This is a genomic window from Sphingomonas chlorellae (assembly GCF_056485145.1).
On the sequence record NZ_JBQXXM010000004.1, the window covers coordinates 56,138 to 110,457 of the forward strand.

Sequence of the window (54,320 nt, forward strand, 5' to 3'; positions counted from 1 at the left end):
GGCGCTGATCGCGGCCACCGTGATCTTCGCGATGTTCCCCGTTCAGGCGGCGCCGCGCGTCGAGCAGTTGGCACAGGTCCCGCTGAAGGCGCTGCCCCGCACGACCGAGGCCTGGCTGGACGCGCAACGCCCTGCACTGCCCGCGCCCGTGCGGGGGCTGGTCGATTCGATCGGCGTGAAGCTCGACGTGCTTGCGCCGCAGCTGGCGGCGCTGGACGAGAACAGCGGAGCCGCGCTGGAAGTGCGCAAGCTGGTGGGCGAGCAGCTTCCCGAACTGATCAAGGGCTATGCCCGCGTTCCCGAGCCGCTGCGTCGGGTCGAACGCAATGGACTGACCCCCGACCAGCAGCTCGCGCAGGGATTGCAGGTGATCGACAGCGAGATCGCACAGATGTCAGCGCAACTGGCGCAGGGTGATCTCGATCAGTTGGCGACGCGCGGCCGCTACCTCCAGATCCGCTATCGCGGCGACGACGAAGGCGCCTGAACCGGCGCGAAATCAGCCCCGGGCCATCGCCGTACGGGCGCGATCGTTCAGCCGCGCGACCGCCTGGGCGTGAATGCCGGGCGCAGCGGCGAGTACGCCGAATGCCTGGGCGCGGGGCGTATTGAAGGCGAGCGCGCCTCCCAGCACGTCGGTAACGATCGCCCCTGCCTCGCTGGCAAGCAGCGCGGCGGCGGCGATATCCCATTCGTTGCCCCAGCGCATCGTCGCGATCAGATCGGCCTCGCCCGCAGCGACCATCGCCATGCGCAGCGCGATCGAGTTGGGCTTGGCCACCGTGACGAAATCACTCTCGGCACGCGACAGGTGGTCCGCCGGCATCCGCGCACCGGCGAGTTGCACGCGACCGGAGGCAGCGAGCGGCTGGCCGTTCCGCAAAGCCCCGCGCCCGGCCTCCGCATGCCAGATTTCCTTGCGGGCCGGCGCGTCGAGCACCCCGATGACCGGACGACCGGCATCGACCAGCGCGATCGAGACGGCCCAACCGTTTCGCCCCCGCAGATAGTCGCGCGTGCCGTCGATCGGATCGACCACCCAGACGCGCCGCGCCTGAAGCCTGGCGGGATTGTCCGCCGTCTCTTCCGACAGCCAACCGGCGTCGGGGAGCAGCGCGGTCAGCCGCTCGCGGAGCAGCCGGTCGAGCGCGAGATCGACCGCGCAGACGGGATTGCCGGGCGATTTCTCCCAACGGCGAAAGTCGGTCTGCCACATCGCCATCGCCAGCTTTCCGGCCTCTGCGGCAATTGCGGCGACGGCGGGGGCAAGATCATTCACCAGCGACGGTCATTCCATCGATACGAAGTGTGGGGGCGTTGATGCCATAACGGAATTCTAGATCGTTCGCGGGGGTAAGGGCGCGAAACATGTCGCGCAAATTGCCCGCTATGGTGATTTCCGAAACCGGACGGGTGATCTCGCCCCCTTCGATCAGGAACCCTGCCGCACCGCGGCTGTAGTCGCCGGTGACGCCGTTCACGCCCTGACCGATCAATTCGGTGACGAGAATGCCGCGCTCAATCTCGCCCACCAGCGTTTCCGCCGGCACATTGCCCGCCGCCATGTAGAGGTTGCTGGGCGCAACGCCGGGCGCGCCGTTGACGCCGCGGGCGGCATGGCCGGTAGGTTCCAGCCCGAGCTGACGTGCCGAAGCACTGTCGAGCAGCCAATGCTGGAGCCGGCCGCCATCGACCAGAGCGACCGGCTGGACGGGCAAACCCTCGCCGTCAAACGGCCGCGAGCGCAGCCCGCGCGGACGATGCGGATCGTCATGAATCGAGATGCCCGGCGCGAACACCGCCTCGCCCAGCTGGTCGAGCAGGAAGCTCGTCTTGCGGGTGATCGAACTGCCGCTGATCGCTGCGATGAAATGGCCGAGCAGGCTCGCCGAGACGCGACGATCGAACACCACCGGCATCGCGCCGCTGGCCAGCTTTTGCGGGTTGAGCCGCGCCACGGCGCGCTCGCCCGCCTCGCGGCCGACCTTTTCGGGGGATTCGAGCTGCGCCGCATAGCGGGCGCTATGCCATGCATGGTCGCGCTCCATGGCGCCCCCCTCGCCCGCCAGCACGCTTGCCGAAACGCTGTGGTGCGACTGTGAATAGGCCCCGACAAAGCCGTGGCTGGTCGCCAGTGCGATCAGGCCGCGCGTGGCGCCCGCCGCGCCGCCTTCGCTGTTGGTCACGCCCGGCACGGCGCGCGCCGCCGCCTCCGCCGCCAGCGCGCGGGCACGCAGCGTCTGAGGATCGACCTCCGCACCATCGTCCAGATCGAGCTTGGGCGGCGCTCCGTGGAGCAGCCGGTCCTGCGGCGCGAGCCCTGCCCAGCGATCCTCGGGTGCCTCGCGCGCCATCGCCACCGCGCGTTCGACCAGCGCATCGAAGGCAGCACTGCTGAGGTCGGAACTGGAGACGCTTGCCGATCGATTGCCGACGAACACGCGCAGCCCCAGCTCCTCGCTTTCGGAACGCTCGACATCCTCGAGCGCGCCCATTCGGACCGAGACGGAGACGGAGCGATCGGCGGCAAAGACCGCATCGGCGGCATCAGCGCCAGCGGCGCGCGCGCGCGCCACGATGTCTTCGACGCGGGCGCAGGCTTGTTCGGTGGTCAGCATGGTGCCGACTTAGGCGTGCCCGGCCCCGCGCGAAAGAGGCGACGCGCATTCGATCCAGCCGATCGCGCCACGCCCCGGCGCATGGCGTGCCCTAAAGCGTCTGGCCCACCACGAAACAGGCCGCGAACATCAGCAGCCCGGCATCGCGGTTCGCGCGAAAGCGCCGGAGCGCGCCGGGTCCGTCGCCAAGGCGCAACGTTGCGACCTGCCACCCCAGATGCCCCGCCATCGGCAGCAAGGCGACGAGGACGAGCGGATCGGCACGCAGGCTCCAGAAGGCTGCGCCCCAGAGCGCCACCGCCCCGGCATAGAGCAGCGAGACCCCCGGGCGGACATGGCGCCCCAGCGCGCGCGCCGAAGAACGGACCCCGACCAGTGCGTCGTCCTCGACATCCTGGATCGCGTAAATCGTGTCATAGCCGACGACCCACAGGATCGCGCCGGCATAGAGAAGCAGCCCCGTCAGCCAGCCGCCATCCGCCGTTTCCGCCCAGCCGACCGGAGCGGCCCAGGCAAAGACCAATCCGAGCCACGCTTGCGGCCACCAGGTGATCCGCTTCATGAAGGGATAGGCTGCGACGAGCCCGAGGCTGGCAAGCGCGACGATCTGTGCCGTGGCATGAAGCTGAAGCAGCACGACGAGGCCGATCGCGCAGAGGACGAGCAACCAGGCCCATGCCGCCTTGAGCGACACCGCGCCGCTCGCCAGCGGGCGCCCGGCGGTGCGGGCCACCTGTCGATCGAGGTCGCGGTCGACAATGTCGTTGTAGACGCAGCCTGCGCCGCGCATCGCGATGCTGCCGAGCAGGAACCAGAGCAGCAGATCCCAACGGACAACCGCCTTGCCGGCGAGCGCGATCGCCCAGGCACCCGGCCAGAACAACAGCCACCAGCCGATCGGTCGATCGAACCGCCCGAGCAACGCGTAGGGGCGCGCACGCGCCGGCAGCAGGCGCATCAGCCCGCGATATTCGGTGTCGGGAAGCGCTTGGGAAAGATCGGCCATGACGAGCGGCCTTCCGACGCCGCGCGGCAAAGATCAAGCGCGGGTTTCGCACGCCAGGCCCCGCTTCCCCCCGCGGCACCGTGCGGCTAGAGCATCGCCATGCCTGCCACGCCCGCCTGGCCGCCACAATCGGCGCCCCGCCTCTTCATCGACGCCCCGCTTGCCGAAGGGCCGATCCGCATCGACGGTGCGCAGGCACATTATCTGGCAGGCGTGATGCGGCTGAAGCCCGGCGAAGCAATCAAGCTGTTCGACGACCGCACCGGGGAATGGGCGGCGGTGGCGACCAGCGTCGGGCGCCGCGACGTGATGCTCGAGGTGACGACGCAGCTCCGCCCACGCGAGGCCGTGCCCGACCTGTGGCTCTGCGCAGCCCCGATCAAGAAAGGGCGGATCGACTGGGTCGCCGAAAAGGCGTGCGAACTGGGCGTGGCGCGGCTGGTCCCCGTCCTGACCCAGCGAACGATCGTCGACCGGCTCAACGGCGAAAGGCTGCGCGCGCACATGGTCGAGGCGGCGGAACAATGCGGCCGCACGGCACTGCCCGAGCTTGCAGAGCCGGTGAAGCTCACTGCGCTGCTGCGCGACTGGCCGGCGGACCGCGCGCTGTTCTTCGCCGACGAGACCGGCGGCACGCCGGCATGGTCGGCGATGCGCGCGCATCGCGGTCCGGCCGCCATCCTGATCGGTCCCGAGGGCGGATTCGAACCAGCCGAACGCGACGCGATCCGCGCATTGCCGCAGGCGGTCGGCATCGGGCTGGGGCCACGCATCCTGCGTGCCGAAACCGCGGCGGCGGCGGCGGTGACGCTTTGGATGGGCGCAGCCGGCGACTGGTGACACCATGCTGCCATCATCGCCTGGTAGCGACGGGTCGCCTCACAAGTGGCCCAAGGGACACGGCGAAGCGCTGCACGATCCCACTGGCGCCCGGCCTCCGGCGCGATTAAAGGCCCGCAAATGAGCACGAAGACCGTTTCGGACAGCCAGGCAGCGGTCGTCGAAGACCGTGCTCAGCTGATCGAGTATTTCGCCCGAGGCGAAAAGCCCCGCGATCGCTGGCGTATCGGCACCGAGCACGAGAAATTCGTCTATGCGACGGCCGATCATCACGCGCCGAGCTATGACGAGCCCGGCGGCATCCATGACCTGTTGATGGCGTTGACCGAATTCGGCTGGACGCCGATCGAAGAGGCGGGGAAGGTCATCGCGCTTTCCGGTCCGGACGGAACGGTCAGCCTGGAACCGGCGGGCCAGCTCGAGCTTTCGGGCGCACCGCTCGACAACCTGCACCAGACCTGTGCCGAAACCGGCCGCCATCTGGAGCAGGTCAAGACGGTGGGCGAACGGCTGGGCTTCAACGTGCTGGGACTCGGCATGTGGCACGACAAGTCGCGCGCCGACCTGCCGATCATGCCGAAGGGACGGTACCGGATCATGCTGGCGCATATGCCGCGCGTCGGCAATCTGGGCCTCGACATGATGCTGCGCACCTGCACGATCCAGGTGAACCTCGATTATGCCAGTGAAGCCGACATGGTGCAGAAGTTCCGCGTGGGGCTGGCACTTCAGCCGCTGGCGACGGCGCTGTTTGCCAATTCGCCCTTCACCGACGGGCGGCCCAACGGCTATCTGAGCTATCGCAGCCATATCTGGTCGGATACCGATCCGGCGCGCACGGGCATGCTGCCGTTCGTGTTCGAGGACGGGTTCGGGTACGAGCGCTACATGGAGTACGCGCTCGATGTGCCGATGTACTTCGTCTATCGCGACGGCCAGTATATCGACGCGGCGGGACAGAGCTTCCGCGACTTCCTGAAGGGCGAGCTGCCCGCCTATCCCGGGCACAAGCCGACGATCGACGACTGGGCCGACCATCTGTCGACCGCGTTTCCCGAAGTGCGGCTGAAGACGTTTCTCGAAATGCGCGGCGCCGATGGCGGGCGCTGGGGACGGATCTGCGCGCTGCCGGCGCTGTGGGTCGGCCTTCTCTATGACCAGAGCGCGCTCGATGCGGCCTGGGCGCTGGTGAAGGACTGGAGCCTTGAGGACCGGCAGACGCTGCGGGATTCGGTTCCCCGACTGGCGCTCGACGCACCGCTGCCCGGTGGCGGCAAGCTGCGCGACATCGCGGGCGAAGTGCTTGACATCGCGGCGGCGGGTCTGAAGGCGCGCGGACGGCTGAACGCTTCGGGGGACAATGAGAGCGGATTCCTCGATCCGCTGCGCGAGATCGTGCGCACCGGCAAGGTACCGGCACAACTGCTGCTCGACCGGTTCAACGGCGACTGGCAGGGCGATATCAGTCGGGTCTATGAGGAAGCGCGCTTCTGAACCGCGCCGCGCGGCAACGTGATCAGGCGCCGCGCGAAAGCCCCAGCCGGACGAACAGCCGCGGAACCAGGCCATAGCGGGCCATCCAAGCGTCATAGGCACGATAGGCAGGATCGGCCGACAGGTGCCGCTCCTCGGTCTTCGCGCGCCAATAGTAGACCCCGCTGACCGCAGCGAGCAGCGCGGTGTTGCGGATCGCGTCCGACGTTCCCGTGGTCGCGAGGAAAGGCAGCGTCGAGAACCACCAGAACAGGTTCTTGGCGAGATAGGCCGGGTGACGGCTGAACGCATAGGGACCGTGCGTCAGGATGCCGCGGTGCGTGAGGTTCGAGAAGCGCAGCCCGAACGCCACGGTCGCCCAGGCATAGATCGCCGTCAGGCCGACGAGCACGCCACCGAGCACCGCCAATGCCCAGTCGTGGCCGGCAAGCCAATAGGTCCAGTCCGCCGTACCCGGGTGATAATCGAGCGGGCCACCGCCGCCCATCAGCACGAACGGCGGATAGCAGATCAGCGCCGCCGTCCACCCTGCGGCATAGGGGTTGGCGCTGCGGATGTGCGAGTCGAGCGGGCGGAAGGTAAGCACATAGCCCGCCGTCGCAAAGGCGACGTCGACCATGAACATGAAGTCGATGCAGTAGCCCGCAAGCGTGACCGGGCTGGCGAGCGCCCGGCGTGGATCGATCGCAACGAACTGGCCGAAATTCGCCGGTACGATCGCGACCATGAAGGCAAGGAAGAAGCCCTTCACCGCCCAGCTGCGCAGATGGTTGGCGATCGCCGCACGATCCACGCCTTCGGCCCCCATCAGCCACGCGCCGAGCGACCAGGCGCCGTCGCGCGGCTCGACCAGATAACGGTCGAGCCAGATCACGTAGGGCACCGACAGCACGAACAGAAACGGGGCGGCGGCCGCAAAGCAGCCCATCGCAAAGGGGAAATTGGCGAACCGCGTATCCCACCAGAAGCGTGCGAGCAGATAGATCGCCGCCATCGCCCCCCAGGTGATCCAAAGGCCGGTCAGCTTGGTGATCGAGATGTCGATCGTCGCCCGCCAGGGGCGCGGATGACCCCAGTCGATACCGGTCGACGCGTTCCGATGGACGCGGTCGACGAGGAGCGACCAGCCAACCATCGGCACCGCGCAGGCGAACACGTTGACGAGCGCGGCATAGGGACCGTCGAGTCCCCAATGCTGCGCGGCCGCCACCCAAAGGCCCAAGCCGGCCAGCCCCGCCAGGCCGACCGCCCCGCTGACCGCCGAAACGGGACGGGCGTCCCGCGCCGCCCCGCCGCCGCCGGCGTCGGCCGCGGAAGCCGGAGGCGACGAGGCGCTTGAGGAAGTCGCAGGGTCCATGGCGGCTCCTGCCTAGCCCGGCTTGGTTAGGAAGCGGTGAAGCATTGCCGCCAGAGCAGCATTCCCAACGGCTCGTCGCACGATCAAGGCTTTACGTCGCGCGCGGCCGCCGCCTATGACCCCTTGTCCACACTCCAGATGCGAGGTCGCCCGCCCAATGGTTCGTGCGTTGTCGTTCGCCGCTCTCCTGCTTGCCACCACCGTCCCGGTGCTTGCCACCACCGTCCCGGTTTCGGCCCAGAACTCGGCTCCCCACCCCACCCCGATCGTCGACACCATTCCGGCGGCGCGCGATGTGCCCTATCCGGGCACGCTGCTGCTCAACATCGACGCGACCAACGTCCAGCAGGGCATCTTCCGCGTGAAGGAGACGATCCCCGTCGCCGAAGCCGGGCACATGGTGCTGCTGTTCCCGAAATGGCTGCCCGGCAATCACGGTCCGCGCGGCGAGATCGAGAAGCTGGCCGGGCTGAAGATCCGGGCCAACGGCAAGGACGTGCCGTGGACGCGCGATGCGGTCGACGTCTACGCCTTCCACATCGACGTGCCTGCCGGGGCGCAGCAGATCGAGGCCGAGTTCCAGTTCATCTCGGCGACCGAACCCGATCAGGGCCGCATCGTCGCCGCGCCCAACATGCTCAACCTCCAGTGGAATTCGGTGAGCCTCTACCCGGCCGGCTATTATACGCGCCAGATTCCCGTGCAGGCGACCGTCACCTATCCGACCGGCTGGACCGCAGCTTCGGCCGTACCCGCCAAGGCGACGGGATCGACCTACAGCTATGACAAGACCAATTACGAGGTGCTGGTCGATTCGCCGGTGTTTGCGGGCCGCCACTATCGGCGCATCCCGCTGTCGGACAAGGTGACGCTGAACGTCTTTGCCGACGCGGCCGAGGAACTGGCGGCGAAGGACGACCAGATCGCGAAGCACAAGGCGCTGGTGACGCAGGCGGTCAAGCTGTTCGGCGCGCAGCATTACGACCATTACGAATTCCTGTTCGCGATAACCGAGGAGATGGGCGGGATCGGCCTGGAGCATCACCGCAGCTCGGAAAACGGCGTCGGCCCCGGCTACTTCACCAAGTGGGACGAGAATGCGGGCGCGCGCAACCTGCTGCCGCACGAATACACGCATAGCTGGGACGGCAAGTTCCGCCGTGGCGCCGACCTGTGGACGCCCGATTACCGGACGCCGATGCGCAACTCGCTGCTGTGGGTGTATGAGGGCCAGACGCAGTTCTGGGGCTATGTCCTCGGCGCGCGCTCCGGGCTGAACAGCAAGCAGGAGACGCTCGATTCGCTGGCGAACATCGCCGCCAGCCTCGACAACCGGCCGGCGCGCCAGTGGCGCAACCTGCTCGACACCACCAACGACCCGATCATCACCGCACGGCGGCCCAAGGGCTGGGTAAGCTGGCAGCGGTCGGAGGACTATTACAACGAAGGACTGCTCGTCTGGCTGGAAGTCGACTCGGTGCTCCGCCGGCTTTCGGGCGGCAAGAAGTCGATCGACGATTTCGCCCAGGCCTTTTTCGGGATGCGCGACGGCGACTATGGCGAGCTGACCTATACGCTCGACGACGTGGCGGCGACGCTCAACGGCATCCAGCCCTATGACTGGAAGGCGCTGCTTAACGAGCGGCTGACCGCGACGACCGAGCGGGCGCCGCTCAACGGCTTCACCGGCAACGGCTACAAGCTCGTCTACACCGAAGAGCCCAACAAGATGGCGCGCAAGGGCATCGCCGACCTCAGCTATTCGCTGGGCCTCGCGGTGGGCAAGTCCGGGATCATGGCCGTGACCTGGGACAGCCCCGCGTTCAACGCGGGCATCGACCTGGGCGACACGATCGTCGCAGTGAACGGCATGGCCTATTCGAGCGATCGGCTGATCGACGCGGTCAAGAACGCCAAGACCGACAAGGCGCCGATCAAGCTGCTGCTCAAGAGCGGCGACCGCTTCCGCGAAGTCGCCATCGACTATCATGGCGGGCTGCGCTATCCGCACCTCGTCAAGACTGTCGAGGGAGAGGCTGGCCTGGACAAGCTGCTCACGGCGCGCTGACCGGCGGCGGGGCCGCGACCCGGCCCCGCTTCCCCGGCGTGCTCGACCAAGGGCATCACCTGCCAACTCTGGGAAAGCTATTGCATGCGTATCGATCTTATTCCGGTCGGCGACGATCCGCCGCACACCCTGAACGTCATCATCGAAGTGCCCGTTGGCGGCGAGCCGGTGAAGTATGAGTTCGACAAGAAGTCCGGCGCGCTGTTCGTCGACCGCATCCTGCACACACCGATGCGCTATCCGGCCAATTACGGCTTCGTGCCGCACACGCTGTCGCCCGACGGCGATCCGCTCGACGCGCTGGTGATCGCGCGCACGCCCTTCGTTCCGGGCTGCGTCGTGCGCTCGCGCCCGATCGGCGTGCTGAAGCTGGAAGACGAGGCCGGCGGCGACGAGAAGCTGGTCTGCGTGCCGGTGGACAGCACCTTCCCCTATTACACCGATGTGGGCGAGCGCACCGACCTGCCGTCGATCGTGCTCCAGCAGATCGAGCATTTCTTCAAGCACTACAAGGACCTCGAGTCCGAGAAGTGGGTGCGCATCGGCCAGTGGGGCGATGCGGCCGAGGCGCGCCGGATCGTCGTTGAGGCGATCGAGGCCGCGAAGAAGGCAAAGGACGCCACGGCAGCCTGAACGCCGCGCGGCCGCCCGGGCCGCGCCCCAACCGGAGAGGCGGCGATGGCAGCGGAACGGAAACAGCGGCGGGCGATCGGCAACCTGATCGCACCGCCGCGCTTCCTCCTCTTCCTCGCCGTCACCGGACTTTGCTTCTGGTTGCTGACGCCTGCGTGGGGACTGCGCATCGGATCGATGCTGGCTTTCGATGCCGGCGCGCTGCTGTTCCTGATCGCATGCCTGCCGCTGTTGCGGCACAAGTCCACGCACATGCGCCGCTCGGCCTGCCGCAACGGGGCCAACCGGCTGTTGCTGCTCGCGCTGACCGGGGCGGTGATGCTCGCCATCCTGGCGGCGGTGGCGAGCGAGCTGATGCAGCGCCACGCACCGGACACGCCGACGCTGGCACTGATCGTGGCGACGCTGGCGCTGAGCTGGACGTTCAGCAACACGATCTACGCGCTCCATTATGCCCATCTCTTCTACCTCGCCGCCCCCGAGGGTGAGGCCGATGCGGGCGGGCTACAGTTCCCGGAGACGCCCGAGCCCGATTACTGGGACTTCGTGTATTTCGCCTTCTGCCTGGGCATGACCTTTCAGACGAGCGACGTGACGATCACCCAGGGGCGGATGCGGCGTCCGGTGACGGCGCATTGCCTGGCGGCGTTCGTGTTCAACCTGGGCATCATCGCCTTCACCATCAACGTCCTGGGCGGCGGCTGACCCCCGGCTCAACCGGTTCCGGGCGGCTGCGGGCGGACGGCACGACGGCGGCGCGGCCGCCGCGGCCCGGCGCGCATTCCGGCGGCAACGGCATGTCCCGCCCATTCGCGCATCGCGTCGGCATCGTCATAGACCTCGGCGGGCGCGCGACGATAATCGAAGGTGCCGACCCGCCCCTCCCCCATCGCATAGATGAAGCGGTCGCAGCCTGCAGCGTCCCACAGCGCGTCGCTGTCGCCATCGGCCTTGAACCACAATTCGCCGTCGTGGATGAGCGCGAAGACGATGCCGTCGCAATAGAGCATCGCCCCGCCCATCATCGGACGCATCGTCACGACGCCGTCGAGTGCCAGCGCCTCCGTCACCCAATCAACCAGGCCGGGATCGATCGCCATCAGCCGTGGCTCACCAGCTTGAGCCCGAGGATGCAGCCGATCAGCCCGAGGATGAGCAGGATGCGCGCCGCCCCCGCCGGCTCACCGAACCACAGGATGCCGACGAGCACGGTGCCGAGCCCGCCGATCCCGCCCCAGACGGCATAGGCCGTTCCCATCGGGATCGAGCGCGAGGCGAGTTCGAGGAGCGTCATCGACATGCCGACCGACCCGAGAAAGCCGAGCGTCCAGGGAATGTTGCGGAAACCGTCGACAAAGCGAAGGCAGGTGGTGAACCCCACTTCGAACAGCCCGCCGAGGATCAGGAGCGCCCAGGCCATCAGCCGCGCCCCGCCAGCGCCACCAGCGCATCGCCGCTGACGCGCTGGACCGTCCATTCGTCCATGCCGACTGCTCCCTTGGCGCGATAGAAGTCGATCGCGGGCTGGTTCCAGTCGAGCACCGCCCATTCGAAACGGCCATAGCCGCGATCCACCGCAATTCCGGCAAGATGGCGGAGCAGCGCGCCGCCGACCCCGGCACCGCGTGCGGCGGGGGTCACGTAGAGATCCTCGAGGTACATGCCGGGCCGCCCGGTCCAGGTGGAAAAGTTCTGAAAGAACAGGGCGAAGCCAAGCGGCGTTCCATCCGCGCCTTCGGCGATCACCGCCTCGGCCGCCGGGCGGGGGCCGAACAGCGCGGCGTCGAGCATCGGCTCGGTCGCCACCACGGCGTCGGGCTCGCGTTCGAACGCGGCGAGCTCGCGGACGAAGCCGAGAATGCAGGGGATGTCGGCGGGCGTGGCAGGGCGGATTTGCGTCATGCGGCAGCCTCGGTCTGTGGGGCGGGGGCGACCCGGCCGCGTATCGCGACCAGACAGCCCAGGATGATGAGCAGCGCACCGCCGACGGTCCATGCCGAAACCCGCTCGTCGAACACGAAATAGCCGAGCAGGCTCGCCCAGACGAAGGCGGTGTATTCGACCGGCGCCAGCACCTGCGCCTCGGCATGGGCATAGGCCCAGGCGAGCAGCACCGCCGACACCGATCCGACCGCCGCCGCGCCGAGAATCTGGGGCCAGAGCGCGACGGCGGGCATCGTCGACAGCCATGGCGCGGCGGGCAACATGACGATCGCGAGCACCACGCTGGTGAACAGCGCGACCTCGAGCGGGTCGGCCACCTGTGCCTGGCGGCGCAGCAGGATCAGGCTGCCCGCATAGAGAATCGACGCGGCGAACACCGCGACCGAGCCGAGCACGACATCGGCCGAGGCGCGCGCCTGAACCTGCCCCGCCGCAATCGCCAGCACGCCGAGGGCGGCGACGAGCGAGCCGGTGATCGCCGCACGCCGAATCCGCTCGCCGAGAAACACCGCCGCGAGGAACAGCGCGATCAGCGGGGCGAGGAAGGTGAGCGCCACCCCCTGCGCCATCGTGACGCGCGCCAGCCCCCAGAAGAACAGCACCACCGACGCCCCCGCGATGGTGCCGCGGGCAAAGTGGAGCGTCAGCGCCTGCCGCCCCGGCCACGGCGTCCGGCGCAGGAGGAAGATCGGCCCCAGCAGCACGATCGCGCCGACCGAGCGCCACAGCACCGCGCTATAGGCCCCGTGCGCGATCGACATCCCCTTCATCACGGCGTCCATCACCGAATAATTGGCGATTCCGAGCGCGGCGACGGCGAAGGCGAGAGCAGGAGAACGACGCATCCGGCGGCGGTAGCGCGCTGAACCAAAAATGGCGAGGACCGAGCGAAGTTGATGAAGTTTAGGCTCCCTTCACGTGAGCAAGGCTTGCGCGGCATCGCCGCCCCGCCGGCGGCACGACGCCGCCGGGCGCATCAAAGCATCGCATTTCCTATTAGGAAAGCGGCCTTTTCGGCGGTGACGATCGCGTCGGCAGCCGCGGCCGGGGCAGCAGGCACGGTGGGCGCGTGCCCGGCGCCGGCTATTCGGCCGCCTCGACCCGCGCGGCGGTCGCCGCCTCGATCTCGGCGGCCTTGGCCTCGACCAGCTTGACGATGTGATCGAGCATGTCGGCATCCTCGACCGTGTGGTCGGTCAGGCCCGACAGATAGACCATGTGCTTGCCGTTGCCGCCGCCCGTCAGGCCGATATCGGTCTCGCGCGCCTCGCCGGGGCCGTTGACGACGCAGCCGAGCACCGAGAGCGACAGCGGCGTACGGATGTGCTGGAGCCGTTCCTCCAGCGCCTGCACGGTGCGGATCACGTCGAAGCCCTGGCGCGCGCAACTGGGGCACGAGACGACGCGGACGCCGCGGTTGCGGATGCCGAGCGCCTTGAGGATCTCGAACCCGACGCGCACTTCCTCCTCAGGCTCGGCCGAGAGGCTGACGCGGATCGTGTCGCCGATGCCGAACCAGAGCAGCGAGCCGATGCCGATCGCCGACTTGACCGTGCCCCCGACGAACCCGCCCGCCTCGGTGATGCCGAGGTGCAGTGGGCAGTCGACCGCCTCGGCGAGCTGCTGATAGGCCGCGACGGCGAGGAACACGTCCGACGCCTTCACCGCCACCTTGAACTCGTGGAAGTCGCGGTCCTGGAGCAGCTTGATATGGTCGAGCGCCGATTCGACCAGCGCCTCCGGGCAGGGCTCGCCGTATTTTTCCAGCAAATCCTTTTCGAGGCTGCCGGCATTGACGCCGATGCGGATCGAGCAGCCATTGGCCTTGGCGGCGTTGACCACCTCGTTCACCCGGTCGGCCGAACCGATATTGCCGGGATTGATGCGCAGGCAGGCGGCGCCGGCATCGGCGGCCTCCAGCGCACGTTTGTAGTGGAAATGGATGTCGGCGACGATCGGCACGCGCGCGGCGCGGACGATCTGCCTGAGCGCCGCCGTGCTTTCGACGTCGGGGCACGAGACGCGGATGATGTCCGCGCCCGCGTCCTCGCAGCGACGGATCTGGTCGATCGTCGCGCGAATGTCCGAGGTGGCGGTGTTGGTCATCGTCTGCACGGTCACGGGCGCATCGCCCCCGACGGGGACGTTGCCGACCATGATCTGGCGGCTCTTGCGCCGGACGATATCGCGCCAGGGACGAACGGACATGCGGATACTCGTGCAATTCGGGAGAAGATGCGCGCCGATATAGCCCCGCGGGACGTTGAGCGAAAGCCATGGGGACGCGGCGGCCGCTTTCGCGCGCCCGCCCCGCCCCGCCCCGCCCGCGCCCGGCTGGCGAAGCGCGCGACTTCTGCTAGGGAGCCGGCGAACGAGACCGGGAAAGACCGGCCCCCGCGCGGCCCCGCCGCGGTGCCGCCATGCCGTTGGAGTATCTGCCATGTCGACTGCCACCCGAACCGAAGAACGACCCCGCTGGACGCTGGTGATCCATGGCGGCGCGGGAATCATCGAGAAGGACCGGATCACCCCCGAACAGGAAGCCGGGGTGCGCGCAGGGCTGGAGGCGGCGCTGACCGCCGGGTCGGCGGTGCTCGACCGTGGCGGCAGCGCCATCGACGCGGTGCAGGCCGCGGTGCAGGTGCTGGAGGACGACCCGCATTTCAACGCCGGGCGCGGCGCGGTGTTCACCTGGGAAGGGCGCAACGAGCTGGACGCCGCGATCATGGACGGCAAGCGCCGCGCGGCGGGTGCGGTCGCCGCGCTGACGACGACGCGCCACCCGGTCGCCGCCGCGCGCGCGGTGATGGAAAAGAGCCCGCACGTCCTGCTGGCGGGCAGCGGCGCCGAACAGTTCGCACGCGAACAGGGGCTGGAACAGGTCGACAATGACTGGTTCGCCACCGCCGAGCGCCGCGGGCAGCTCGACAAGATGAAGGCGAACGACAAGCTCGACTGGTTCGACGTCGACCTGAAATACGGCACGGTGGGCGCGGTGGCGATGGACGCCGAGGGGCATGTCGCCGCCGCGACGTCGACCGGCGGGCTGACCGGCAAGCGCTGGGGCCGCGTGGGCGACACGCCGGTGATCGGCGCGGGCACCTATGCCGACGATCGCGCCTGTGCGGTGTCGGCGACCGGCGCGGGCGAGTTCTTCATCCGCGCGGGCGTGGCGCACGAGATCTGCGCGCGCGTGCGCTTCAAGGGCGAGACGCTCCAGGCCGCTGCCGACACGGTGATGGCCGAGGTGAAGGCGCTGGGCGGCACGGGCGGCGTGATCCTGACCGGCCCCGACGGGACGATGGCCTGGAGCTTCAACACGCCCGGCATGTATCGCGGCCGCGCCGCATCGACGGGCGAGCGGCTGGTGGCTTTTTACGGAGACGATCAATGAAGCGCCTGTTGCTGGCGATTGCGGCGCTGGCCGCCCTCATCACCACGACCAGCCCGGCCGCGGCCTATTGGGAATATGGCCACGAGACGGTCGCGGCGATCGCATGGAAGAACATCAGCCCGCATACGCGCAGCGAGATCCGGCAGTTGCTCGCGCATTCGGCGGTGCTCGACACGCCGACCTGTCCGACGCGGACGATCGAGGAAGCGAGCGTATGGGCCGATTGCGTCAAGACGCTGGGGCCGCGTTTCGCCTATGCCTATAACTGGCATTTCCAGAACGTCGACATCTGCAAGCCGTTCGCGATCGAGCCGGTCTGCCCCGACGGCAATTGCGTTTCGGCGCAGATCGAGCGCCAGTTCGCCAAGCTGAAGAACCGGCGGACGCCGATGCAGGAGCGCGTGATGGCGCTGGCCTTCCTCGTCCATTTCGTCGGCGACCTGCACCAGCCGCTGCACGCGGGCGACCGCGGCGACCTGGGCGGCAACCGCGCGCGGACGACCTATGGCAGCTATTCGACCGAGCGGCTGAACCTGCACGCGGTGTGGGACGGGCTGCTCGCCGAGCGCGCGATTTCGACGCCGCCGTCGCTGGTGCGGATCTATTCGCCGCGCGAGCGCCGGATCGACCAGGCCGGGACCGTCACCGACTGGAGCCGTGAGAACTGGCAGGTGGCGCGCGACGTCGCCTATGCCACCGCCTATGGCGAGCCGTGCGGCCCGGTGCCGCAGCGCGCGCAGCTGAGCGAGGCGGCGATCGAGGCGATGATCGCGCCGGCGCGCGCGCAGATCCGCCGCGGCGGGCTGCGGCTGGCGCGGCTGCTCGACGCGGCGCTGCGCTGACCGGCAGCGCCCGCCCCGGCGCCCTGCGGCGGGCGCCGGGAAGCACTGTTGCCGCGATGCAACAGTTGGGCGGATTTGTGCCGATCCGGTTCGGGTGCGGCGCAACAATGCGCCCGCTCAGGACTTGTTGACCACACCGGTGGCCGCCCCGTGCCCGCGTATTCCGGGCCTGCGCCACCGGCGGGTTCAACAAGCAAAGGGTTATTCCGACATGCGTATCCTCATCGCCGCCGCGGCCTGCGCCGCGGCAATGCCCGCGGCTGCCCTGGCGCAGACGAGCACGACCGGCACCGCCTATGACACGGGCACGACGGCGACCCCCGCCGACACGGCGACGGCCACGACGACCACCGCGCCGGGCAACGCCGCCGACGATGCCGCGACGCCGCGCGCGCCCGACGGATCGCGGGCGTTCGGGATCGAACCCTATGTCGGCGTGATGGGCGGGTACGAGCAGTTCGACGATTCGCATCCGGTCGCGGGCATCCCGCGCGCGCCGGGCGGCCGCGATTTCGACGGCGGGCTGGTGCAGGGCGTGGCGGGGATCAACGTGCCGCTGGGGCCGGTGTTCGTCGGCGTCGAGGGCAACGCCGCCAAGGGCGTTTCGGGCGACATCGACTGGGAATATGGCGTGGCGGGCCGCTTGGGCTTTCGCATCGGCGAGAGCGGCCTGATCTATGGCAAGGCCGGCTATCAGTGGGTCAATTTCGACGCGCTGGGCAAGGACAGCCGCGATTTCCACGACATCACCGCCGGGCTGGGCATCGAGGTCGGCCCGCGCGACATCGGGCTGGGCGGCGTGACCGGCAAGAGCGGCGTGCGCTTCCGGCTGGAACTCAACAGCTTTGGCAAGAGCTTCAACAGCTTCCAGCCGATGGCGGGCGTCGTCTTCCACTTCTGAGCCCGCGTTCGACGCGAATCGCACCGCCCCCGCGCCCGGCCGCGGGGGCGGTGTCGCGACGCCGGGGAACGGGCACGTCGTGCGTAGGGCGCGGGTTCCTCGGTTCGTCCCGCTGCACCTGCGAACCGGCGCAGCTTTAACCTTTCGTTAACCAGGCACTGACACCCCTGATCGGGACGAAGGGCCGCCCGCGCGACGATCGCGCGTCGCCGACGGCCCCGACGCTCCGTTCGAATCGTGTTGGGGGAAGTCTCGATGATGCGGGTCGCCGGTATCCTGGTCGTGTCGATGCTGGCCGCAGGCTGCGCCGCCGAACGCACGCGCCCCGCCGCGCGCGCCAGCGTGGCGATCGAGGACGCGCCGGCGTGGCGCAACACCATCGCCAGCGAGGACGAGGGACGGCTCGCCGCGCTGCCCGCCGCGTTGCAGGGGCTGGCCGCCAGGCTGCCCGCACGGGTGCGCACCGCGCAGGGCGCGCTGCTCGATCCGCAGGCCGGGCTCGACTATCCGGCGTTGCCGCCGGGGGCCTATCGCTGCCGCACGCTGCGGCTGCGCGCCGGGGGACGCGCGACGATCCTGCGCACGACGCCTGCCGATTTCTGCAACGTGTCGGGCGCACCCGACGGGCTCGCCTATGCCCGCCAGACCGGCGCCGAGCCCGCCGCGGGCTATTTCTATCCCGACGGGCGCCGGTACATCTTTCTGGGCGCGCGTCAGGCGCGGGCAGGCGACAATTCGATCGGCTATCAGCACGACCGCAAGCGCGACCTGGTGGGCGTGGTGGAGCGCGTGGGCGGATTCCGCTGGCGGATCGCGGTGCCCGGCACGAGCGCGGGCGCGGTCGACATCGTCGAGCTGACCCCCGTCCCCCCCGAGCAGCAGCCGCGCGGCTGAACCGCGCGCGGCTCTCAGCACCAGGGGCGGCGGCGGCCTTCCCAGGGCCGGGCCAGCCCCTCGTCGACGAGCATCGCGCCGATCGAACGCCCGTCGCGTTCGACGATGCGCAGCTTGCGGCCATAGCGATCGGTGTCGCGCCGGCCGGCGACGAGGTCGAACGGCCCCTCCCCCAGCAACTGCTGGAGCCGGCGCGTCGCCGCATCGCCGAGCCGGCGTTCGCGGGCGCAACGCGGCGGATGCGTCTCGGGCGCGTCGATATCGGCGATGCGGATGCGCGCGCCGTCGAGGCGGAAGGTGTCGCCGTCGACGACACAGCGATCGGCGCCGCCGCGCGGGCAATAGCCGAAGGCACCGGCGGCGACCGCACCCGCGCCGGGCTTGGCGGCGGGCGGCCCGGCATCGCACGCGGCGACGGCGGGAAGGAGCGCGAGGAGCAAGGCGAGCGACCGGCGGCAGGCGCGGGACGACGGGCGGGAGGCGCGCGGGCGGGCGACGCCCCGGCGCGCGGTGAACGCAGACGATACCAACATCGCCGCCGGCCCTAGGCGGCGGGACGCGCGGCCGCAATCGTCGCGACCGGGGCGGTGCGACGCCGCCGCCACGCGGGCGCGACATCCGGGCTCTATCCTATTGCCAGGCAGGCAAAGCCGGTTCCGCGGGGCGCGCGACTTTGATACCAGTCAAGGCCGGACGCCCGCCGACCCGGGCAAGGATCGCGCATGGCCGAGCCCTCCCCCTATATCCAGATCGGCGGCGCCTCGACGGTGCACGCGGTGGTCGCCCGCTTTTACGACCTGATGGAGCAGGACCCGGCCTATGCCGCGCTGCGCGCGATGCATGCCGAGGATCTGGGGCCGACGCGCGAGTCGCTGGAGCAGTTCCTGATCGCCTGGCTGGGCGGCCCGCGCGACTGGTTCGACGCGCGCCCGGGCGCGTGCATCATGGGGCTGCACCGCGGGCTGGGGATCACGCCGCAGACGGCGCAGCAATGGCTGCACGCGATGGACCGCGCGGTCACCGCCGACCCGCGGATCGAGCCCGCGTTGGCCGAACAGATGCTCGACGCGTTCCGCCGCATGGCGCGCGGGATGGCCGCACGGCCGGTGGCCGCCGCGGTCTGAACCCGCGCCGCGCGGCCCCGCCGCCTGCCCGCGCGGCGCGCGCGGCGGATTGATCCGATCCGGAGCGGATTGGCGCCGAAACGGTGGCGATGCGGCTAAGATCGCCGCCATGCCGCACACCCCCCGCCCGCCCCGCGCACCGACCGGCCAGCCCCGGTCCGCCGACCCCGCTCCCGACCTGCACGACGAGGATGCGCGCGACGGCGATGCGCATGACGACGCCCCGCACGCCGGGGCGGACGATGCGCGCGCGGCGGCGGCAGCGGCCGGGGATGCGACGGGGCTGGGGGCCGAGACGGGGGCGGCGACGGGGGCCGTCGATTATGCCTGCACGCATTGCGGGTCGCCCGCGCTGGTCCGCGACGCCTGGGCCGAATGGGACGCGCACGGGCAGCGATGGCGGCTCAACGCGCTGTTCGACTATGCCTTTTGCCAGAGCTGCCACCGGCGCACGCCGCTGATCGCGCGGGCAATCGCGGACGGGCGATAGGGCGCGGGGCGGGACGCTTTTCCGATGGATCTGGGCGGGACGCGGCGGCGGGGCGGCGCGGCCCCGGCGGGTGCGCCCGCGCTTCGTGATCGCGCCGGGCCTGCCGACGGCGGAGGCGGGGACGCTGGCGGCGGCGCGCGGGGTGGACCTGGCGGGGCGGGCGGCGCCGATCGGGCTGGGGTGCCGGGCGTGTACGCGGCCTGCGTGCCCGCAGCGCTCGGCGGCGCCCGCGGGCCGCGCGGCGGCGGGGAGCGAGCGGGAGCGCGGGGTTACGGCGTTTGGGTTTGCGGGGGATTGAGGGGATGTGTGCCCAAGTGTTTATTGTTTTTGAAGATTCTTGCTGCTCTAACTCATTTTAAGACGACCGGCTGAGGGGGATAACATGAAGCAGATTGCCGTTTTCAACCACAAGGGGGGCGTGGCCAAAACGACTATGACGTTCCACTTGGCGTGGATGCTGTCGCTATTGGGTAAGCGGGTGATGGTTGTGGATTGTGATCCACAGTGCAATCTAACAGGGGTGTTTTTAGGCGACATCGATACGGAGGATTACCCGTTCGAGAGCAAAAATCCCCAAGAGCCAAAGAACATTCGTGATGCAGTAAGGCCCGCATTTGAATCACGACCTTATATGATTGGAGCAACGGAGCTTTATGAGTCTCCTGTTCAAAAGGGATTGTTTCTACTGCCCGGCCATGTTGGCTTAGCTGAATATGAAAGCCAGTTAGCCGTAGCGCACGAGCTCAGCAATACTCTTTCTGCTCTTCAAAATATCCCTGGTGCTCTACATCATGCTATAGCCAGGTCTGGAGAAGAGTATAGTATAGACTTCGCTTTGGTTGATATGAGTCCGAGCTTAGGTGCGATCAACCAGAACCTGTTTATGACCAGCGATGCCTTCATATTGCCTATGGCTCCTGATCTCTTTTCTTCGATGGCTCTCCGGTCTTTGGCTAGAACGCTTCCAAAGTGGGGAGAGTGGGGAAGGAAGGCCGCGAGCAACGCTTTGCTGAAGGTTGCGGACTATCCGTTCCGACCGGTTACGCCTAAATATTTGGGATCGACGGTAAATAACTTTCGAAAGCGAGCGCGCGGAGACGAAGAGGCTCGGCCGACCCAGGCCTTCCAGAAGTGGTTCAACAAGCTTGCTGAGGTAAAAAGCACGGATCTATTGGTTGCTCTTGAAGCCGCTAATATGCTTCTCGATAATGAAATATATTCGGATGCTCACGCTCTTCCGACCGATTTCCTTATGGAGATAGGCTCGCTAGACGGCTTGATTGCGACTGCTCAAGAGCTGGCAAAGCCGGTATTCGCTATCGATTTAGTCAAAGACACGAACTTCCGGGGTAATGTCGCGGAAACGTATCATAGTAAAATTCAAGATGTTTATAATGGATTTAGGTCCGGTGCGGAGAAGGTTATCGCTCTGACAGACAGGTTCTAATATGGACAGGTTCATCTCGGCGACTGAGACGTTCGATCATGCGATTGAGCGGTCTCGGCAAATGATCACGCTTTTCGATGCGCTCAACGCTTTGAGGCCTAATGCAGCTGCTAATGACGATGCTTTGCGTTCTGCGTACTTCTTGGCAGTAAGCTCATTTGACTTCCTTGTTCATGAACTTGCTGCAATAGAAGCTAAATTCAGATTTTCAACGGGAGTCGCCACTAGGAATATAAAGCTCCCTATGGAGATAATGACGATACAGGATCAAGATGACCGGGTTGGCGCTGCGGAGCGGTGTGTAAGAGAAAGCAATTCCTATAAGGCGTTTGTGGACCCTGCCAAATTGGGAGAGTTGCTATCTTGCTACTGTGAAAAACCTTGGAATCGGCTTTGTGAACTTGTTAATGCAGGGGTGCTCGCCCCGAGGTCGGCTGACGATATAAAGGGGCAGCTCAAAAGCATCTGGAAAAGGCGGAATCAAATAGCTCATGAGGCCGACGTTAATCCGTTTTTAGCTGGAGTCTCTCTTTGGCCAATCGATAAAAACGATGCGATCATAACCATAGACTTTATTGCGAAGTTGGGAGCAAGTGTTCCGGTAGTGATTGCCGGCAACTTAGGCGAGGTTGCGGAAGTGAATGTGTGATAGGTTCGGCGGCACATTACTTGTGCCGCCGCCACCTTGGTTTGGGTGAATTCTTACCCCTCCACCCCCAACTGCCAAAGCACGAACGCCATCTCGTCGGCGTACTCCCGCAGACTCTCCCACCGCCCGGACTTGCCGCCATGGCCGGCGCCCATATTGGTCTTGAGCAGCAGGATGTTGTCGTCGGTCTTGGTCGCGCGCAGGCGGGCGGCCCATTTGGCGGGCTCCCAATAGGTCACGCGCGGGTCGTTGAGGCCGCCCGAGATCAGCATCGGCGGATAGGCCTGGGGCCGCACATTGTCGTACGGGCTGTAGCTGCGGATCAGCTCGAACGCCGCCTTGTCCTCGATCGGGTTGCCCCATTCGGGCCACTCGCCGGGGGTGAGCGGCAGGCTCTCGTCGAGCATGGTGTTGAGCACGTCGACGAACGGCACGTCGGCGATCACCGCGCCCCACAGCTCGGGGTCCGAATTGACCACCGCGCCCATCAGCTCGCCGCCCGCCGATCGGCCGGCGATGGCGATCTGGCCCGGCGCGGTATAGCCGAGGGCGATCAGCCCCTTCGCCACGTCGACGAAATCGTGGAAGGTGTTGGTGCGCTTCTCCAGCTTGCCCTCGTGATACCAGTGCTGGCCGAGATCGTCGCCGCCGCGGATATGGGCGATGGCGAAGGCCATGCCGCGATCGAGGAACGACATGCGGCTGGTCGAGAAGCCCGGCGGGATGGCGTGGCCATAGGCGCCGTAGGCATAGAGATAGAGCTTGCCGGTGCCGTCGCGCGGGAAGTCCTTGGGGTAGACGATCGAGACGGGGACGGCGGTGCCGTCGCGCGCGGTGATGGTCAGGCGCTCGGTGCGGTACTTGCTGCCGTCATAGCCGCTGGGGATTTCCTGGACCTTCAGCGTCTCCAGCGCGCCCGTTGCAACATCGTAATCCTGGACGGTGCCGGGGGTGACCATCGATTCATAGCCGAGCCGGAGCTTGGTGACGGCGTACTCCGGGTTGTCGCCCAGGCCCGCGACATAGCTCGCCTCGGGGAACTTGAGGCGCGTGGGGGGCACGCTGGCGTCGTAGCGGTGCAGTTCGATCTGATCGAGCCCGTCCTCGCGGCCTTCGACGATGAAGAAATCGGCGAAGCAGGTGACGCCGGTCATGTAGAAATGGCGCGAGGGGGCGATGCGCTCGGTCCATTCGGACGGCGCGGTGATCGGCGCGGTGACGAGGCGCCAGTTGGTGTCGGTATCGTTGGTGTGGATGAACAGCGTGCCGTCATGCTCGTCCACGTCATATTCGCGGCCGGGCTTGCGCGGGGCGACGCAGATCGGCGTGGCGGCGGGATTGTCGGCGGGGAGCAGCCAGACCTCGCTGGTCGTGTGGTCGCCGGTGGCGATGGTCAGCCATTTGCGCGACTGGGTCTCGCCGACGGCGACGCGGTAGCCTTCGTCCTTCTCGCGGAACAGCTCCACGTCGTTCTCGACCGGCTCGCCCAGCTTGTGCCAGCGGGCATTGTCGGTGCGCCAGTTCTCGTTGGCGAGGCCGTAGAGGAAGCCCTTCGAATCCGCCGTCCACACGATCTCGGAGAGCATGCCCGAGATGGTGTCGGGGAGGAGTTCGCCGGTGGTGAGGTCCTTGACGCGGACTTCGAACCGCTCCGAGCCGTTGTCGTCATAGGCATAGGCGAGCCAGCGGCCGTCGGGGCTCACGGAGATCTCGCCGAGGCGGAAATATTCCTTGCCGGCGGCGAGCGCGGTCTCGTCGAGGATCAGCACGTCGTCGCCGCCCGCGACCGGCTTGCGCCACCAGCGGGCATATTCGGCGCCGACCTCGTGATCGGTCCAGTAGAGCCAGTCGCCGTCCTTCTGGGGAACGCTGGCCTCGTCTTCCTTGATCCGCCCGCGCATCTCCTGGAACAGCGTTTCGGACAGCGGCTTGAGCGGGGCCATGACGGCGTCGAAATAGGCGTTCTCGGCCTCGAGATAGGCGAGCACGTCCTTGTCGGTGACGTCGGGGTAGCCGGGGTCGCGCAGCCACGCCCAGGGATCCTCGATCGTGATGCCGTGGCGGGTGAAGCTGTGCGGGCGGGTGGCAGCGACGGGCGGCTTGGGAAGATCGGTCATGCCGCTATCCATAACGCCGCTGCGGCGGCTGTCGATAACCGGCGCGGTCGTTGCGCTGTGTTCAGCCGCGAGGGGATAAGGCGACGCCGAGCGGGTTCGAAGCCGAACAGGGAGATTGGCGATGCACAAGCTGGTAAGCCTGATGAGCGCGGTGGCGCTGGTGCTGCCGGTGGCGGCGCCGGTCGCCGCCGATGCGGCGCCGCGCGGGCAGCGTTACGAACGCCATGCCGGACATCACGGCCATGGCCGCCGCCATTACCGCGTATGCCGCAAATCGCGCGGCACCACCGGACTGATCGCGGGCGGCGTGGTGGGCGTGCTGGCGGGGCCGGCGATCCTGGGCCATGGGCTGATCGGCGCGGTGGCGGGCGGCGCCGGCGGCGCGCTGGGCGGCCGCGCGATCGACCGGACGCTGACGGCGCCCAAGCGCTGCCGCTGACGCCGCGGGCGCGCGGCTCAGGCGGCGTCGCGGCGGGTCGCGCCGCGCAGGAACCAGACGAGATCGGTTTCGGGGAGCGCCTGGCAGAAGAGATAGCCCTGAAGCTCGTCGCAGCCCGCGCCGGCGAGGAAGCGCCACTGCGCCTTGGTTTCGACGCCCTCCGCCGTCACGCGAAGCCCCATGGCGTGGCCGAGCGTCACCACGGCGGTGACGATCGCGGCGGCATCGTCGGTCTCGTCGAGATTTTCGGTGAAGCTGCGGTCGATCTTGATCTTGTCGACCTCGAACTGCTGAAGATGGCTGAGGCTGGAATAGCCGGTGCCGAAATCGTCGAGCGCGACGCGGAAGCCGAGCGCGCGCAGTTCGGCGAGGCGGACCGAGGCGATCTCGGCATCCTCGATGAGCAGATTTTCGGTGATCTCGAACTCGATCTGCGCGGGGCGGCAGCCATGGCGCGCGACGATCGCCGCGACGCGCGGGGCGAAATCGGCGTTGCGCATCTGCACCGGCGAGACGTTGACGGCGACGAACAGCTCGGGCCAGCGCGAGGCAAAGCCGCACGCCTGCTCGATCACCCAGTCGCCCAGCTCGCCGATCAGCCCGGCATCCTCGGCGATGCCGATGAAATGATCGGGGCCGAGCAGCCCGCGCACCGGATGCTCCCAGCGCACCAGCGCCTCGACGCCGACCGCGCGGCGGCCGGTGGTATCCATTTCGGGCTGGAAATGGACGCGGAGCTGGCGGCCGTCGGCGAGTGCCGAACGCAGCTCGTCCTCGGTCGCGCTGCGCAGCTTGACGTCGTCGTCCATCTCGGGCTCGAAATAGCGGCGGCAGTTCCGCCCCTCGCTCTTGGCGCGATAGAGCGCGAGATCGGCCTTGCGCAGCACCTCGGTCCGTTCGGTGCCCGTGTCGGGGATGATCGCGACCCCGATGCTGACGCCGACAAAGACACGGTTGCCCAGCAGGTCGAACGGATCGGTGACGGCCGCGCAGATGCGATCGCACACGGCGTCGACCTGATCGGTGGTGCCGACATCGTCGAGCAGCAGCACGAACTCGTCGCCGCCGAGCCGGGCAACGGTGTCATTCGCGCGCGCGATCAGGCACAGCCGATGCGCGACCTCGCGGATCAGCGCGTCGCCCGCGGGATGGCCATAGGTGTCGTTGACCTGCTTGAACCGATCGAGGTCGAGCGCGAGGATGGCGAAGCGCCGGCCGCGCCGCGCCCGCGCCAGCGCGCGGTCGAGGCGGTTTTCGAACAGCGCGCGGTTGGGAAGGCCGGTGAGCGCGTCGTGAAGCGCCATGTGATGCGCCTGCGCCTCGCTGGCCTGAAGCTGAAGCATCGCGTCGGCGAGCTGGCGCCCCGACCGCCAGAGCGAGAGCGCAAGCCAGGCGAGCCCGGTCACCATCGTCGCGAGCAGGCCGAGCGCGCCGGTGATGAGCACCGGATTGATCTCTCGCGCGGCCGAATGCGGCGTCCAGATGAAATAGCCGAGCCGGTGCCCGCCGCCATTGTCGAGCGGCACCGCCTTTTCGTCCCGGGCGAGACGCGGCAGCACCGAGAAGCGCAGCCCGTCGATCGCATCCTGGCGCGCAATGCGGCCGAGATAGGCCTGATCGAGATACTGGACGGTGAGCAGGATGAAGGGGCGCGCCGGCCCGCCGCGCCGGCCGGGCTCGCCGACCGGCATCGCGCTGGCCGCGGCCGGACGCCCGCCGAGCAGCACGACGTCGCTTTCGTGCGCCGACAGCGCGTTGCCCGACGAATCGGCCTCGCCCCCCACGACGACCGGGGAACGCCGCGAATGGGCGTTGCCGGGGCCGGGCAAGCGCCCGCGGATGCCGTCGATCAGCGGCTGAAGCTGGGGCATCATCTGGAGGATCCAGCGCGGGTCGCGCTGCTTGCCCTCGATCGAGGCATAGACGGGACGATCGTCGCCGTTGAGGATCAGCGTCGCGTCATGCCCGAACATCGCGCGCATCCGGCGGCCGACATTGGCGTGCAGCCAGTGCTGATCGGGCGTGCTGCCGTGGAGCACCGCATCGAGCAGCGTCCATTGCGCGACCGACTGCTGCTGATAGGCGAGTTCGTCGATCGCGTTGTTGAGCGCGCGCCGCGTCGCCTCGACCTGGTGCTGCGCCGAAATGCGGTTGAACTGGTCGGCGGTCCAGAGCAGCCCGAACCAGCCGACACCGAGCGTGAGTGCGATCAGCGCGATGATGGGCAGGACGATCTGGCGGACATAGCGCATGCCGAAGCCGCGAAGCGGATCGGCCGCGAGCCGCCTGGTGATCTCCCCCTGCCTGGGCATATGTCCCAGCCCTTTCCTATTCCCACCGAGGCGCGTCGGCCCACACCGTTCCGGTTCATGTCACATCCGTACCATTATAGGCGGTCGCGCGGCGGCGGTGGCACCGGCAGGCGCACGAAGATTGAGCCCGGCGCGCAATGGGTCCAAGAAGCCGCCAGCCGCGCGCGCCGCGCATCCCGAATCGCAACAGACGGACCCTGCATGTCTTCCCACGCCGATCGCCTCCACCAACTCCGCCAGCAGCTTGCCGCGCAGGGGCTCGACGGTTTCGTCGTGCCGCTGACCGACGAGCATATGAGCGAATATGTCGGCGCCTATGCCCAGCGGCTTGCCTGGCTGACCGGATTCCAGGGGTCCGCAGGCAGCGCGGTGGTGCTGGCCGATCGCGCCGCGATCTTCGTCGACGGCCGTTACACGATCCAGGTGCGCCAGCAGGTCGACGGCACGCATTGGGACTATGTGGGCGTGCCCGCGACGAGCATCGCCGACTGGCTGGCGGCGCACGCCCCGGCGGGCGGGCGGATCGGTTACGATCCGTGGCTCCACACGCGCGGCTGGGTCGCCGATACGCGCGCGGCGCTGGCCGACAAGGGCGCGACGCTGATCGCCGTCGAGGCGAACCCGGTCGACGCGATCTGGCACGACCGCCCCGCCCCCTCGCCCGCCGCCCTGCAACCCTATGACGAGGCGCTGGCGGGCCGCAGCGCATCGGCCAAGCGCGCCGAGATCGGCGAATGGCTGCAGGCGCGCGGCGCCGACACGCTGGTGCTGTCGGCACTCGATTCGATCGCCTGGGCGTTCAACCTGCGCGGCAGCGACGTCGCGCACACGCCGGTCGCGCTCGCCTATGCGCTCGTCCATGGCGACGGCACTGCCGACCTGTTCGTCGCGCCCGAAAAAGTGACCGACGCGGTACGCCAGCAACTGGGCAACGCCGTGCGCATCCAGAACCGCGACGCCTTCGCCCCCGCGCTGGGGCAGTTGCAGGGCCGCCGCGTCGCCGCCGATCCCGAACGCGCGGTCGCGGCGATCTTTGACGCGCTGGAGGCCGGCGGCGCGCGCGTGCTGGCGGTGCGCGACCCGGTGGTGCTCGCCAAGGCGATCAAGAACCCCGCCGAGGTTGCCGGGCACAAGGCGGCGCAGGCGCGCGACGGCGCCGCACTGGTGCGCTTCCTGCGCTGGTTCGAGACCGAGGCGCCCAAGGGCGAACTGACCGAAATGCGGGCCGCGGATGAACTGCGCCGGTTCCGCGAGGCGACGGGCAAGCTGATCGACCTGAGCTTCGACACGATTTCGGCGACCGGCCCCAACGCCGCCATCCCGCATTACAAGGTGACCGAGGAATCGAGCCTGCCGATCGCGCCGGGCCAGCTCTATCTAGTCGATTCGGGCGGCCAATATGCCGACGGCACCACCGACGTGACGCGGGTGATGCCCGTGGGCACGCCGAGCGCCGAGATGAAGGACCGCTTCACCCGCGTGCTGAAGGGGCATATCGGCATCGCCACCGCGATCTTTCCCGAAGGCACGACGGGCGCGCAGATCGACGCCTTTGCCCGTGCGCCCTTGTGGGAAATCGGGTGCGATTACGGCCATGGCACCGGGCACGGCGTCGGCGCCTATCTGTCGGTGCACGAAGGGCCGCAGCGCATCGCCCAGCCCTTTTACCCCGGCGGGCAGGCGCTGGAGCCGCTGCGCGCGGGCATGTTCCTGTCGAACGAGCCGGGTTATTACAAGGCCGGCGAATATGGCATCCGGATCGAGAATCTGGTCCATGCGGTCGATGCCGGAATCGCGGGCGCCGAGCAGCCGATGCTGCGGTTCGAGACGCTGACCTTTGCCCCGATCGAACGCACGCTGATCGACCGCGAGCTGCTGACCCCGCGCGAGCGCGCGTGGCTCGACGCCTATCATGCCGAGGTGCTGGCGCTGATCGGGCCGCAGCTCGACGCCGAGACGCAGGCATGGCTGGCCGACAAGTGCCGGCCGATCTGAACCGCGGCACGGCCGCCTGAGGAGCCCGCCCGACCAGGGAGCACGACCATGGCCTCGCTGACCGAATATCCCGTCCATCTGGGGCAAGGCGCGCGCGCCGAGCCCCAGCCGCGGTTCACCGGCATGGAATGGTATGCCGATTATGTCCGGCGCACCGCCACCGACGGGCCGGAGGGGCGGCTGGTGAGCCTGCACCGCTTCGACACGCCATGGGACAGCTGGGAAATGCACCCGCTGGGCGACGAGCTGGTGGTATGCACCGCCGGGCGGATCACGCTGATCCAGGCGGGCGAGGACGGCGGCGAGACGCGCCAGACGCTCGCGGCGGGCGATTATGCGATCAATCCGCCCGGATGCTGGCACACCGCCGACATCGCCCCCGGCGAGTCGGCAAGCGTGCTGTTCGTCACGGCCGGTCTGGGGACGCAGCACCGTCCGCGGTGACGGCGGCGGCGGGATCATCGGCCGCGTCGTCGGCGGCGGTTTCCGCCGCGGCGCGCGCCTGGGCCTTGCGCCGGCGCAGATTGGCGCGCAGCGCCTCGGCCAGGCGGGCCTTCTTGTCAGGCTTGTCGGCGTGGTTTTCACGATCGTTCATCGGAAAATCGATAAACACGCAAACTGTGCCTTGACAATCGGGGTCGCCCAAGGACATAGGCGCGCCTCCACCCGGCAACCGCCGGTTCTAGTGCTGCCGTAGCTCAGTGGTAGAGCGCATCCTTGGTAAGGCTGAGGTCGTGAGTTCAATCCTCACCGGCAGCACCATTTCCTCCTTTCCCATCGCCGACCAACGCCCCTGCGACCGATGCGCAGGGCGGCCAGCGCCGTTCGCGGCGCGCACCCGCCGGTTCGGGACGACGACGCCGGATCAGCGTCCGCCGTCGTCCCAGCCGAGCCCCAGTGCCTTGTGGACCGCCACGAAATCGGCGGTGAGCATCGCGGTCGCCTGGGCCAGATTCTGGTCGGCGGCGAGCCGCTGGCGTTCGGCGTCGAGCGCGTCGATCAGCGTGGCGGTGCCGGCGCGATAGCGCTGCTGCATCAGCGCCGAGGCGCGGTCCGCCGACGCCTTGACCCGTGCGAGCGCCGCGACATTGTCGCGCTGCGCCGCGAAGCGGGCGAGCGAATCCTCGGCATCCTTGAGCGCGTTGAGCACCGCGCGGCGATATTGCGCCTCGGCCTCGTCGCGCGCGCCCTGCGCCTGCTCGACCCGGGCGCCGCCGCGGCCGAAATCGGCGAAATTCCATTGCAGCTGCGGCGCGGCGAGCGCGACGACCTTGTCGATGTCGACCAGATCGGCGGGCGAAGTGCCGCCCAGGCCGAGCAGCCCCATGAAGCTGAGCCGCGGGAACCGCGCGGCCTCGGCAACGCCGATCTTGGCAGTCTGCGCCGCGAGGCTGCGCTCGGCGGCGCGCACGTCGGGGCGGCGGCGCAGCAGTGATTCGGGATCGCCGACGGCAACGGTCGCGGGCGGCAGCGGGATCGGCGCGGGCGCGCGCAGCTCGCCATCGAGCGCACCGGGCTGGACGCCGGTGAGCACCGCGAGCGCGTTCATGAACGCCGCGATTTCGGCGTCGATCGGGACGAGTTGCGCCTCGGTCGCGCGGACCTGCCCCTGGAGCCGCTCGACATCGAGCGCCGAGGCGGCGCCGCGCGACTGGCGCTGGCGAACGAGCTCGAGCATCTGGCGCTGCATCTCGGCCGCGCGCTGGGCGAGCGCGCGGCGCTGTTGCCGGTCGCGCAGATTGACATAGGCCTGGGCGACGTCGGCGGTGAGCTGGACCTGGGCATCGGCGAGATTGGCCTCGGCCGCCTCGACCGCGGCGCGCGCCGCCTCGGTGCTGCGACGACGACCGCCGAACAGGTCGATCTCCCAGCTCGCATCGAGCGCGGCGTTGTAGAAGTCGAGCGAGGTGCGGTCGGCGCTGGCGCCCGTTTCGCCCGACGGCCGTTGCTGAAGGCTGATGCCGGGGGCTTCGGCATGGGCATAGGCGCCCATCGCCGAAAGGCTGGGCGCGGCATTGGCGCGTTCGAGCCGGAGCGAGCCGCGCGCCTGGCGCACGCGCGCCTGGGCAAGCGCGAGGTTGGGGCTGGCCGCGAGCGCGCGCGTTTCGAGCGAATCTAGCGTCGCGTCGCCGAGCACGCTCCACCAGCGCGCCGCGATGGGTGCCGCCGGCTGTACCGCGGCGCCACCGCGCGCGAACGGTCCCGCGACCGCGCCGCCGGCGAGCGGCTTGGGCGGCCCCTGATAATCGGGGCCCATGGTGCACCCGGCGACGAGCAGCAGCGTGAGCGCGAGCGGCGGAAGGACGGCGAGATGGCGCATCATGAGCCTCAATGCATCATAACCGGCGCGCCCTTGGGCAACGGGCGCAGGAAGAGGACGAGCGGCATCACGATGAAGATGCCGACGGCGAGGAACCAGAACATGTCGTTGTAGGTCATCACCAGCGCCTGTTGCTGGATCGTCGAGCCGATCATCCGCAGCGCGGCATCGTGCCCGCCGAACTGGCGCGCGAGGCCGTTGACATAGTCCTGAACGGCGACCCCGTTGGCGGAGAGCGTCTCTTCGAGCCGGCGCTGGTGGAACCAGCTGCGCTGGTCCTGCACCGTGGCGAGCAGCGCCAGCCCGACCGAGCCGCCGATGTTGCGCGCGGCGTTGAACAGCCCCGAGGCGTCGCCGGCATAGCGCGCGGGCACCGAACGGATCGCCGCCTGGTTGAGGAACAGCATCACGAACACCGTACCGACGCCGCGCAACAGCTGTGAATCGATGAACGCGGTGCCGACCGAGAACGGGGTGAGCACGGTGTCGATCCAGCAGCTTGTCGCCATCACGCCCAGGCCGAAAGCGACGGCGATGCGGATGTCGACCGTGCGCATGAGCAGCGGCGTGAGCGGCATAAGCAACAGGCTGGGAATGCCCGAGATCATCACGATCTGCCCCGCCTGAAGCGAGTTGTAGCCGGCGATGAACGCCAGGAACTGCGGGATGACATAGGAGGTGCCGTAGAGCACCATGCCGAGCACGATCGCCATCAGCGCGACGCTGCCGAACTGGCGGTCGAGGAGCAGCGCGAGGCGGATCACCGGCTTGCGCGCGAGGAACTGGCCGGCGATCAGCAGCACGAAGCCGAACGCAGTCATCACCGACAGGCGGATGATGAGTTCGGACTGGAACCATTGTTCGCGCTGGCCCTCCTCGAGCACGACGGTGAGGCCGCCGAGGCCGAGCGCCATGCCGATGATGCCGAGCCAGTCGGCGTCACGAAGCTCGCCGAGATGCGGGCGCTGGTGCGGCAGCCCGAGCAGCAGGAGCAGGATCAGCAGCCCGCTGACCGGCACGTTGATGAAGAAGGCATAGTGCCAGCTGATATTCTCGGTCAGCCAGCCGCCGATCAGCGGGCCGAGCACCGGCCCCAGGATCGCGGTGACGCCGAACATCGAGGTGCCGATCGGCTGCTGACTAGGGGGAAGCCGCGTCGCGATGATCGTCATCGCGGTGGGGATCAGCGCGCCGCCGGTAAAGCCCTGCCCCACGCGCCCGATGATCATCATCGTGAGCGAGGTCGACAGGCCGCACATCACCGAGAAGAGCGTGAACAGCACCGCGGCGGCGAGCAGGAAGGTCCGCAACCCGAACACGCGTTCGAGCCACGCGCTGAGCGGGATGATGATGATCTCGGCGACGAGATAGGAGGTGGCGATCCACGTCCCCTCGGTCCCGCTGGCGCCGATCTCGCCCTGGATCGTCGGCAGCGACGAATTGACGATCGAGATGTCGAGCGTCGCCATCAGCGCGCCGAGGCTGCCCGCCGCCACCGCCAGCCAGGCGGTGAGATCGGCGCGTTCGGGGTTTCGCGCAGGCGCGGCGGCGGCGGCCGGCGCGGCGCTGCTCACTGCCGCCCCCGGGCGCGCGCCTTTTCCTCGCGTTCGATCTGTTCGCGCGCACCGCGCGCCGACAGGGTGTCGACGGTGACTTCGACCGACATGCCCGGGAGCAGCAGCTGGCGCGTCTGCGGCCCGGCGTCGATCGCGATGCGCACGGGAATGCGCTGGACGATCTTGGTGAAGTTGCCGGTCGCGTTCTGCGGCGGAAGCAGCGAGAATTGCGCGCCCGTGCCCGGCGAGAAGCTTTCGACGCGGCCGTGAAGCTTGACGCCGTCGAGCGCGTCGACCTTGATCGTCACGGGCTGGCCGACGCGCATCAGCGCGACCTGCGTTTCCTTGAAATTGGCCTCGATATAGAGGTTGTGCGTCGGCACGACCGACATCAGCCGCAAACCGGGCTGGACATACTGGCCGACCTCGACGCTCTTGTTGCCGATCCGCCCGTCGCTCGCGGCGACGATGCGCGTCGAGCCGAGATTGACGTTGGCGGCGGCGAGCTGGGCCTGCGCCGCCTGGGCTTGGGCCTGCGACTGGCCGATCTGGGCGTTGAGCGTGCCGACGCGACGCTGCGCCGCCGCGAGTGCGGCGCGCGCGCTGGCAAGCTGAGCCGCCGCCTGGCGTTCCTGATCGCGCAGCTGGGCGAGGCGCTCGCCCGATTCGGCACCGCTCGCGGCGAGCGGCGCGTAACGCGTCACTTCGCTGTGCGCGAAGGCGACGCGGCTCTCGGCAGCGGCGACATCGGCGCGGGCGCGGTCGATCGCGGCCATCTGTTCCTGGATCTGCGCGCGGATGCCCTCGGCCCCCGCCTGGGCAACGCCGATCTGCGCCGTCGCCTGCGCCGCCTGGGCGCGATAGTCGCGCGGGTCGATCTCCACGAGCGGCTGGCCCGCGCGCACCGTCTGGTTCTCGCCGACCAGCACGCGGGTGACATAGCCCGCGACCTTGGACGAGACGACGATCGCGTCGCTCTGGATATAGGCGTCGTTGGTCGTCTGCTGATATTTGCCGTGGCGCTCGTAATCGAGAAACCACAGTCCGCCCCCGACCAGCAGGATCACAGCCACGACGAGCAGGATGATGCGCATCCGCGCCTTTTTGCGCGGCGGCATCGCGGGGGCGGCATCTTCTTCGGGGGTCGGGGCGTTATCGGGGTTGTTATCCGGGTCGACGCGGTCGGACATCGTATCGGCTATCCCAGCAGCAGGCGAAGGAACGAGCGCTATGCTCGCACTTGCAGCATAACGCAATACCATGTAATGAGGTTCCTCATAATCTCATGAACAAAATCGACCAGCTCGCCACCGACTTCGCCAAGCTTTATCTGCGCACGCATCGGTTGCTCGACCGGCGCATGGCGGCGCAGGGGGCCTCGCTCGCGCGCACCAAATTGCTGATCCGGTTGTCGGACCACGACACGCTGCGCGCGACCGATCTGGCCGAATGGTTCCAGCTGGCGCCGCGGACGGTGACCGAAGCGCTCGACGGACTGGAACGCGACGGGCTGGTCGTCCGCACCCCCGACCCGCGCGACCGCCGGGTGAAGCGCGTCTCGATCACCGAGGAAGGAAGACGCGCCGTCGCCGCATCCGAACCGATGCGATCGGGGCTGGTGACGCGGATCTTCGGGACGCTGGACCCCGACGAGATCGCGGAGCTGGAAAAGCTGGTCGTCAAGCTGACCGACGCGGTCACGCGCGCCGAGGCCGAGGACTGACGCTGCGGCCAGCGGGAAAATACGGATAGCGCCGCGCGTTCAAGACGCTTGCGGCGGCGCGAATCTGTGTTAGCCTCCCCATCGACCCAGCCGGCGCAAAAGACCGGCGGGCATTTAGGAGAGGTGCCATGCAACGCTTCGAGCCAGCATTGTGCCAGTGCAGCGCCGGATTGCTATGCTGCGCAAGCGGCACCGGCCTTTCGATCGCGCTGATCGCGTTCCTCGTATTGCGTTGAGATCACCCATCCGGCTGGCGAAGGGCAAGCCCCCCGCCCTTCGCCAGCCCTGATTCCCGCCGCCCGTCCGCTTTGCCGTCTTGCATCGGCCGCGCGCTTCCCCGATCAGGCCAGCGAACCACGCATTCGCGCCCCGTTTCAGGAGGAAGCATGAAGACCCGCGCCGCCGTCGCCTTCGAGGCGAAGAAGCCGCTGGAGATCGTCGAACTCGATCTGGAAGGCCCCAAGCCCGGCGAAGTCCTCGTCGAGATCATGGCCACCGGCATCTGCCACACCGATGCCTACACGCTCGACGGTTTCGATTCGGAAGGCATTTTCCCGAGCGTGCTCGGCCATGAAGGCGCGGGCATCGTGCGCGAGGTGGGCGCGGGCGTGACCAGCGTGAAGCCCGGCGACCACGTGATCCCGCTCTACACCCCCGAATGCCGCCAGTGTAAGTCGTGCCTCAGCGGCAAGACCAACCTGTGCACCGCGATCCGCGCAACGCAGGGCAAGGGGCTGATGCCCGACGGCACCACGCGCTTCAGCTACAAGGGCCAGCCGATCTATCATTACATGGGCTGTTCGACCTTCTCGAACTTCACCGTGCTGCCCGAGATCGCGGTGGCGAAGATCCGGGAGGACGCGCCGTTCCAGACCAGCTGCTATATCGGCTGCGGCGTCACCACCGGCGTCGGCGCGGTGGTCAACACCGCCAAGGTGCAGGTGGGCGAGACCGTGGTGGTGTTCGGCCTGGGCGGCATCGGCCTCAACGTGATCCAGGGCGCACGGCTCGCCGGGGCTTCGAAGATCATCGGCATCGACGTCAACCCGGACCGCGAGGCATGGGGCCGCAAGTTCGGCATGACCCATTTCCTCAACACCAAGGGCATGTCGCGCGAACAGATCGTCGCCAAGGTGGTCGAGCTGACCGACGGCGGCGCTGACTACAGCTTCGATGCGACCGGCAATACCGAGGTGATGCGCACCGCGCTCGAATGCTGCCATCGCGGCTGGGGCGAATCGATCATCATCGGCGTGGCCGAGGCGGGCAAGGAGATCAGCACCCGCCCGTTCCAGCTGGTCACCGGCCGCGTCTGGAAGGGGACCGCGTTCGGCGGCGCCAAGGGCCGGACCGACGTGCCGAAGATCGTCGACTGGTACATGAACGGCAAGATCGCGATCGACCCGATGATCACCCACGTCCTGACGCTGGAAGAAATCAACAAGGGCTTCGACCTGATGCATGCGGGCGAGAGCATCCGCAGCGTCGTGCTTTACTGAGGGGAGGAAAGACCATGTTCAGCCATGTGATGCTGGGCGCCAACGATATCGCGGCGTCCAAGACCTTCTATGACGCGGCGCTGGGCGCGCTGGGGATCGCGCCGGGCCGCATCGATCCCAAGGGGCGTGCCATCTATGTGCACGATGGCGGCGTGTTCATGCTGACCAAGCCGATCGACGGCGAGCCTGCCTGCCACGCCAATGGCGGGACGCTGGGCTTCGCGGCGGCGAACACCGATGCGGTCGACGCCTGGCATGCCGCAGGCGCGGCGCATGGCGGCACGCCCTGCGAGAACCCGCCGGGCTGGCGCGAAGGGACGTTCGGCAAGCTCTATCTCGCCTATCTGCGCGATCCCGCCGGCAACAAGCTCTGCGCGATGTACCGCGCGGCGGCCTGAACCGGCCGCCACACGATGTCGAACTGGATCCTGACGCTGACCTGCGCCGACCGGGTCGGCATCGTGGCGGGCGTGAGCGGCTTTCTGGCCGAGCGCGACGGATTCATCCTCGACAGCCAGCAATATGCCGATCTGGAGACGGGGCGCTTCTTTCTGCGCATCGTCTTCCAGCGGGGCGGGCCGCGCTTTCCCGAGGACGAGGCGCTGCGTGCGGCCTTCGCGCCGGTCGCGCAGGCACTGGCGCTCGACTGGTCGCTGACCCCGCAGGCCGCGCGGCCGCGGATGGTGGTGGCGGTGTCGAAGGGATCACACTGCCTTGCCGACCTGCTCCACCGGCGCGCGAGCGATGCGCTGGCGGCCGAGATCATCGCAGTCGTGTCCAACCATGACGCATTGCGCGCGCTGGCCGAATGGCACGGCGTGCCGTTCCATCACCTGCCGGTCGACGACGCCAACCGGCCCGAACAGGAGGCGGCGATCCTGGCACTGATGGCCGAAAGCCGCGCCGACTATCTGGTGCTCGCCCGCTATATGCAGGTGCTGTCGCCCACGCTCACCAAGGCGTTGGCAGGACGCTGCATCAATATCCATCACAGCTTCCTGCCCGGCTTCAAGGGCGCCCGCCCCTATCACCGCGCGCATGCCCGGGGCGTGAAGCTGATCGGCGCGACCGCCCATTTCGTCACCGGCGATCTCGACGAAGGACCGATCATCGAGCAGGCGGTCGAACGCGTCGATCATCGCGCCAGCGTCGACGACCTGATCCGTATCGGCCGCGATATCGAGGCGCAGGTGCTCGCCCGCGCGGTGCATGCCGTGGGCGAGCATCGCGTATTCCTGAACCAGAGCAAGACGGTGGTTTTCCAATGACGATCGAAACGCTTTCGACCAACCGCGCCTTTGGCGGCGTTCAGGGTGTCTACCGCCACGCCTCGACGGCAACGGGCACGCCAATGACCTTTTCGGTCTATGTCCCGCCGCATGACGAGGGCGCGCGACTGCCCGTGCTGTGGTATCTTTCGGGGCTGACCTGCACGCATGCCAACGTCACCGAAAAGGGTGAGTATCGCCGTGCGTGCGTCGAACATGGCGTGATCCTGATCGCCCCCGACACGTCACCGCGCGGCGACGGCGTCCCCGACGACGATGCCTATGATTTCGGACAGGGCGCGGGCTTCTATGTCGACGCGACCGAGGCGCCGTGGCGCACCCATTTCCAGATGGCGCGCTATATCGAGCAGGAGCTGCCCGCGCTGATCGCCGCACACTTCCCGATGGCCGACCTGTCGCGGCAGGGAATCACCGGCCATTCGATGGGCGGACACGGCGCGCTGACGATCGCGCTGCGTAACCCCGGGCGGTTCCGCAGCGTCTCGGCCTTTGCCCCGATCGTCGCGCCCGCACTGGTGCCGTGGGGCGAGAAGGCGCTGACCGGCTATCTGGGCGACGACCGTGCCGCCTGGCGCCGATACGATGCCTGCGCGCTGATCGCCGACGGCGCGCGGCTGGACGAAATCCTGGTCGATGTCGGCGATGCCGACGGATTCCTCGCCGAGCAGCTTCGCCCCGAACTGCTCGAAGCCGCCTGCGCCGCCGCGCGGATCAAGCTGACGCTGCGGCGGCAGCCGGGTTATGACCACAGCTATTATTTTGTCTCCACCTTCCTCGCCGAGCATGTCGGCTGGCACGCAGCGCGGATGCAGGCATGACCGAGACGGACGTCCTCATCGTCGGCGCGGGCCATGCCGGTGCGCAGGCTGCCATCGCACTGCGCCAGAACGGCTTTGCGGGCAGCATCCTGGTGGCCGGCGACGAGCCCGAGCTGCCCTATGAGCGGCCGCCGCTGTCGAAGGAGTATCTGGCGGGGGACAAGCCGTTCGAACGGTTGCTGATCCGCCAGCCGGCATTCTGGGACGAGCGGAAGATCGGCTTCCGTCCCGGCTGCACGATCGTCGCGGTCGACGCAGCGGCACGCACGGTGACGACCGCGAGCGGCGAGCAGATCGGCTATGGCAACCTGATATGGGCGACCGGAGGCAAGCCCCGGATGCTCGGCTGCGACGGCGCGACGCTGACAGGGGTCCATTCGGTCCGCACGCGCGCCGATGTCGACCGAATGATCGCCGAGCTGCCCGAGGTCGAGCGCGTCGTCGTCATCGGCGGCGGCTATATCGGGCTGGAGGCCGCGGCGGTGCTGCGCAAGCTGGGACGCACCGTCACGGTGGTCGAGGCGCAGGATCGCGTGCTGGCACGCGTCGCGGGTACGCCGCTGTCACGCTTTTTCGAGGACGAGCATCGCGCGCATGGCGTCGACCTGCGGCTCAACGCGGCGGTCGCGTGCATCGAAGGCACGACGCACGCGACCGGCGTGCGGCTGACCGACGGCAGCGTGTTGCCCGCCGAGATGGTGATCGTGGGCATCGGGATCATCCCGGCAGTCGCGCCGCTGCTCGCCGCCGGGGCCGAGGGCGGCAACGGCGTGCGCGTCGATGCGCAGTGCCGCACCAGCCTGCCGCACGTCTTTGCCGTCGGCGACTGCGCGCTTCACGCCAACGCCTATGCCGACGGCGCCGAGATCCGGCTCGAATCGGTGCAGAACGCCAACGATCAGGCGACCGTCGCCGCGCGCACGATCGCCGGGGCGGCCGCCCATTATGACGCGGTACCGTGGTTCTGGTCGAACCAATATGACCTGAAGCTGCAGACGGTGGGACTGTCCGCCGGGCACGACGCGGTCGTCGTGCGCGGTGATCCCGCGACGCGCAGCTTTTCGGTTATCTATCTGCGCGAGGGGCGGGTGATCGCGCTCGACTGCGTCAACGCGACGCGCGACTATGTACAGGGACGCAAGCTGGTGGTCGAGCGGCTGGCGATCGACCCCGCCCGGCTGGCGGACACAGGCACCCCGCTGAAGGAACTCGCCGGCCAGTGACCCGCGGCCGCCGGCGCCGCATTGGAGAGGAACAGGCGTTGATCGACAGGATTTTCGGCACGGCGGCAGCGCTGGCACTCGCGTTCCAGCCGGCGGCCGGCTGGGCACAGGCCGCCCCTGCCGCCCCCCAGCCGCAGGCGGCTGCCGCGCGCGTTGCCGCACATCCCGCGCTGTGGGTGGTAAAGGACGATGACACCACCATCTATCTGTTCGGCACGGTGCATGTGCTGAAGCCGAGCCTGAGCTGGTTCGACGGCGCGGTGAAGAAGGCGTTCGAACGCAGCGACACGCTGGTGCTCGAGATGGTCGAACCCGATGCGGCGACGATGCAGCAGAGCGTCGCGAGCCGCGGCCTCGACCTCGGCGGCACGCCCTTGTCGCAGAAGCTCCCCGAGGCCAAGCGCGGCGCCTATGCCGCGACGCTGGGCGCGCTGGGCATCCCGCCCGCAGGGCTGGACGTGTTCCGCCCCTGGATGGCGGCGGTGACGCTGAGCGTCGCGGGACTGCCCAAGCTCGGCTATGACCCGAACAGCGGCGCCGAGAAGGTGCTCGCCGCCGCCGCCAAGGCAAGCGGCAAGCCCGTCGAGGGGCTGGAAACGTTCGACCAGCAGCTCGGCTACCTCGCCGACATGGCCGAGCCGTTGCAGATCAAATATCTGGTATCGGTGATCGACGATTACCCGAAGATGGGCAGCGAACTCGACAAGATGGTCGCGCGCTGGGCGGCGGGCGACCCCGAGGGGCTGGCGAAAGTGATGAACGAATCGCTCGACGAGACGCCCGAACTCGCCAAGGTGCTGTTGACCGACCGCAATGCGCGCTGGACCGACTGGATCGTCCATCGGCTCGACCAGCCGGGCACGGTGTTCGTCGCGGTGGGCGCAGCGCATCTGGCGGGGCAGGACAGCGTGGTGTCGATGCTGGCCAAGCGCCGCCATCCGGCGGTACGCGTCGCCAACTGAACGAACCGCCGGATGCCCGGCGCGTTGGGCGTGCGCCGTCGAACGGCAGGCTGCCGACGGCCAAACGGAAGGGAGCGCACAGATGGCGGAAACGAAATCGGTTGGAGCCAAACCGGCGAAGGCGCCCCGGCCGCTCGTCGGTCTGGCGGCAGGAATTGCCGCCGGTCTCGTCGCCTCGGCGGCGATGGCGGCGTTCCAGCACCAGGCGGAGAAGCTGGTTCCCGAGGCGGGCAAGGACGACGCCGAGCCGGCGACCGTGAAGGCCGCCGATCTCGTGCATACCGCCGCAACCGGGCTCCCCGTCCCCGCCGGACACCGCGCCGCGGCAGGCCAGGGCGTGCATTATCTGGTCGGGGGCGTGCTGGGCGGAATCTATGGCGTGTTGACCGAATACCGCCCGGAAGCGCGATCGGGGTTCGGCACCGCCTATGGGATCGCAACCGCCGCGCTGCTCGACGAAGGCGCCGTCCCCGCAGCGGGCCTTGCCCCCGCGCCCGACGCCGCGCCGGTGGCGAGCCACGCCTATGGCGCGGCATCGCACCTTGTCTATGGACTGGTGCTGGAGGGTGTGCGGATGCTGCTGGCGGGCCGCCGCTGAACCGCGGCACGCCACGGCTTCACCCCATCCTCGTCAGAACAGCAGATCCTGCGTCGCGCCGCCGCGACCGACCAGCCCGCCCCCCGAACGACGGGCATATTCCTGCTCGGCGGTGTAGCGGATGTCGGGATCGCGATCGGACAGGAAGCCGATCAGCGAATCCTCGCCGATCTCGCTCCATTCCTTGCCCCGGTCGGGGCCGTAGCGGACGCGCGGTAGCAAGCCGGGCAGGCGCGACCATTCGACCAGCTGTGCCAGGCTGACCTCGTTGAGCATGTCGCGCAGGTGAAAGGCGGTGACATAGGCGTCGGGAAAGGCGCGATGCGCGGGCAGGCCGCGTTCGTGCTCGAGCCCGTCGGGCCGGCGCCAATAGCGCAGCATCTGGTTCGAAAAGCCGGGCGAGCCGGGCCAGAGCCGCATCGCGCACTTCCAGGTGCAGATCCAGTCGGCGCCGCGCGTCAGCGCAGGGGTGCAGAATTGCTGTTCGAAATCGGCGCGATGCGCGGCCAGCGCGACGCGGCGCGGCCAGGGATCGAGGATCGCGCGCGCGACGTCGTGCCAATAGGGCGCGTCAGCCACATCCTCGTCGCGGATATGGTGGACCGCCATGGTAAGCGGCGGAATCGGCCGGCCCGGATTGACGAGACGGCTGCCGCCCTCGCCCTCGATCTCCCAGCGCCCGTCGGGGCCGAGGACGATGTCCTGCCAGCCGATCTCGCACACCGCATGGGTGGGCGGTTTATCGCCCGTGGTTTCGAGATCAATGACGCGGATCAGAGTGGGAGGTGGCGATGCCATGGCCCCGAAATGGGAGCTTCGCGCCCGGATTGCCAGTCAAAAGCGCGGCGGCGCCGTGCCCCGGGCGGGACACGGCGCCACGGCCGCGCTCAATGCGCCGCCTGCGGTCCGCGCTGAAGCCCGCTGGCGGCGAGTTGCGCGTCAATCTGCGCCATCAGCCGATCGAGCCCCTCGTGCGTCTTGGCCTCCGCACGCGCGACGAGCACGTCCTGCGTGTTCGACGCGCGCAGCAGCCACCAGCCGTCGGGCGTGTTGACCCGGGCGCCGTCGGTGCGGTTGACGTCGGCACCCTCGGCCTCGAGCCGTTCGAGGATTTCGTTCACGACCGCGAACTTGCGGCTTTCGTCGACCTGGAAGCGCATTTCAGGCGTGTTGACCATTTCGGGCATCGCCTCGCGAATCTCGGTGAGCGAGCGACCGATGACATGCACCGCCTGGATGAGCCGGACGGCTGCATATTGGGCGTCGTCGAAGCCGTAATAATCCTGAGCAAAGAAGATGTGGCCGCTCATCTCGCCCGCGAGCGGCGCGTGCGTTTCCTTCATCTTGGTCTTGATGAGACTGTGGCCGGTCTTCCACATCAGCGGCGTGCCGCCGAGTTCGGCAATGCGGTCATAGAGCGCCTGGCTGGCCTTGACGTCGCCGATGATCGTCGCGCCGGGCTCGACGCGCAGCACCGGCTCGGCAAGGATCGCGAGCAGCTGATCGCCCCAGATCACGCGGCCCTTGCCGTCGATCGCACCCAGCCGGTCGCCGTCGCCGTCGAAGGCCACGCCGAAGTCGAGGTTCTTTTCCGCGACCAGCCGGCGCAGATGTTCGAGATTCTTTTCCTCGGTCGGATCGGGATGGTGGTTGGGGAAATGCCCGTCGACATCGGTGAACAGCGTGAAATGCTCGCCCGGAAGCTGCTGGACCAGCCGCTCGATCACCGGACCCGCCGCGCCGTTGCCCGCGTCCCAGCCGATCCGATAGGCGCCGCCCGCATAGCCGGCGACGAGCCGCGAGACGTAAAGGTCCATCACGTCGGCGTCGGTGACGCTGCCCTCGCCGTCCTCCCAGTCGCCCGCCTCGGCCATCCGCCCGAGCGCCTGAATGTCCTCGCCGAAAAAAGGTCGGTGCTGAAGCACCATCTTGAAGCCGTTATAGTGGCCGGGATTGTGGCTGCCCGTGATCTGGATGCCGCCGTCGACCTCGAGCGTCGCTTCGGCATAATAGAGCATCGGCGTCGGCCCCATGCCGATGCGGACGACGTCAACGCCGGAAGCGACCAGTCCGTCGACCAGCGCCGCCTCGAGTTCGGGCGACGACAGGCGACCGTCGCGCCCCACCGCGATCCGCGTGCCGCCGGCACGACGCAGCACGGTGCCGAAGCTGCGCCCGATCGCGCGCGCGTCGTCGGGGCCCAGCGTCTGCCCCACGATCCCGCGAATGTCATATTCACGCAGCGAAGTGGGGTCGAACCGATGCGTCATGATGCCTCCCGAAACGATTGCGCGCGTCTAATCCCCGACGCGCGGATAAAGTTCAATTGCACAGGCGGAACGGTGCGATTGTGCGTGGCAGCAACACGCCGACTGCAAAACTGCCCCCGAAGCCGGTCCGCCGGACGATCCGATCATGCTGCCGCTGCGAAACGGATCATCCCAGCCGGGCAAGCAGCGTGTCGCGCGCGGCATTGATCTGACGGGTAAGCTCGGTCGATCCCCCACGATCTGGATGCACCGCCGCGATCAGCCGGCGATGCGCGGCGCGGATCGCGTCGGCATCGGCATCCGGCCCGACACCGAGCACCGCACGCGCGGCGGCCGCCGAATCGTCGAGCCGCGCGGACGGCGACGGGTCGGAGCGCCGCCCCTCCCCCGGCGCGATCGGCCGCCCTGCCCGGTACCGGCTGGGGCCGAGCCACAGCCGATAGCCGAGATAGGCGACGACGAGCGCCAGGACGAGCTTGAGCATCAGAGCAGCTGCGGCGCCGCTTCGGGCAGCGCCAGCCCCGCCATCATCTCGCGCAGTTCCTGGCGCGCGGCCACATGGCTGAGCCCCATTTCGCCGAATTCACGCGAGTCGAGCATCGTCAGCCCCTGGGGAAACAGTTCGCGATAGATCACGCGTTCGGACAGACCCGAGATCACGCGGAAGCCGACGCGCTTGGAAAGCTGGTCGATCGCGTCGGAGACACGGCGCATGTTGCGTGCCTCGATGTGCTGCATGCGGTTGCGGAGCACGACCCAGTCGATCGTCTCGCCATCGGCCTTAGCGCGGCGCTTGCGCGATTCCCAGATCATCTCGGAGTAGAAGCTGGGGCGCAGCACGCGGAAGCTTTCGGGATCGACCTGACCGATCAGGTCGAAATCGACGAAGCTGTCGTTCATCGGCGTGACGAGCGTGTCGGCGTTGGTGACCGAGATGCGGGCGAACTTGTCGTCGCGGCCGGGCGTGTCGATCACCATGAAGTCGACCTGATCGCCCAGGCGTTCGAGCGTCTCGGCGAAGAAGTCCATGCTCTCGCCGTCATGCGTCTCGTAGATCGGCATCGGCAGATTGCGGCCGGTGCGACGGATCGTCGCCAGCCGGTTGTCGAGATAGCGGCCTGTGGTACGCTGGCGGTGATCGAGGTCGAAACAGGCGACTCGAGCCCCTTTGGAGGCAAGCGCAATGGCGGTATGCACGGCGGTGGTCGATTTACCCGTCCCGCCCTTCTCGTTCGCGAAGACGATAACGTGGAGCCGCTTCGGTCCTTCGTTCAAAGCCACAAACATCCTTTATTGATCGAGCCGCCCTGGACCCATAGAAGGCCGGCCTTCCTATCCTATCGAAAGAGTTGAAGCGTGCAAACCGTCCGTCAGCTTGCCAACCTTCGCGAAGCGCTCGCCGCGGGCCGCCGCGCAGGCAAGCGCATCGCGCTCGTGCCCACGATGGGCGCGCTGCACGATGGGCACATGGCGCTTGTGGAGGCCGCGCGTCGCAGCGCCGACCTTGTCGTCGTCTCGATCTTCGTCAATCCGCGCCAGTTCGGTCCCAGCGAGGACCTGGCCAAATATCCGCGCAAGGAACAGGCCGATGCGCGGATGCTGACCAACGCCGGCGTCGACCTGTTGTGGTTGCCGGCAGTCGAGGAAATGTATCCCGAGGGCTTTGCCACGTCGATTTCGGTCGGCGGGGTGAGCAATGTGCTGGAGGGTGAGCGCCGCCCCGGTCATTTCGACGGCGTCGCCACGGTGGTGACCAAGCTGTTCAACCAGGTTCGCCCCGACGTCGCGCTGTTCGGCGAGAAGGACTGGCAGCAGCTGGCGGTGATCCGGCGGCTGGTCGCCGATCTGGATCTGGATATCGAGATCGTGGGCGTTCCCACGCAGCGCGAGGATGACGGCCTCGCCCGTTCGTCGCGCAATGTCTATCTGATCGACGACGAGCGCACGCGCGCCGTGGCGTTGCCGCGCGCGCTGGGCGTTGCCGAACGCGCGATCAGCAAGGGGGGCGACCCGGAAGCGGCGCTGGCACAGGCACGCGAGATGCTGGCGGCCGCGGGTTTCGAGCTCGATTATCTGGTGCTGGCCGATGCCGAGACGCTGGGCGAACCCGAAGCGGGGCGGCCGATGCGCCTGCTCGCCGCCGCGCGGATCGGGACGACGCGGCTGATCGACAATATTCCGGTCACTCCGGGAGAACACAGTTAACGCCGTTAACCGATTGTTTCCGTCGCCCCGGCAAGCTCGCAGCATGTGAGGCAGCCAGAACAGGGGCTCGGGCGATGGGAAACAGCCTGAAGAGTGCGCGCTTTCTTGTGGAAAGCCGGTTGCGTGACGCCGAGGACGGCGATGTCCGGGCGTGTTTCGACCTGGGCATCATGTATTCGAGCGGCGCCGACGGCGTCGAGATCGACATGATCGAGGCGCACAAATGGTTCAACGTCGCCGCCTCGCTGGGCAGCAACGTCGCCCAATCGTGCCGGGCCGAAGTCGCCGAGGACATGACGGCGCGCGAAATCATCGAGGCGCAGAAGGCGGCGCGCGCATGGCTGCGCGGGCTGGAGCGTCGCGCGGCCTAATCGCGGACCCGCGCCGGAGCCCCCACCCCGGTTTCGCCGGCTCGACCCGGAGAACCGGGAAGGGAGCGCCCCCTCCCGGCGTCAGGGCTCAGGCCGCTGACGACGCCTTCGTCGCGGCCTTTTTGGCGGGAGCCTTCTTGGCTGCCGGCTTTTTCGCGGCAGCCTTTTTGGGGGCCGCCTTCTTCTTCCCCTTCGACGGGCCCGCCGCCGCCTTGGCGTCGATCAGCTGGGCGGCTTCCTCGAGCGTCAGCGCGTCCTTGTCGATCGTCTTGGGCAAAGTCGCGTTGGTCTCGCCGTCGGTGATGTAGGGGCCGTAACGGCCTTCCATCAGCTTGATTTCGGCCTCGGTGCGCGGATGTTTGCCGAGCACCTTGAGCGGTTCGCGCGCGGCACCGCGCGCCGGGCGACCACCGCCCGCCGCAGCCTCGGCCAGCTTGACCACCGCCGCGTTCATGCCGGTTTCGAACACGTCCGCGGTCGACTGGAGTCGTGCGTACTTGCCGTCATGCGCCAGATAGGGGCCATAGCGGCCGATCGAGGCGGTGATCGGTTTGCCGGTCTCCGGGTGATCGCCGATGGTGCGCGGCAGCTTCAGGAGCTTCAGCGCCCATTCAAGGTCGAGATCGACGTCCTTCGGGATCGAGGCGCGCGCGGCATCCTTGCCCTCGCCGAGCTGGATATAGGGACCAAACCGGCCCACCTTGCGCTCCACCGGCAGACCGGTGTCCGGATCGGTGCCGAGCACTTCCGGCCCCGTGTCCTCAGCCCCTTCGCCGCCCGGCTGGCCGAAGCGCCGCGTGTACTTGCACTCGGGATAGTTGGAGCACGCCACGAACGCGCCGAACCGGCCCCCGCGCAGCGCCAGCTTGCCGACGCCGCAATTCGGGCACAGCCGCGGATCGCTGCCGTCCGCCTTGGCGGGGAACAGGTACGGCTCGAGGAACTGGTCGAGCGCCGCGGTGATGTCGGAGGGCTTCTGCTCCATCACCTCGGTGGTGCGCGGCTTGAAGTCGCGCCAGAAGGCTTCCAGCACCGCCTGCCAGGCGGCGCGGCCGCCGGACACGTCGTCCAGCTCTTCCTCCAGCTCGGCGGTGAAGTCGAACGACACGTACTTCTCGAAGAAACGTTCGAGGAAGGCGGTCAGCAGCCGGCCGCTCTCCTCGGCGAAGAAGCGGTTCTTTTCCACCCGCACATAGGCGCGGTCCTTAAGCACCTGGATGATCGAGGCATAGGTCGACGGACGACCGATACCGAGCTCTTCCAGCCGCTTGACCAGCGAGGCTTCGGAAAAGCGCGGCGGCGGCTGGGTGAAGTGCTGCTCGGCGTTGACCGCCTTCTTGGCGGGCGAGGCGCCCTCCGACATGCGCGGGAGGCGGCGGCTGTCCTCGTCGCCCTCGTCGTCCTTGCCCTCTTCGTAGAGCGCGAGATAGCCGGGGAACAGCACCACCTGGCCGGTGGCGCGAAGCCCGTGCTGGCCGGTGCCGTCCGCCAGATCGACCGTCGTGCGCTCCATGCGCGCCGAGGCCATCTGGCTGGCGAGCGCGCGCTTCCAGATCAGGTCGTACAGCTTGGCATGGTCGCCCGAGCCGGCGCGGTCCTTGCCGAAGTCGGTCGGGCGGATCGCCTCGTGCGCTTCCTGGGCGTTCTTCGCCTTGGTCTGGTACTGGCGCGGCTTGTCCGGCACGTAGCTGCCGTCATAGCGATCGGCCACTGCCTTGCGTGCCGCCTGGATCGCCGAGGGGTCCATCTGGACGCCGTCGGTACGCATATAGGTGATCGCGCCGTCCTCGTAGAGCGCCTGCGCGATCCGCATCGTGTGGCTGGCCGAGAAGCCGAGCTTGCGTGCGGCTTCCTGCTGCAGCGTGGACGTCGTGAAGGGCGGCGGCGGGTTACGCATCGCCGGCTTGGTCTCGACCGCGACGACGGTGAAGCGGCCTTCCTCGACCGCCTTCTTGGCGGCCTCGGCGCTGCCCTGGTCGCCGATCGAGAGGCGGTCGAGCTTCTCGCCCTTCCACTTGACGAGGCGCGCCTGGAACGGCGTGCCGTCCGATTCCATCTCGGCGATGACCGACCAATATTCCTGCGCGACGAAGCTTTCGATCTCGCGCTCGCGCCCGACGATCAGCCGCAGCGCCACCGACTGGACGCGGCCCGCCGACTTGGCGCCTGGCAGCTTGCGCCACAGCACCGGCGAGAGGGTAAAGCCGACGAGATAGTCGAGCGCGCGGCGGGCGCGATAGGCGTCGATCAGGTCGGTATCCAGCTCGCGCGGATGCTGCATCGCGTGGAGGATCGCCGGCTTGGTGATCGCGTTGAAGGTGACGCGCTCGACCTCCTTGGGGAGCGCCTTCTTGTTCTTGAGCACCTCGCGGACGTGCCAGCTGATCGCCTCGCCTTCGCGATCAGGGTCAGTCGCGAGGATCAGACGGTCGGCCTTCTTCGCCTCGTCGGCGATCGCCTTCAGCTGCTTCGACTTGTCGGCATAGGTCTCCCACTCCATCGCGAACGAGTCGTCGGGGTTCACCGACCCGTCACGGGCGGGCAGGTCGCGGACATGGCCATAGCTGGCGAGGACACGATAGTCCTTGCCCAGATACTTCTCGATGGTTTTCGCCTTGGCGGGCGACTCGACGATGACAAGCTGCATGGATGGTCTATCGGGTCCTTACGCGTATGCGTACGAGAGTGGGGAGCGCATCACGCCCCCGTCAAGTCTGGTCGGCACGCGTGCCTAGCCGAGCACAGCCGGTTACGCCACCCGTCCGCCCGAGGGCGCAGGCCGGGACACCACGAACGCGGCACAGGCGGCGAAGAAGCCCGCGACCAGCACCGTCACCCACCAGCGCGGATGTGCGCCCCAGCAAAACAGCGCGAAGCCTAGCGCCATACCGCCAAGGGCATAGCCCTTTGCCCGGCGGGGAATCGCCCCCTCCGCCCGCCAGGCGCGCAGCGTCGCGCCGAAGCGGGGGTGATCGAGCAGCCATGTTTCGAGCCGAGGCGACGAACGGCCGAAGCACCATGCGGCAAGGATGAGGAAAATCGTCGTCGGCATGACCGGCAGAAACGCGCCGATGATGCCGAGCGCGAGAAAAACCAGCCCGAGCACCAGATAGGCCGCCCGCCCCAAATGTGCGCGAGCCCCCGCCGGCGCGGATGGCGCAGGCGCGGATTCAGGTGGGGGCGGATCGTCGGTCGGCACCACAACGCGATGCCATAGCCGAGACTTGCGAACAAGTCGCAACAGCCTCGGCGTCACCGCAGCACATCTATTCGGGAGATCGGGCCGGGGTTGATCGCGACGCCATTTGGCCGGAAAGGCCGCCGCATGCCGTCCTCCGTCGAACATCGCCCCGCCCTGTCCTTCACGCGCGAGGAGCTGGTGCTGCTGTCGATCACGATGCTGTGGGGCACCACGTTCCTGATCGTGCACCTGGCGATGCAGCATTGCGGCCCGCTGTTCTTCGTCGGGCTGCGCTTCATCGTCGCAGGGGGCATGGCACTGCTGTTCTTTTACCGGGCGATGCGCGGGCTGACGCGCGCCGAACTGTTTGCCGGCGCGGCGATCGGCCTGTCGATCCTGCTCGGCTATGCGCTCCAGACGCACGGATTGCGAACGATCAGCGCGAGCCAGTCGGCCTTCATCACGGCCATGTACGTGCCGCTGGTCCCCCTGGTGCAATGGGCGGCATTGCGGCGACGACCGCGCCTGATGAGCTGGATCGGAATCGCGCTCGCCTTCACCGGATTGATGCTGCTGACGGCGCCCGAAGCAGGTTCGCTCGAACTGAGCGAGGGAGCCGTCGCGACGCTGGCGAGCGCTTTGGCGATTGCGGGCGAGATCCTGCTGATCGGCCATTTCGCACCGCGCGTGGACAGCGCACGCGTGACGGTGGTGCAGTTGCTGTCGGCGGGGCTGTTCTCCTTTGCCGCGATGCCGCTGTTCGGCGAAAAGCTGCCGGGCTTCAGCTGGATCTGGCTGGTCGCGGGCGTGGGCCTGGGGCTTGCCAGCGCGGTGATCCAACTGGCGATGAACTGGGCGCAAAAGTCGGTTTCACCGACACGCGCCACCGTCATCTATGCCGGCGAGCCGGTATGGGCGGGGGTATTCGGCCGGATCGCCGGCGAACGACTGCCCGCACTCGCCTGGCTCGGTGCGGCGTTCATTCTGGCGGGTGTGCTGGCAAGCGAACTCAAGCTTCCGAGCCGGAAACGCGACAGCTGACGACGAGGACCGAGCAGCTTTAGAGTAGCAGCGATACGCGCGCGCCGGCGTGGCGTTCCAGGCGGCCGCCGAGTTCGAGTTCGAGCAGCACCATCTGCACCGCCGCGGGGCTGGCGCCCGACTGGCGGACGATTTCGTCGACGCTGACCGCGACCGGGCCGAGAAGGTCGAGGATCCGCGCCCGCTCCGCATCGCTGGCGTCGTGGAGCGGCGGCGTGCCGAAGCCGACGCCGATCGAGCGCACGACACGCGAATCGATCGGCCCCAGCGCCTCGATCACATCGTCGGCGTTCTGAATCAGCGTGGCGCCGTCGCGGATGAGCGCGTTGCACCCCTGCGCGCGCGGATCGAGCGGCGAGCCGGGAACGGCCATCACCTCACGCCCCGCATCGGCGGCGATGCGCGCGGTGATCAGCGAGCCCGAACGCGGCGCCGCCTCGACCACCACCGTGCCGAGCGCGAGACCCGCGATGATGCGGTTGCGCGCCGGGAAAAAACGGGCAAGCGGCTCGGTCCCGGGCGGCTGCTCGGCCAGCAGCACCCCGCGGGCGGCGATCGCCGCCTGCAGTTCGGCATTTTCAGGAGGAAAGGCAACGTCGATCCCGCTGGCAATGACCCCGACGGTGCCGCCGTCGAGCGAGCCGTGATGGGCGGCGGTGTCGATCCCGCGCGCCAGCCCCGAAACCACGGTAAAGCCGCGTTCGGTAAGCCCCTGGGCCAGCATCCGCGCGAACCGGCACGCGGCGGCCGAAGCATTGCGGGCGCCGACCATCGCAACGCAGGGGCGCGCGAGCAGCGTGATATCACCCTGGACGATCAACGCCGGCGGTGCGTTTTCGAGCCGGGCGAGCAACGCCGGATAGGCAGGATCGTCGATGAACAGGTAGCGCGCGCGCAGCCGTTCGACCTTGGCGATTTCGCGCCGGATCGCCGCCAGATCGGCCAGCACCGGCGCACGACCGCCGCCGCGTGCCGCCAGCATCGGGATTGCGTCGATCGCCGCTTCGGCACTGCCGAACCGTGCCACGAGCTGTGCATAGGACACCGGCCCGATATTGGCCGAGCGCAAAAGCCTTAGCCGTGCCTCCCGCCCGTCGGCCATCGGCGCGCTCAGCTCCTGCCCCGCGAACCGATGCGCGGTTCGGTGCCACTGAGCAGGCGATCAATATTCTCGCGATGCTTCCACAAGACAACGAGCGTCAGCGCGAGCAACGGCAGCACCAGATCGAAGCGTCCGAACCAGGCACAGGCCACCGGTGCGCTGATCGCCGCAGTCATCCCGGCCAGCGACGAGATCCGCGCGAGCGCGAGCAGCCCCAGCCACACCACGGCATAGACGAGACCCGCCGGCCAATAGAGCGCGACGACGATTCCCATCATCGTTGCGACACCCTTGCCTCCGCGAAAGCGCAGCCACACCGGATAGCAATGACCGAAAAAGGCCGCGACCCCGCCCAGCACGCCGCCGCCCGGCACAACCAACGCCGCCAGCAGGACCGCCGCCGAGCCCTTGAGGAGGTCGAGCAGCAGCGTCGCGGCGGCCAGCCCCTTGCGCCCGGTGCGCAGGACATTGGTGGCGCCGATATTACCCGAACCGATCTGGCGCAGATCGCCCGCCCCGGCGAGCCGGGTCAACAGCACGCCGAAGGGAATCGACCCCAGGAGATAGCCCAGCAGGATCGCCCCCGCGGGCGCAGTCCACAGAAAATCGGTCAACGCAGATTACCCCCTGTTGCCACCAAGCTAAGCGGTCCAATAGGTCGGCGCAACGATTCCCATGTCTGCGAAAGTGCCGACTCGCGTGTCAGACCCGCGTCCTATCCTGTTCTTCGATTCCGGCATCGGCGGCCTGTCGGTGCTGGGCCCCACCGCCCGACTGCTGCCGCAGGCTCCGCTCGTCTATGTCGCCGACTCGGCCGGCTTCCCCTATGGTACGAAGACCGAGGCGGAAATCGCCGGACGGGTACCGGCCCTGCTCGGCCGCCTGGCAGAGCGATTCGATCCGCGGCTGATCGTCATCGCGTGCAACACCGCCTCGACGATCGCGCTGGGGGCTGTACGCGCCGCGCTCGACCTGCCGATCGTCGGCACCGTTCCCGCGATCAAACCCGCCGCCGAGATGAGCCGGACGCGCGCGATCGGCGTACTGGGGACCGAGGCGACCGTTCGGCAACCCTATGTCGACGATCTCGCGGCCCGGTTCGCGGCCGATTGCTTGGTGCTCCGGCACGGATCGGCCGAACTGGTCCAACTGGCGGAGGCCAAGCTCGCCGGCGAGACGCCGTCGCCTGCGCGCCTGCGCGCCGTGCTCGACGGGCTGCTGGGACAGCCGGGCGGCGAGCGCGTCGACGTGATCGTCAACGCCTGCACGCATTTTCCCCTGGTCGAGGCGGAACTCGCCGCAGCGGCGCCGCACCCGGTACGCTTTGTCGACGGCGGGCCGGGCATCGCGCGGCGAGTCGCCTATCTCACGCAGGGACAGCAATGGCCCGAAAGCCCGGTGCCAGGCCGAGCGATCTTCACCGCACTCGATTCGCATGCCCGCGCGCTGGCGCCGGCGCTGGCGCGGTTCGGGCTCACGCAAGTCGAAGCGCTCCGCCCAGCCTGAAGCAACCGCCGACGGGCGGTTCAGGCAAGGCGCGGCGTCAACAGCCCCATTGCCCGGTGCAGCGTCTGATACCGCTCGGCGAGCTGGAGGTGGATCAATCGCGCGCAGTGATCATCGCTACGGGCGGCCTGTGCGCGCTCCTCGTCCTCGCGCCTTCGGAAATAATCGCGATCATGGTCGGTCATCACAACGGCTCCCCTGGGTTCGGACCGCGTCCGGATAAAACGCCTGAGCCTGATCGAGCCGGCATCGCCGGCGGGCGCGGCAGGCGAGTCGCCACGCGCAATGCCGTCATAGCAGAAAATGCCCGTGCTGCCGTCACCCAAATGACGTTGCCGCACCGGGCCGCGCGTGGAGGAAGCCGCCGCCCTGCCCCAAGGAACCGGTGCGGTTATTGGGATAATTGCTTAGAGGCGGATGCTGGAAACGCGGGCAATTCAGGCGTAGGAGAAACATCCATGCGTACCATCGACAGCCCGTCGCCCGCCGTTGATTACTCGCGGGTGTTCAGCCAAGCGATCGACCGGCTGCACGCCGAAGGCCGATACCGCGTGTTCATCGACATTCTGCGCAACAAGGGCATGTTCCCGAACGCGCGATGCTTCGCTGGACATAACGGTCCGAAGCCGATCACCGTCTGGTGTTCGAACGACTATCTGGCCATGGGGCAGCACCCCAAGGTCATCGCCGCGATGGAAGAGGCCCTCCATGACGTCGGCGCCGGATCGGGCGGCACCCGCAACATCGGCGGCAACACGCATTACCATATCGAACTGGAACACGAACTCGCCGACCTGCATGGCAAGGAAGGCGCGCTGCTCTTCACCTCGGGCTATGTCTCGAACGAGGCGACGCTGTCGACGCTCGCCAAGGTGATGCCCGGCTGCATTATCTATTCCGACGAACTGAACCACGCGTCGATGATCGCGGGCATCCGCAATTCGGGCTGCGAAAAGCGCGTGTGGCGTCATAACGACCTCGCGCATCTGGAAGAACTGCTGGCCGCCGACGATCCGTCGGTCCCGAAGCTGATCGCGTTCGAGAGCGTCTATTCGATGGACGCCGACATCGCGCCGATCGCCGAGATCTGTGACCTGGCCGACAAGTACAACGCGCTGACCTATCTGGACGAGGTCCATGCCGTCGGCATGTACGGCGCGCGCGGCGGCGGCATTTCGGAACGCGACGAGGTCGCGCACCGGCTGACGATCATCGAAGGCACGCTGGGCAAGGCGTTCGGCGTGATGGGCGGCTATATCGCCGCCGACCAGATGATCATCGACGTGATCCGCAGCTATGCGCCCGGCTTCATCTTCACGACGTCGCTGTCACCGGTTCTGGTTGCGGGCGTACTGGCAAGCGTGCGCCACCTCAAGCAGTCGTCGGTCGAACGTGAGGGCCAGCAGGCCGCAGCGGCGATGCTCAAGCGGCTGATGGCCGAGGCCGGACTGCCGGTGATGGCATCGACCACGCACATCGTCCCGCTGATGGTCGGCGACCCGGTGAAGGCCAAGAAGATCAGTGACATCCTGCTTGCCGAATACGGCATGTACGTCCAGCCGATCAATTTCCCGACCGTGCCGCGCGGCAAGGAGCGACTGCGCTTCACGCCGGGACCGTCGCACACCGAGGAAATGATGCGCGAGCTGGTCGACGCGCTGGTCGAAATCTGGGGCCGGCTGGAACTGCGCCGCGCCGCCTGAGCATCACCGAACGATCCAAAAAGGGGGAGCGATTGCTCCCCCTTTTCATGTGCGTCGCGGACGATCGGGCAGAAATCAGGACGGTCGCCGCAGCACCGCCCGCCAGGCATAGCCGCGATAGAGCGGCGTAAACGTCGTCGCGAGCCCGTGTGCCGCCGCGATCCGATCGAGCACCTGCGGCAGATCGGCGCGGGGGTAGACGTGAAAGTCGTTGAGCGACTTGAAATGGAGCCGCCGCGCGAAAGCAGGAAGCCGCTCATATTGTCCGAAATCGACGATGTGGAGGCTTCCCCCCGGCGCGAGCGCCGCGGCGCCCTGCTCGATGGCGGCGATCCAGGGCGGGATCATCGACAGCGTGTAGCTCATGAAAACGCGGTCGACCCGATCGA

At 68.1% G+C, this 54,320-nt stretch carries 57 protein-coding genes and 1 tRNA gene (2 of these 58 running past the window's edge); 32 read left to right on the forward strand and 26 right to left on the reverse strand.

The features are described from left to right. Window positions 1-487, forward strand: the 3' portion of a protein-coding gene (locus tag ACT3CF_RS11640) for a hypothetical protein (protein WP_478422935.1). The gene continues 236 nt to the left of window position 1, outside the view; only the last 487 of its 723 coding nucleotides appear in the window; the start codon falls outside the window, past its left edge; it ends in the stop codon at window positions 485-487. 12 nt (window positions 488-499) lie between these two features. On the opposite strand, the gene ACT3CF_RS11645 is transcribed toward ACT3CF_RS11640, so the two are convergent. The 3 genes from ACT3CF_RS11645 to ubiA form a co-directional block, all read right to left on the reverse strand. Next, window positions 500-1,279: a 3'(2'),5'-bisphosphate nucleotidase CysQ gene (locus tag ACT3CF_RS11645; RefSeq protein ID WP_478422937.1), complete on the reverse strand. Its 780-nt coding sequence runs from the start codon at window positions 1,277-1,279 to the stop codon at window positions 500-502. Beyond that, window positions 1,272-2,618, reverse strand: coding sequence for a TldD/PmbA family protein (locus ACT3CF_RS11650; RefSeq protein ID WP_478422939.1), 1,347 nt, complete (start codon window positions 2,616-2,618; stop codon window positions 1,272-1,274). The genes ACT3CF_RS11645 and ACT3CF_RS11650 overlap by 8 nt, the downstream gene beginning before the upstream one ends. Before the next feature lie 91 nt (window positions 2,619-2,709). Next, on the reverse strand, window positions 2,710-3,624 hold the full coding sequence (gene ubiA / locus ACT3CF_RS11655; RefSeq protein ID WP_478422941.1) for a 4-hydroxybenzoate octaprenyltransferase: 915 nt from the start codon (window positions 3,622-3,624) through the stop codon (window positions 2,710-2,712). A 99-nt stretch (window positions 3,625-3,723) separates the two neighbouring features. On the opposite strand from ubiA, the gene ACT3CF_RS11660 reads away from it, so the two are divergent. Next, window positions 3,724-4,464 (forward strand): 16S rRNA (uracil(1498)-N(3))-methyltransferase, encoded by a 741-nt coding sequence (locus ACT3CF_RS11660; protein WP_478422943.1) that lies wholly within the window; start codon window positions 3,724-3,726, stop codon window positions 4,462-4,464. A gap of 120 nt (window positions 4,465-4,584) precedes the next feature. After that, the gene (locus tag ACT3CF_RS11665) at window positions 4,585-5,958 is read left to right on the forward strand and encodes a glutamate--cysteine ligase (protein ID WP_478422945.1); all 1,374 of its coding nucleotides are present in this window, start codon (window positions 4,585-4,587) and stop codon (window positions 5,956-5,958) included. A 22-nt stretch (window positions 5,959-5,980) separates the two neighbouring features. Here the strand turns inward: ACT3CF_RS11665 and ACT3CF_RS11670 are convergent, their stop codons facing one another. Next, window positions 5,981-7,315 (reverse strand): methyltransferase family protein, encoded by a 1,335-nt coding sequence (locus ACT3CF_RS11670; RefSeq protein WP_478422947.1) that lies wholly within the window; start codon window positions 7,313-7,315, stop codon window positions 5,981-5,983. A gap of 157 nt (window positions 7,316-7,472) precedes the next feature. Between ACT3CF_RS11670 and ACT3CF_RS11675 the strand changes: the two genes are divergently transcribed. The 3 genes from ACT3CF_RS11675 to ACT3CF_RS11685 all read left to right on the forward strand — a co-directional run bounded on the left by ACT3CF_RS11675 (window position 7,473) and on the right by ACT3CF_RS11685 (window position 10,721). Beyond that, window positions 7,473-9,383, forward strand: coding sequence for a M61 family metallopeptidase (locus ACT3CF_RS11675; protein WP_478422949.1), 1,911 nt, complete (start codon window positions 7,473-7,475; stop codon window positions 9,381-9,383). Between the two features lie 84 nt (window positions 9,384-9,467). Beyond that, a complete protein-coding gene (gene ppa, locus ACT3CF_RS11680; RefSeq protein ID WP_478422951.1) occupies window positions 9,468-10,016 on the forward strand; it encodes an inorganic diphosphatase in 549 nt (182 codons plus the stop codon). A 45-nt stretch (window positions 10,017-10,061) separates the two neighbouring features. Continuing rightward, the gene (locus tag ACT3CF_RS11685) at window positions 10,062-10,721 is read left to right on the forward strand and encodes a DUF1345 domain-containing protein (RefSeq protein WP_478422953.1); all 660 of its coding nucleotides are present in this window, start codon (window positions 10,062-10,064) and stop codon (window positions 10,719-10,721) included. A gap of 8 nt (window positions 10,722-10,729) precedes the next feature. Here the strand turns inward: ACT3CF_RS11685 and ACT3CF_RS11690 are convergent, their stop codons facing one another. The 5 genes from ACT3CF_RS11690 to ispG all read right to left on the reverse strand — a co-directional run bounded on the left by ACT3CF_RS11690 (window position 10,730) and on the right by ispG (window position 14,168). Further along, a complete protein-coding gene (locus ACT3CF_RS11690; protein WP_478422955.1) occupies window positions 10,730-11,116 on the reverse strand; it encodes a TfoX/Sxy family protein in 387 nt (128 codons plus the stop codon). Continuing rightward, entirely contained in the window at window positions 11,116-11,436 is a 321-nt protein-coding gene (locus tag ACT3CF_RS11695) for a DMT family transporter (RefSeq protein ID WP_478422957.1), read from the reverse strand. The genes ACT3CF_RS11690 and ACT3CF_RS11695 overlap by 1 nt, the downstream gene beginning before the upstream one ends. Beyond that, complete coding sequence (locus ACT3CF_RS11700; protein ID WP_478422959.1) at window positions 11,436-11,918, reverse strand: N-acetyltransferase family protein; 483 nt, start codon at window positions 11,916-11,918, stop codon at window positions 11,436-11,438. The genes ACT3CF_RS11695 and ACT3CF_RS11700 overlap by 1 nt, the downstream gene beginning before the upstream one ends. Then, window positions 11,915-12,805 carry a DMT family transporter gene (locus ACT3CF_RS11705; RefSeq protein ID WP_478422961.1) on the reverse strand — a complete coding sequence of 297 codons (891 nt, stop codon included), beginning with the start codon at window positions 12,803-12,805 and terminating at the stop codon, window positions 11,915-11,917. Before ACT3CF_RS11705 ends, ACT3CF_RS11700 begins: the two co-directional genes overlap by 4 nt. A gap of 238 nt (window positions 12,806-13,043) precedes the next feature. Then, entirely contained in the window at window positions 13,044-14,168 is a 1,125-nt protein-coding gene (gene ispG / locus ACT3CF_RS11710) for a flavodoxin-dependent (E)-4-hydroxy-3-methylbut-2-enyl-diphosphate synthase (protein ID WP_478422963.1), read from the reverse strand. A gap of 232 nt (window positions 14,169-14,400) precedes the next feature. Between ispG and ACT3CF_RS11715 the strand changes: the two genes are divergently transcribed. From ACT3CF_RS11715 to ACT3CF_RS11730, 4 genes are all read left to right on the forward strand, one after another. Beyond that, the gene (locus ACT3CF_RS11715) at window positions 14,401-15,354 is read left to right on the forward strand and encodes an isoaspartyl peptidase/L-asparaginase family protein (protein WP_478422965.1); all 954 of its coding nucleotides are present in this window, start codon (window positions 14,401-14,403) and stop codon (window positions 15,352-15,354) included. Continuing rightward, window positions 15,351-16,196 (forward strand): S1/P1 nuclease, encoded by an 846-nt coding sequence (locus ACT3CF_RS11720; RefSeq protein WP_478422967.1) that lies wholly within the window; start codon window positions 15,351-15,353, stop codon window positions 16,194-16,196. Before ACT3CF_RS11715 ends, ACT3CF_RS11720 begins: the two co-directional genes overlap by 4 nt. 211 nt (window positions 16,197-16,407) lie before the next feature. Further along, window positions 16,408-17,097: an outer membrane protein gene (locus ACT3CF_RS11725; protein ID WP_478422969.1), complete on the forward strand. Its 690-nt coding sequence runs from the start codon at window positions 16,408-16,410 to the stop codon at window positions 17,095-17,097. 255 nt (window positions 17,098-17,352) lie between these two features. After that, window positions 17,353-17,991 carry a DUF4893 domain-containing protein gene (locus ACT3CF_RS11730; protein WP_478422971.1) on the forward strand — a complete coding sequence of 213 codons (639 nt, stop codon included), beginning with the start codon at window positions 17,353-17,355 and terminating at the stop codon, window positions 17,989-17,991. Window positions 17,992-18,005: 14 nt separating this feature from the next. On the opposite strand, the gene ACT3CF_RS11735 is transcribed toward ACT3CF_RS11730, so the two are convergent. Then, window positions 18,006-18,431 (reverse strand): thermonuclease family protein, encoded by a 426-nt coding sequence (locus ACT3CF_RS11735; RefSeq protein WP_478422972.1) that lies wholly within the window; start codon window positions 18,429-18,431, stop codon window positions 18,006-18,008. Window positions 18,432-18,713: 282 nt separating this feature from the next. Between ACT3CF_RS11735 and ACT3CF_RS11740 the strand changes: the two genes are divergently transcribed. From ACT3CF_RS11740 to ACT3CF_RS11760, 5 genes are all read left to right on the forward strand, one after another. Next, a complete protein-coding gene (locus ACT3CF_RS11740; RefSeq protein WP_478422974.1) occupies window positions 18,714-19,115 on the forward strand; it encodes a group II truncated hemoglobin in 402 nt (133 codons plus the stop codon). A gap of 109 nt (window positions 19,116-19,224) precedes the next feature. Further along, window positions 19,225-19,605: a hypothetical protein gene (locus tag ACT3CF_RS11745; RefSeq protein ID WP_478422976.1), complete on the forward strand. Its 381-nt coding sequence runs from the start codon at window positions 19,225-19,227 to the stop codon at window positions 19,603-19,605. A gap of 28 nt (window positions 19,606-19,633) precedes the next feature. Continuing rightward, window positions 19,634-19,903, forward strand: coding sequence for a short-chain fatty acyl-CoA regulator family protein (locus ACT3CF_RS11750; RefSeq protein ID WP_478423479.1), 270 nt, complete (start codon window positions 19,634-19,636; stop codon window positions 19,901-19,903). 84 nt (window positions 19,904-19,987) lie between these two features. Beyond that, the gene (locus ACT3CF_RS11755) at window positions 19,988-21,052 is read left to right on the forward strand and encodes a ParA family protein (protein WP_478422977.1); all 1,065 of its coding nucleotides are present in this window, start codon (window positions 19,988-19,990) and stop codon (window positions 21,050-21,052) included. 61 nt (window positions 21,053-21,113) lie between these two features. Further along, a complete protein-coding gene (locus ACT3CF_RS11760; RefSeq protein ID WP_478422979.1) occupies window positions 21,114-21,701 on the forward strand; it encodes a hypothetical protein in 588 nt (195 codons plus the stop codon). A 53-nt stretch (window positions 21,702-21,754) separates the two neighbouring features. Here ACT3CF_RS11760 and ACT3CF_RS11765 read toward each other — a convergent pair whose 3' ends face one another. Further along, window positions 21,755-23,818 carry a S9 family peptidase gene (locus ACT3CF_RS11765; protein WP_478422981.1) on the reverse strand — a complete coding sequence of 688 codons (2,064 nt, stop codon included), beginning with the start codon at window positions 23,816-23,818 and terminating at the stop codon, window positions 21,755-21,757. A gap of 121 nt (window positions 23,819-23,939) precedes the next feature. On the opposite strand from ACT3CF_RS11765, the gene ACT3CF_RS11770 reads away from it, so the two are divergent. Further along, entirely contained in the window at window positions 23,940-24,257 is a 318-nt protein-coding gene (locus tag ACT3CF_RS11770) for a hypothetical protein (protein ID WP_478422983.1), read from the forward strand. Between the two features lie 17 nt (window positions 24,258-24,274). Here the strand turns inward: ACT3CF_RS11770 and ACT3CF_RS11775 are convergent, their stop codons facing one another. Further along, a complete protein-coding gene (locus ACT3CF_RS11775) occupies window positions 24,275-26,569 on the reverse strand; it encodes a putative bifunctional diguanylate cyclase/phosphodiesterase (RefSeq protein ID WP_478422985.1) in 2,295 nt (764 codons plus the stop codon). Window positions 26,570-26,770: 201 nt separating this feature from the next. On the opposite strand from ACT3CF_RS11775, the gene ACT3CF_RS11780 reads away from it, so the two are divergent. Then, entirely contained in the window at window positions 26,771-28,564 is a 1,794-nt protein-coding gene (locus ACT3CF_RS11780; protein WP_478422987.1) for an aminopeptidase P family protein, read from the forward strand. A gap of 48 nt (window positions 28,565-28,612) precedes the next feature. Then, window positions 28,613-29,008 carry a cupin domain-containing protein gene (locus tag ACT3CF_RS11785; RefSeq protein WP_478422988.1) on the forward strand — a complete coding sequence of 132 codons (396 nt, stop codon included), beginning with the start codon at window positions 28,613-28,615 and terminating at the stop codon, window positions 29,006-29,008. On the opposite strand, the gene ACT3CF_RS11790 is transcribed toward ACT3CF_RS11785, so the two are convergent. Beyond that, the gene (locus tag ACT3CF_RS11790; protein WP_478422989.1) at window positions 28,971-29,216 is read right to left on the reverse strand and encodes a hypothetical protein; all 246 of its coding nucleotides are present in this window, start codon (window positions 29,214-29,216) and stop codon (window positions 28,971-28,973) included. The genes ACT3CF_RS11785 and ACT3CF_RS11790 overlap by 38 nt on opposite strands. A 35-nt stretch (window positions 29,217-29,251) precedes the next feature. Here ACT3CF_RS11790 and ACT3CF_RS11795 point away from each other — a divergent pair. Beyond that, window positions 29,252-29,326 (forward strand) — tRNA-Thr (locus ACT3CF_RS11795). A 103-nt stretch (window positions 29,327-29,429) separates the two neighbouring features. Here the strand turns inward: ACT3CF_RS11795 and ACT3CF_RS11800 are convergent. The 3 genes from ACT3CF_RS11800 to ACT3CF_RS11810 are packed head-to-tail and all read right to left on the reverse strand — an operon-like array spanning window position 29,430 to window position 33,558. Beyond that, window positions 29,430-30,884 carry an efflux transporter outer membrane subunit gene (locus tag ACT3CF_RS11800; RefSeq protein ID WP_478422990.1) on the reverse strand — a complete coding sequence of 485 codons (1,455 nt, stop codon included), beginning with the start codon at window positions 30,882-30,884 and terminating at the stop codon, window positions 29,430-29,432. 8 nt (window positions 30,885-30,892) lie between these two features. Further along, entirely contained in the window at window positions 30,893-32,458 is a 1,566-nt protein-coding gene (locus ACT3CF_RS11805) for a DHA2 family efflux MFS transporter permease subunit (RefSeq protein WP_478422991.1), read from the reverse strand. After that, the gene (locus ACT3CF_RS11810; RefSeq protein WP_478422992.1) at window positions 32,455-33,558 is read right to left on the reverse strand and encodes an HlyD family secretion protein; all 1,104 of its coding nucleotides are present in this window, start codon (window positions 33,556-33,558) and stop codon (window positions 32,455-32,457) included. Before ACT3CF_RS11810 ends, ACT3CF_RS11805 begins: the two co-directional genes overlap by 4 nt. A 167-nt stretch (window positions 33,559-33,725) precedes the next feature. Between ACT3CF_RS11810 and ACT3CF_RS11815 the strand changes: the two genes are divergently transcribed. From ACT3CF_RS11815 to ACT3CF_RS11850, 8 genes are all read left to right on the forward strand, one after another. Beyond that, window positions 33,726-34,163 (forward strand): MarR family winged helix-turn-helix transcriptional regulator, encoded by a 438-nt coding sequence (locus tag ACT3CF_RS11815; RefSeq protein WP_478422994.1) that lies wholly within the window; start codon window positions 33,726-33,728, stop codon window positions 34,161-34,163. 386 nt (window positions 34,164-34,549) lie between these two features. After that, window positions 34,550-35,662 carry an S-(hydroxymethyl)glutathione dehydrogenase/class III alcohol dehydrogenase gene (locus ACT3CF_RS11820; RefSeq protein ID WP_478422996.1) on the forward strand — a complete coding sequence of 371 codons (1,113 nt, stop codon included), beginning with the start codon at window positions 34,550-34,552 and terminating at the stop codon, window positions 35,660-35,662. A gap of 14 nt (window positions 35,663-35,676) precedes the next feature. Then, window positions 35,677-36,060, forward strand: a complete 384-nt coding sequence (locus ACT3CF_RS11825) for a VOC family protein (RefSeq protein WP_478422998.1) — start codon at window positions 35,677-35,679, stop codon at window positions 36,058-36,060. A gap of 15 nt (window positions 36,061-36,075) precedes the next feature. Continuing rightward, window positions 36,076-36,930 carry a formyltetrahydrofolate deformylase gene (purU, locus tag ACT3CF_RS11830; RefSeq protein ID WP_478422999.1) on the forward strand — a complete coding sequence of 285 codons (855 nt, stop codon included), beginning with the start codon at window positions 36,076-36,078 and terminating at the stop codon, window positions 36,928-36,930. Then, window positions 36,927-37,769, forward strand: coding sequence for an S-formylglutathione hydrolase (gene fghA, locus ACT3CF_RS11835; RefSeq protein WP_478423001.1), 843 nt, complete (start codon window positions 36,927-36,929; stop codon window positions 37,767-37,769). Before purU ends, fghA begins: the two co-directional genes overlap by 4 nt. Beyond that, window positions 37,766-38,992: an NAD(P)/FAD-dependent oxidoreductase gene (locus ACT3CF_RS11840; protein ID WP_478423003.1), complete on the forward strand. Its 1,227-nt coding sequence runs from the start codon at window positions 37,766-37,768 to the stop codon at window positions 38,990-38,992. The genes fghA and ACT3CF_RS11840 overlap by 4 nt, the downstream gene beginning before the upstream one ends. A gap of 38 nt (window positions 38,993-39,030) precedes the next feature. After that, window positions 39,031-39,954 (forward strand): TraB/GumN family protein, encoded by a 924-nt coding sequence (locus tag ACT3CF_RS11845; RefSeq protein ID WP_478423005.1) that lies wholly within the window; start codon window positions 39,031-39,033, stop codon window positions 39,952-39,954. A gap of 82 nt (window positions 39,955-40,036) precedes the next feature. Next, window positions 40,037-40,552: a DUF1440 domain-containing protein gene (locus tag ACT3CF_RS11850; RefSeq protein ID WP_478423007.1), complete on the forward strand. Its 516-nt coding sequence runs from the start codon at window positions 40,037-40,039 to the stop codon at window positions 40,550-40,552. Between the two features lie 33 nt (window positions 40,553-40,585). On the opposite strand, the gene ACT3CF_RS11855 is transcribed toward ACT3CF_RS11850, so the two are convergent. The 4 genes from ACT3CF_RS11855 to ACT3CF_RS11870 all read right to left on the reverse strand — a co-directional run bounded on the left by ACT3CF_RS11855 (window position 40,586) and on the right by ACT3CF_RS11870 (window position 44,097). Further along, entirely contained in the window at window positions 40,586-41,350 is a 765-nt protein-coding gene (locus tag ACT3CF_RS11855; protein ID WP_478423008.1) for a 3'-5' exonuclease, read from the reverse strand. Between the two features lie 89 nt (window positions 41,351-41,439). Next, window positions 41,440-42,822, reverse strand: coding sequence for a phosphoglucomutase/phosphomannomutase PgmG (gene pgmG, locus ACT3CF_RS11860; RefSeq protein WP_478423009.1), 1,383 nt, complete (start codon window positions 42,820-42,822; stop codon window positions 41,440-41,442). A 166-nt stretch (window positions 42,823-42,988) separates the two neighbouring features. Then, window positions 42,989-43,306 (reverse strand): DnaJ domain-containing protein, encoded by a 318-nt coding sequence (locus tag ACT3CF_RS11865; RefSeq protein ID WP_478423011.1) that lies wholly within the window; start codon window positions 43,304-43,306, stop codon window positions 42,989-42,991. Next, the gene (locus ACT3CF_RS11870; RefSeq protein ID WP_478423481.1) at window positions 43,306-44,097 is read right to left on the reverse strand and encodes a division plane positioning ATPase MipZ; all 792 of its coding nucleotides are present in this window, start codon (window positions 44,095-44,097) and stop codon (window positions 43,306-43,308) included. Before ACT3CF_RS11870 ends, ACT3CF_RS11865 begins: the two co-directional genes overlap by 1 nt. Before the next feature lie 81 nt (window positions 44,098-44,178). Between ACT3CF_RS11870 and panC the strand changes: the two genes are divergently transcribed. Together panC and ACT3CF_RS11880 are read left to right on the forward strand one after the other, a co-directional pair. Further along, window positions 44,179-45,027: a pantoate--beta-alanine ligase gene (panC, locus tag ACT3CF_RS11875; protein ID WP_478423013.1), complete on the forward strand. Its 849-nt coding sequence runs from the start codon at window positions 44,179-44,181 to the stop codon at window positions 45,025-45,027. A gap of 74 nt (window positions 45,028-45,101) precedes the next feature. Next, complete coding sequence (locus ACT3CF_RS11880) at window positions 45,102-45,398, forward strand: hypothetical protein (RefSeq protein WP_478423014.1); 297 nt, start codon at window positions 45,102-45,104, stop codon at window positions 45,396-45,398. Between the two features lie 88 nt (window positions 45,399-45,486). Here the strand turns inward: ACT3CF_RS11880 and topA are convergent, their stop codons facing one another. Beyond that, on the reverse strand, window positions 45,487-48,045 hold the full coding sequence (topA, locus tag ACT3CF_RS11885; protein WP_478423015.1) for a type I DNA topoisomerase: 2,559 nt from the start codon (window positions 48,043-48,045) through the stop codon (window positions 45,487-45,489). Between the two features lie 102 nt (window positions 48,046-48,147). Further along, window positions 48,148-48,744 carry a YbaN family protein gene (locus ACT3CF_RS11890; RefSeq protein ID WP_478423017.1) on the reverse strand — a complete coding sequence of 199 codons (597 nt, stop codon included), beginning with the start codon at window positions 48,742-48,744 and terminating at the stop codon, window positions 48,148-48,150. Here ACT3CF_RS11890 and ACT3CF_RS11895 point away from each other — a divergent pair. Continuing rightward, on the forward strand, window positions 48,724-49,620 hold the full coding sequence (locus ACT3CF_RS11895; RefSeq protein ID WP_478423019.1) for a DMT family transporter: 897 nt from the start codon (window positions 48,724-48,726) through the stop codon (window positions 49,618-49,620). The genes ACT3CF_RS11890 and ACT3CF_RS11895 overlap by 21 nt on opposite strands. A 19-nt stretch (window positions 49,621-49,639) precedes the next feature. Here ACT3CF_RS11895 and dprA read toward each other — a convergent pair whose 3' ends face one another. Both dprA and plsY read right to left on the reverse strand, forming a co-directional pair. Continuing rightward, on the reverse strand, window positions 49,640-50,722 hold the full coding sequence (dprA, locus tag ACT3CF_RS11900) for a DNA-processing protein DprA (protein WP_478423020.1): 1,083 nt from the start codon (window positions 50,720-50,722) through the stop codon (window positions 49,640-49,642). Window positions 50,723-50,730: 8 nt separating this feature from the next. After that, on the reverse strand, window positions 50,731-51,336 hold the full coding sequence (gene plsY, locus ACT3CF_RS11905; protein ID WP_478423022.1) for a glycerol-3-phosphate 1-O-acyltransferase PlsY: 606 nt from the start codon (window positions 51,334-51,336) through the stop codon (window positions 50,731-50,733). A gap of 85 nt (window positions 51,337-51,421) precedes the next feature. Here plsY and murI point away from each other — a divergent pair, with 85 nt between their 5' ends. After that, on the forward strand, window positions 51,422-52,228 hold the full coding sequence (gene murI, locus ACT3CF_RS11910; protein ID WP_478423023.1) for a glutamate racemase: 807 nt from the start codon (window positions 51,422-51,424) through the stop codon (window positions 52,226-52,228). Window positions 52,229-52,248: 20 nt separating this feature from the next. Here the strand turns inward: murI and ACT3CF_RS11915 are convergent, their stop codons facing one another. Then, on the reverse strand, window positions 52,249-52,413 hold the full coding sequence (locus ACT3CF_RS11915) for a hypothetical protein (RefSeq protein ID WP_478423025.1): 165 nt from the start codon (window positions 52,411-52,413) through the stop codon (window positions 52,249-52,251). Window positions 52,414-52,686: 273 nt separating this feature from the next. Between ACT3CF_RS11915 and hemA the strand changes: the two genes are divergently transcribed. After that, complete coding sequence (gene hemA, locus ACT3CF_RS11920) at window positions 52,687-53,931, forward strand: 5-aminolevulinate synthase (protein ID WP_478423026.1); 1,245 nt, start codon at window positions 52,687-52,689, stop codon at window positions 53,929-53,931. A 75-nt stretch (window positions 53,932-54,006) separates the two neighbouring features. Here hemA and ACT3CF_RS11925 read toward each other — a convergent pair whose 3' ends face one another. Then, a protein-coding gene (locus tag ACT3CF_RS11925) for a class I SAM-dependent methyltransferase (RefSeq protein ID WP_478423028.1) crosses the window boundary here: on the reverse strand, window positions 54,007-54,320 show its end. The gene runs 364 nt beyond the window's last position; the window shows 314 of its 678 coding nt (coding positions 365-678); its start codon lies off the right edge, out of view; it ends in the stop codon at window positions 54,007-54,009.

Bases quoted from the DNA above. Each gene is read 5' to 3' on its own strand.
- ispG (WP_478422963.1), bottom strand. From the start codon at position 14,168: ATGTCCGTTCGTCCCTGGCGCGATATCGTCCGGCGCAAGAGCCGCCAG.
- ACT3CF_RS11820 (WP_478422996.1), top strand. From the start codon at position 34,550: ATGAAGACCCGCGCCGCCGTCGCCTTCGAGGCGAAGAAGCCGCTGGAG.
- ACT3CF_RS11825 (WP_478422998.1), top strand. From the start codon at position 35,677: ATGTTCAGCCATGTGATGCTGGGCGCCAACGATATCGCGGCGTCCAAG.
- ACT3CF_RS11770 (WP_478422983.1), top strand. From the start codon at position 23,940: ATGCACAAGCTGGTAAGCCTGATGAGCGCGGTGGCGCTGGTGCTGCCG.
- ACT3CF_RS11670 (WP_478422947.1), bottom strand. From the start codon at position 7,315: ATGGACCCTGCGACTTCCTCAAGCGCCTCGTCGCCTCCGGCTTCCGCG.
- ACT3CF_RS11720 (WP_478422967.1), top strand. From the start codon at position 15,351: ATGAAGCGCCTGTTGCTGGCGATTGCGGCGCTGGCCGCCCTCATCACC.
- ACT3CF_RS11745 (WP_478422976.1), top strand. From the start codon at position 19,225: ATGCCGCACACCCCCCGCCCGCCCCGCGCACCGACCGGCCAGCCCCGG.
- ACT3CF_RS11695 (WP_478422957.1), bottom strand. From the start codon at position 11,436: ATGGCCTGGGCGCTCCTGATCCTCGGCGGGCTGTTCGAAGTGGGGTTC.
- ACT3CF_RS11755 (WP_478422977.1), top strand. From the start codon at position 19,988: ATGAAGCAGATTGCCGTTTTCAACCACAAGGGGGGCGTGGCCAAAACG.
- ACT3CF_RS11775 (WP_478422985.1), bottom strand. From the start codon at position 26,569: ATGCCCAGGCAGGGGGAGATCACCAGGCGGCTCGCGGCCGATCCGCTT.
- ACT3CF_RS11730 (WP_478422971.1), top strand. From the start codon at position 17,353: ATGATGCGGGTCGCCGGTATCCTGGTCGTGTCGATGCTGGCCGCAGGC.
- ACT3CF_RS11840 (WP_478423003.1), top strand. From the start codon at position 37,766: ATGACCGAGACGGACGTCCTCATCGTCGGCGCGGGCCATGCCGGTGCG.
- topA (WP_478423015.1), bottom strand. From the start codon at position 48,045: ATGCAGCTTGTCATCGTCGAGTCGCCCGCCAAGGCGAAAACCATCGAG.
- ACT3CF_RS11650 (WP_478422939.1), bottom strand. From the start codon at position 2,618: ATGCTGACCACCGAACAAGCCTGCGCCCGCGTCGAAGACATCGTGGCG.
- ACT3CF_RS11685 (WP_478422953.1), top strand. From the start codon at position 10,062: ATGGCAGCGGAACGGAAACAGCGGCGGGCGATCGGCAACCTGATCGCA.
- dprA (WP_478423020.1), bottom strand. From the start codon at position 50,722: ATGGCCGACGGGCGGGAGGCACGGCTAAGGCTTTTGCGCTCGGCCAAT.
- ACT3CF_RS11915 (WP_478423025.1), bottom strand. From the start codon at position 52,413: ATGACCGACCATGATCGCGATTATTTCCGAAGGCGCGAGGACGAGGAG.
- ACT3CF_RS11895 (WP_478423019.1), top strand. From the start codon at position 48,724: ATGCCGTCCTCCGTCGAACATCGCCCCGCCCTGTCCTTCACGCGCGAG.
- ACT3CF_RS11780 (WP_478422987.1), top strand. From the start codon at position 26,771: ATGTCTTCCCACGCCGATCGCCTCCACCAACTCCGCCAGCAGCTTGCC.
- ACT3CF_RS11675 (WP_478422949.1), top strand. From the start codon at position 7,473: ATGGTTCGTGCGTTGTCGTTCGCCGCTCTCCTGCTTGCCACCACCGTC.
- ACT3CF_RS11715 (WP_478422965.1), top strand. From the start codon at position 14,401: ATGTCGACTGCCACCCGAACCGAAGAACGACCCCGCTGGACGCTGGTG.
- ACT3CF_RS11790 (WP_478422989.1), bottom strand. From the start codon at position 29,216: ATGTCCTTGGGCGACCCCGATTGTCAAGGCACAGTTTGCGTGTTTATC.
- ACT3CF_RS11810 (WP_478422992.1), bottom strand. From the start codon at position 33,558: ATGCCGCCGCGCAAAAAGGCGCGGATGCGCATCATCCTGCTCGTCGTG.
- ACT3CF_RS11705 (WP_478422961.1), bottom strand. From the start codon at position 12,805: ATGCGTCGTTCTCCTGCTCTCGCCTTCGCCGTCGCCGCGCTCGGAATC.
- hemA (WP_478423026.1), top strand. From the start codon at position 52,687: ATGCGTACCATCGACAGCCCGTCGCCCGCCGTTGATTACTCGCGGGTG.
- pgmG (WP_478423009.1), bottom strand. From the start codon at position 42,822: ATGACGCATCGGTTCGACCCCACTTCGCTGCGTGAATATGACATTCGC.
- purU (WP_478422999.1), top strand. From the start codon at position 36,076: ATGTCGAACTGGATCCTGACGCTGACCTGCGCCGACCGGGTCGGCATC.
- ACT3CF_RS11660 (WP_478422943.1), top strand. From the start codon at position 3,724: ATGCCTGCCACGCCCGCCTGGCCGCCACAATCGGCGCCCCGCCTCTTC.
- ubiA (WP_478422941.1), bottom strand. From the start codon at position 3,624: ATGGCCGATCTTTCCCAAGCGCTTCCCGACACCGAATATCGCGGGCTG.
- ACT3CF_RS11865 (WP_478423011.1), bottom strand. From the start codon at position 43,306: ATGCTCAAGCTCGTCCTGGCGCTCGTCGTCGCCTATCTCGGCTATCGG.
- ACT3CF_RS11690 (WP_478422955.1), bottom strand. From the start codon at position 11,116: ATGGCGATCGATCCCGGCCTGGTTGATTGGGTGACGGAGGCGCTGGCA.
- fghA (WP_478423001.1), top strand. From the start codon at position 36,927: ATGACGATCGAAACGCTTTCGACCAACCGCGCCTTTGGCGGCGTTCAG.
- ACT3CF_RS11855 (WP_478423008.1), bottom strand. From the start codon at position 41,350: ATGGCATCGCCACCTCCCACTCTGATCCGCGTCATTGATCTCGAAACC.
- ACT3CF_RS11800 (WP_478422990.1), bottom strand. From the start codon at position 30,884: ATGCGCCATCTCGCCGTCCTTCCGCCGCTCGCGCTCACGCTGCTGCTC.
- ppa (WP_478422951.1), top strand. From the start codon at position 9,468: ATGCGTATCGATCTTATTCCGGTCGGCGACGATCCGCCGCACACCCTG.
- ACT3CF_RS11880 (WP_478423014.1), top strand. From the start codon at position 45,102: ATGGGAAACAGCCTGAAGAGTGCGCGCTTTCTTGTGGAAAGCCGGTTG.
- ACT3CF_RS11765 (WP_478422981.1), bottom strand. From the start codon at position 23,818: ATGACCGATCTTCCCAAGCCGCCCGTCGCTGCCACCCGCCCGCACAGC.
- ACT3CF_RS11665 (WP_478422945.1), top strand. From the start codon at position 4,585: ATGAGCACGAAGACCGTTTCGGACAGCCAGGCAGCGGTCGTCGAAGAC.
- ACT3CF_RS11725 (WP_478422969.1), top strand. From the start codon at position 16,408: ATGCGTATCCTCATCGCCGCCGCGGCCTGCGCCGCGGCAATGCCCGCG.
- ACT3CF_RS11815 (WP_478422994.1), top strand. From the start codon at position 33,726: ATGAACAAAATCGACCAGCTCGCCACCGACTTCGCCAAGCTTTATCTG.
- ACT3CF_RS11700 (WP_478422959.1), bottom strand. From the start codon at position 11,918: ATGACGCAAATCCGCCCTGCCACGCCCGCCGACATCCCCTGCATTCTC.
- ACT3CF_RS11850 (WP_478423007.1), top strand. From the start codon at position 40,037: ATGGCGGAAACGAAATCGGTTGGAGCCAAACCGGCGAAGGCGCCCCGG.
- ACT3CF_RS11760 (WP_478422979.1), top strand. From the start codon at position 21,114: ATGATCACGCTTTTCGATGCGCTCAACGCTTTGAGGCCTAATGCAGCT.
- ACT3CF_RS11890 (WP_478423017.1), bottom strand. From the start codon at position 48,744: ATGTTCGACGGAGGACGGCATGCGGCGGCCTTTCCGGCCAAATGGCGT.
- ACT3CF_RS11785 (WP_478422988.1), top strand. From the start codon at position 28,613: ATGGCCTCGCTGACCGAATATCCCGTCCATCTGGGGCAAGGCGCGCGC.
- ACT3CF_RS11740 (WP_478422974.1), top strand. From the start codon at position 18,714: ATGGCCGAGCCCTCCCCCTATATCCAGATCGGCGGCGCCTCGACGGTG.